This is a genomic window from Halorubrum sp. FL23 (genome assembly GCF_052439115.2).
GTDB classification, from domain to species: Archaea; Halobacteriota; Halobacteria; order Halobacteriales; family Haloferacaceae; genus Halorubrum; species Halorubrum persicum.
Genome location: NZ_JBQVRO020000003.1, coordinates 1 through 55847 on the forward strand (window position 1 = coordinate 1; position 55847 = coordinate 55847).

The window sequence follows — 55847 nt, forward strand, 5'->3', positions numbered from 1 at the left end:
TGTCGCGCTCGAGACAGCTCAAAATTGGCTCGAAGCCCTCGCCGTCTACCACAATTCACGCCAAACTTAACGCGACCGGAAACGGTAGTCACACGACGGCGCCGCTGGCGGTCTCACGTCCGCCACGGCGGACGGACAACCCTTTGTCCCGGGAGCGCGGAGCCCGACCGAATGCCCACGATCGACTGCGATCCGGCGACCGCGCGAGCCCGGTTGGCGGACGCCGGCGTCCGGATCGAGGAGGGGAACACCGCCCACGAGCGGTGGCGCGCCGAGCGAGAGGGCGCCGTCGCCGTCGCGTACGACGACAAGGTCGTCGTGCAAGGGAGCGACCCGACCCGGCTGACGACCCTGCTGAGCGAGGGCGGCGGACGCGCGCACGTCTACTTCGACGGGGGCTCGCGCGGCAATCCCGGACCGGCCGGAGTCGGCTGGTGTCTGGTTACCGCAGACGGGATCGTCGCCGAGGGCGGCGAGCGGATCGGTCGCGCCACCAACAACCAGGCCGAGTACGCCGCACTGATCCGGGCGCTGGAGGCCGCTGACGAGTACGGCTTCGACGAGATCGACGTCCGCGGCGACTCCCAGCTGATCGTCAAACAGGTGCGCGGCGAGTGGAACGCCAACGACCCCGAGCTCCGCGAGAAGCGGGTCCGCGTCCGGGAGCTGTTGGAGCGGTTCGACCGGTGGTCGATCGGCCACGTTCCGCGAGAGATAAACGAACGCGCCGACGAACTGGCGAACGAGGCACTCGATGACGCGAACTAACGACGAGCCCCCGGAGTGGGCGAAAGAACGGGCCCGCGAGGTACTGGCGGCGGAAACCGACGGGGAGGCGGAGGGAGCCGGCGGCAAGGCCGATGACGACGCCGACGATCGCGTCCCGGACGTGCCGACCGAGACCGTCGACGAGGCGGAACGGCTCACCCGGCTCGCCCGACGGACGGAGGAGGAGTCGGCCGCCGCGTTCTACCGCGAACGTCGCGACGAGCTGGTCGGAAGCCACGACTACGTCCCGCGGATCCGCGAGGACGACGACACGCTCGTGTTGTACCCCGAGGAGTGGATGGAGGCGGGGACCGTCCAACTCGACAGGATCGAGACCACGGACCGGGCCGTCGAGGTCTCGCTGTCGGGGCCGGGCGACGCCGACCGCTACCGCGAGGTCGCCGCGTACAACGACGCGGTCGCCGACGCGGTCGCCGACGCCCGCGACGCGGTCCACGCCGACACCGCCCGGAGCTTCGCGGCGTTCATGAGCAATCACTACGTCCGCGCGGTCGACGACGCGACCCCCGAGATGCGCGAGGAGTTTCGAGAGGAGTACTTCCCGCGGAACGGCTGGCCGAGCGACGAGCAGTTGGCCGTCGTCGACGAGTCGCTGGACGTGATCGAAGCGGTCGCTGCGGACGTGGACGGTCCCGAAACGTCGTAGGTCGGGCCTCGCGGAGCCGTCGCTCAGTGATCGAGCGTGCGCGGCTTTCGCCGCGCGCGTGTGCCAAAATTCAGTTGCCGCCCGAGACACCGATGAGTGGGGTCGTTACGCGTTGATCAGGGCGCGGATCTCGTCCGCGCGCTCCTCGTCGGTGACGAACCGGTCGAGGACCCACTCCAGCTGGCCGAGGACGGCGTCGTGGCCCGCCTCGGTGAGCTCGTACTGGTTGGTCCGCTTGTCGAGCTCGCTCTTTTCGACGAGCCCGTCCTCGACGAGGTCGTCGAGGTTCGGGTAGAGCCGCCCGTGGTTTACCTCGGAGCCGTAGTACGACTCGAGCTCGCGCTTGATCGCGAGCCCGTACATGGGCTCCTCCGAGAGAATCGTGAGGATGTTCTGTTGGAACGCGGTCAGGTCCGCTGCCGTTCGCGTCGGTGATTCATCAGCGACTGATTGTGCCTCTGACATGGCTAAAGGAAGGGAACCCGAACTTATAACCTTTCTCAAGGTTCACGAACGTTTTAATACGTCAGCGGACCTCGGGGCAGCGAATCGTGCCGATACCTGTGAGAACGGGGCCGAACAGTTCGATTCGGCGAAACGCCACTATCGAGTGATCGCGTACCGTAACGTCGGATACACGACAATCCGTCGACGAAACCGGGTCGTTTGGGTGAAATGTGTCACCCGACATATCGGTGTTTCTCGCCGGTACCGGTGCGACCTGCGGGTGAAACACTCGGCGAGGGCGAAGAGAGTAACTCGCGGATCTGGGCGTGAGCCGTGGCTTGCGGCGCAGTACCGGCAAAGCGGCGTCGGAGGCGAGAGAAGCCCGCTCGACGAGGTTGGGCCGATGCGGGAGGGCGTCCGCCGGCAGAAGTCGCGACGGAACCCGAAAGGACTTTGCGACCGATGGACGGAGTACCCGGTACATGGCTAACCTCTGGGAGGATCTCGAGACGGGACCGAACGCGCCGGACGAGATTTACGCGGTCGTGGAGTGTCTCAAGGGCGAACGGAACAAGTACGAGTACGACAAGGACATCCCCGGCGTCGTCCTCGACCGGGTGCTCCACTCGAACGTCCACTACCCGTACGACTACGGCTTCATCCCGCAGTCGTACTACGACGACGAGGACCCCTTCGACGTGATGGTGCTCGTCGAGGACCAGACGTTCCCCGGCTGCGTGGTCGAGGCCCGGCCCGTCGCGCTGATGAAGATGGACGACGACGGCGAGCAGGACGACAAGGTGATCGCGGTGCCGACCGAGGACCCCCGGTTCGACCACATCGAGGACCTCGACGACATCCCGCAGCAGACGCTCGACGAGATAGACGAGTTCTTCGCGACCTACAAGAACCTCGAGGCCGGCAAGGAGGTCGAAACGCTCGGCTGGGAGGACAAGCAGGCCGCGAAGGACGCGATCGAACACGCACAGGACCTGTACGACGAAGAGTTCCAGTAGACGACTGCGGGACGTTTGATAATCCTAGGGCATATCCGCCGGCAGCGCGGATGCGTTATGCCCATGGGTAATTTTTAGAGGGGAGGCCACGTACGTCCACGTAGAGCCATGAGCGCACACAGTCAATCGTCCGTCGGTATCGATCACCCGACGGTCGTCCCCACCAACTTCGATCCCGAGGATGCCGACGCCGGCGACGACGGCACCGAGAGTCCGGCGAGCGCGGCGGACGACGGACAGACGAACCGGTAGCCGGTTCGGCGGCCGAGCGTCGGGCTAGGCGTTCTCGACGACCGCGGAGAGACACTGGGCCTCGTCGACGAACGACTCGAATCGGTCGTCGACCCACTCGATCACGGCCTGGTCAGTCGATTCGAGCACGCACCGAGGATTGTTTCTGCGGTCGTAGGCGGTCACGCACGCGGTGTCGTCGTGCCGGAAGAGGCCGTATTCGATCGGCTCCGGAGAAACGTGCACCGTCGCGCGCTCGTCGTGTAGCGCCCGATCGGTCGCCGGACCGAACTCCGTGATCGACTCCTCGACCACCTGGCGGTCGATGACGAGTTCCACCTCGGCGCCCGCGTCGAGCACCTCCGCGGCCGCGTCGTTGAACTGCTGGATGACGATGGGGGACACGGCACGGATCTCCGAGCCGCTCCCCTCCCGGAGGAGTTCGGTGAGTCGGTCGACGACGGCGAGAGGGTTCCGATCGGGCGCGACGGTCAGCTCGCCGGCGTCGACCGCCGAGGGCGGAAAGTCGGCGCCGACCCGTTCGAGGTCGGCGGCGAACCGCCCGTGCCGATCCGCGACCTCGACCTCGTCGAGCAGCGCTTCGTACGCGTCGTGGACCCGTTTCCCGGTCGGCGTCACGTGGTAGGCCGCGTCGCGTTTGACGACCCAGTCGCGCTCCCGGAACCCGGAGAGGATGCGCTGGACCGTCGTCCGCGTCGCGTCGACCGCGGCCGTGAGGCCCGCGGGACGGCGCGGCTCCGCTCGGATCGCTCGGAGCATCGCGACCCGGACGGGAGACCCCGCGAGGTACTGTGCGCCGTCGTGTCCGTCGTCGACCGTCATCGTGCGACCCATGCGTACGGGCACCGCACGCTTAATCGTACCGCGTTGTCCCGCAACAGAAAGTCGGTAGGCGGGCTCAGACGGTTCGCCAGCCCGATCACGGGCGGTACCTGAACGAGACGACGGTACCGATGGTGTCCTCGCCATCGATGGCCTCGGTGGTGACGGTCGCGGCGACCACCGCGTCCTCGCCGAGCGCCTCCTCGATCACCGCGGTGAGCGCGTCGGGGTCGGCACCCTCCTGTAACACCGGCACCCGAACCTGCCGTCGGTTGACGCCGACGTCGCCGAGGTCGTAGTCGGTGTGCTCGAACGCGTCTCGGAGCGCCGCGTGGATGTCAGTCATGTTCCCACTTCGGTGGGGGAGGCGGAAAAAACGGATGGCTGGCCCCCAAGACGACGCTCACGACGCCGACCAAAGGCCAGCTGACCGTCTGAACGGTCAGCGAGCGCGTGTAGAGAGGTTAATTTATCATTTTTGAGCATTCAAATATAGAGAACTAGTTGGCGCAAAACGGGTTTGATGTTAATATCACGCGATATTCTGTGTAATATGCACGAAAGTGTTGCAGACTACGTGGCAGAGAACCCGAAGATGGCCGGCGTCCTGTTCACCGCGCTCCTCCTGCTGACGCAGGCGGCGCCCGCGGCGGCGAACGTTGGCGGCGCAAATCCAGGCCCTTAATCCAAGGTTAAATTGTCGCTCCAAGTCAGTTCGTTATCATAGAAAACCGGGACTAATTCGAGGTCGAGTAGGTTAGATAAGTCCTCACTATCCACATTCTCAAAGGAAACATCTGAAGGGATGTAATAATTAGAATCTGCTACATTAATATTAAGCCACGAAAGTGACCCAACTCCGTGATTCCCGTTTGGATAAAATTCACTTGATAAGCACCACGCCTCTTTTGATTCCTTATGTAAATTAAATATGACTGCCATTCCACTCCGACTCTGACAGATCGTCGTCCCACCATCGCCGACGACGATGTACTGATGGCCTGTGATGAGTTCGCGCTTCGCGACGTGAAGCGCGGTACGGAGGTTGAACCCGCTGTTCATCAGGCGGGCGATGATGCGGCCGAGCTGGGTCGCCGGCGAGTTCGCCACGTCGGAGAGCGTGACGATGCCGCCGCGGGAACCCCGGTGGACGAGAGCTTCGCCTTGTCGGTACGACTGGCAGGCGTTGAGCAGGAAGGCGCTGACGCCGACGTCGAGCTCCTCGTTCGTCAGGTCGAGGTACTCGTCGGTACACTGCATCCCGCGGTCGTCGACGTGGCCGATGTAGTGCAGAAAGTCGACATCGGACTGCAGCGTCTCGCGCATCTCCTCGCGAGTGAGGTCGTGGCGGACCTCGATGTCGAACTGGACCATATCGCGGAGGCCGTACAGGTCGGCGACCTGACCCTCCTCGCGCATCTGCTCGTCGTTGCAGACGACGAGTACGGAGATCCGCGACTGCTCGACCGCGCCGGCCTCCAGCCGCCGGTGATACGCGTCGAGGGTGGCCTTGTTGGCGTCGAGGGGAACGCCGGCACCGACCCACGCGTGTTCGACCGTGTCGACCGGCTCGGGCCGGACGAAGTCGGCGTCGGCCGGCACCGCGCCGCGCTCCGCCGAGGCGTCCGCGCCGCGGGTGGGCTCGGTGTCGGCGGCACCGCGGACGAACTCATCCGGACCGAGGGGCGCCGGCTCGGCTCGGCCCCCGCGGAAGAAGCCGACGCCGCCGCCCTCGCTTCCCGTCGCGGGCGTCACTGTCTCCGGCGACCGGACGATCGACAGCTCGCCGGCGATGAACGGGATCATCTCCACGTTCTCGGGGTCGGGACGCACGTCGGTCGTCAGCGTCCACTGGGGGATCTCCGGCTCGACGCGCTCGAAGGGGACCGCGAGGTACTCGCCGAGCCGCTCCGCGAGCGGGAGGTCGTACAGGCGGCCCCAGTCGAGGCCGATGTCGGTGGTCTCTCGCTCGTGGAGATCGACCGGGTAGAACCCCTCCGTGCGGGCGAGACAGTCGAAGTGGAACGCCTGTCTGAGCGCCTCGGCGGTCCGCCGCTCGAACTCCGGTTCGAGCGAGTGCATCCAGCCGTCGCCCTCGATCCGGGGGGCGTCACCGGGGACCACGTCGGCCGCGAAGTAGTACGCCAGCGAGACCACCGGGTAGAGGTAGCGATACTCCGGGGGGACGACGATCCGGACCCCGGAGTCGAGCGGCTCGACCCGGTCGGGGACGCGGAGCTCATCGCCCGGCTCGATCAGCGGCGGGTGCCCGCGGAGGGTGGGGAACGACCGCTCCGGGCTCGTCGTCTGGAGCGCGGAGCCGAGCAGGGAGACGGCGTCCATCAGCGACTCGGGATCGGTCGGCGTCTGAATCGTCCCCGCCGGGACCTGGTGGAGCGACCGAAATCCGAGCGTGACCTCGGCGGGGGCGTCGAGCTCGATCCGGGTCGTCCGCTCCGTCGTCGACACGGAGAACGGCGACGCGAACGCGAGGTACAGCTTCGTCGGCGCGGGGTCGATGCCGACGTGGTACGTTCCCGCCGGCATCGCGTAGGAGTCGCCGCGGGTGAGCAGCGCGCCGTCGCCGGAGCGGGTCTCGACGACAGCGACGCGGGGAATTTCGATGGTGCCGGTCTCGACGGTCACGCTCGCGTCGACCGGAAAGTAGTGGGCGTCCTCGGGGGTCGCGACCGGCTCGACCGACCGGTCCGTGTACACCTCGAACTGCGTGTTTTCGATGTGGTCCGTGACGGTGAGTCCGGCGGCGTCGGACAGTGGGTCGATGTCGATGCTCATGGGGAAACCGCGTTCAGTCGGCGGCAGGCCGCCGTACCGGGGTCGTCGGGTCCGTCGTTACCGGCATCTCGTGCGATGCGGCGATAAAGCTTGTGTCGGTGGATCGCCGCGGACCGAACGGATAAAGGGGCCGCCCACCCACGTTCGCGTAATGATCACGCTTGGAACGGCCCGCGCCTCGCCGGGGGAGACGGACACGGGCCGTCTCGAAGTCGGTGAGACACGGGACGGCAGTCCCGTCCGGCTGCCGGTGGCCGTTATCAACGGCGCCGAGGACGGGGAGACGCTGTACCTGCAGGCGGTCAGCGACGGCGACGAGCTCAACGGGCTCGGCGTCGTCAACCGGGTCGTCCCCCGGATCGACCCGGCTGAGCTGTCGGGGAGCGTTCTCGTCGTCGGCGTCGTCAACTACTTCGCGTTCCAGGTCGCTGAGCATCGGAACCCGATCGACGACCGGAAGATGAACCGCGGGTACCCCGGCGACGAGGACGGGACGACGAGCGAGCGCATCGCCCACGCGACGTTCCAAGCCGCGAAGCGGGCGGACCTCATCCTCGACCTCCACCAGGGGTCCACCAGCCGGATGATAAACGAGACGCGGGTGCGTTGCGGAATCCGCCACCACCTCCACGGGGACTGTTTGGAGCTGGCGAAGGTCTTCGGCTGCGGCCACGTCCTCGACATCAAGGGGCCGGACGGGCAGCTCGCGCGGGTCGGCCCGGAACACGGCATCCCGACCATCGATCCCGAGCTCGGCGGCGCCGTCGGCTGGGACGAGGAGTCGATCCAGTACGGCGTCGAGGGGGTGTTCAACGTGCTCCGCCACTACGGCTTCCTCGACGGCGACGTCGAGATCGAACGACAGACGAGAGCGCGCGGGTTCGACCAGTACGGGTCCCCCGCGGGCGGGTTGGTCCAGTTCGAGTGCGAGCTCGGCGATCGCGTCTCCACCGGGGACCTGCTGTACGAGGTGACCGACGTGTTCGGCGAGCTGAAAGGGCGAGTGACCGCCGACGACGACGGCGTCTTCTGGCGCACCCGACGCCTGCCGCAGGTCGCCGCCGGCGAGTACGTCTGCTCGGTCGGCACCAACGTCGACCGGTACTGATGCCCGACGGCCGACCCCCGGCTCGCGACCTCGCCTGTCCGGAGTGCGGCGCGACCGTGAGCGACCGGTGGCGCTGCGAGTGCGGCGCTCCGCTGGAGTTCGCCGACCCGCCGGCTCCGGAGGGACCGCCTCCGGGCCCGGACGAGGCCATGCCGGGTCCGGGCGGAAGCGGGCGCGACGCGATAGGCGCCCGAAGCGGCCTCTGGGCGTTCGACGCGTTCCTCGCCGTCGGCGACGATCCGGCCGACCGCGTGACGCTCGGGGAGGGGATGACGCCGCTGGTCGACGCGGAGAGAAGCGGCGACGACCCCAGCGCGGGCGGTTGGGACGCCGCGTTCAAGTTGGAGTACGTCTTTCCCACCGGCTCGTTCAAGGACCGCGGCGCGACGACGACGCTCACGCGAGCCCGCGAGCTGGGCGTCGAGCGCGTCGTCGAGGACTCCTCCGGCAACGCCGGCGCCGCGATCGCGACGTACGCGGCGCGCGCCGGGATCGACGCCGCGGTGTACGTCCCGGCCGACGTCAAGGAGTCGAAGCTCCGCGCGATCCGCCGGGCCGGCGCCGAACCGGTCCAGATCGAGGGCTCCCGCGCGGACGTGACCGCGGCGTGCGTGGCGGCGCTCGGCGAGGGTGACGAGGGAAGACGAAACGGCGGGGCCGCCGACGCCGCCTGGTACGCCAGCCACGCGTGGAACCCGGCGTTCTTCGAGGGGACCGCCACCGTCGCCTACGAGATCGCCGCCCAGCGCGGCTGGGAGGCCCCCGACGCGGTCGTGACCCCGCTCGGCCACGGCACCCTGTTTCTCGGGGCCTACCGCGGGTTCCGACGGCTGGAGCGCGCGGGCTGGATCGACGAGGTCCCGCGACTGTTCGGCGCCCAGGCGGCGGGCGCCGCGCCGATCGTCCGCGCGCTCCACGGCGCCGACGCTGCCGACCCCGAGGGGAAGGTCAACGCGGCCGCCGACGGGATCCAGATCGCCGAGCCGGTCCGGAAACGGGAGATCCTCGACGCCGTCGCCGACACCGACGGCGACGCGCTCGCGGTCACGCAGACGGCGGCGGAGCGCGAGCTCGAACGGCTCCACGCGGCGGGGTTTTACACCGAGCCGACCTGCGCCGTGGCGCCGGCGGCGCTCCGCGAACTCCGCGGGCGCGGCGCTCTCTCGCCCGACGACGACGTGGTCGTCCCGCTGACCGGGAGCGGGTTGAAGGGCTGACTCCGGCGTCCGCGGGGTCCGCGGGGCCTCACCACCGCCATCTCTTTTCACTCTCGCGCCGTTGGAGGGCGTATGGAGGTCCTCGTCTACGGCGCCGGCGCGATCGGAAGCCTCGTCGGGGGGTTGCTGGCGCGGACGCACGAGGTCACGCTCGTCGGGCGCGACCCGCACATGCGGCGGATCCGCGAGGACGGGCTTCGGATCGACGGCGCGGTCGACGCCCGCGTGCGCCCTCGCGCGCTCACCGACGGGGCGCATCGGTCGGCCGATCTCGCGGTGGTGACGACGAAGGCGTACGACACGGACGCGGCCGCGCGAGCGCTCGCGACCGGCGAGTACGACGCGGTCTGTTCGCTCCAGAACGGCTTCACGGAGGAGCGGCTGGTCGCGGCGCTCGACCCCACCGTGCTCGCGGGAACGGCGAGCTACGGCGCCCGGTTCGTCGAGCCCGGCCGCGTCACCTGCACCGGCGTCGGCGAGGTCGTCGTCGGGCCGCTTTCGGGGGGCGGCGACCCGCTCGCCGAGCGCGTCGGGAACGCGTTCGACGAGGCCGGGATCGAGACGGTCGTGGCGACGGACATGCCCCGTCGCCGGTACGAGAAGCTCGCGGTCAACGCGGGCATCAACGGCCCCTCGGCGCTGGCGCGGATCTCGAACGGCGCGACGCTCGACGGCCCGGGTGGCGAGGCGGCCCGCGAGGCGGCCCGGGAGGTCGCGCGAGTCGCGCGGGCCGACGAGGTCGCGCTCGGCGAGGCGGAGGCGGTCGCCGCCGTCGAGCGCGTCGCCGCCGACACCGCCGCCAACCGGTCGTCGATGTGCGAGGACGTGGCGGCGGGTCGGCGGACCGAGGTCGACGCGATCTACGGCGCCGCGATCGAGCGCGCGGACCGGTTCGGCGTGTCGGCGCCGACGTGCCGGACGCTCGCGTCGCTCGTCCGAGCGTGGGAGGTCGGTGCGGACGTTCGCTCCGCGGCGGCCGCTGACGAGACCGATTCGGAGTAGCCGTACTGGCGGAGAAGCGGGGGCGCCGACAGCGCCTACGGCGGAGTTAACACCACTCTTCGAGGACGGTGGCGTCGGTCTCGTCGACCGAGACCCACGCGTTCTCCCGAGAGACGTCCGCGATCACGAGCTCCGGTCGTGACGCTGACGAGTCGATCGACGCCATCACGTCCGGCGAGTCGTCGGCGTCGAGGGCCGGATCCGTCGGTAACGCCGTCCGGCGGTGATCTGGGTCCGGGTCGTCCCATGGAGTGGAACTCCGTGACATGATTGTGAATTGTTCACAGTACCTATAAGCGTTCCGGACCGGGAGCGTCCGCAGTCGGCGGATTCGAGATCTGAGGCGATAATCGGGGACGGAAGCCCGTGTCAGCCGTCGATCACGGGGAAATTGTCGGAGTACGGTGTCGATCTGACGGAGCGATTGGCTCGCTGTCACGCGCCCCGTCGCGGGCCGGACGGGCCGGGCCGGCGTTTCGAGGGGCTCTCCCGGCGCGCGCTCCGCGCTCGACGAACGGCGGCGAGAGCCGGCCATCGGCCGCCGACCGCTGTCGAACCACCTTCGCAGTATACAAGAGGTGCCACGCTGAAAGACGGTGCATGAACGTATCAGACGCCATGACGCCGCGGTCGGATCTCGTCGTCGTCGAGATCCCGGGGAGCCGGAACGACGTGTTGGAGTACATCCAGGAGCACGGCTTCTCGTCGGTGCCGGTCGTGAAAGACGTCGACGGCGACGAGGTGTACCGCGGGCTCGTCTCCCGCGACGACCTGATCGAGCAGCCGGACGAAGACCAGCTCGCGCTGCTGATGCGAGAGGTTCCGACGGTGAGCGCCGACGACGCGATCGGCGACGCCGCCGCCACGATGGCCGCCGAGGAGTCGCGCCGGCTCCCGGTCGTCGACGGCGACCGGCTCGTCGGCATCATCACGGTCACCGACGTGGTTCGGGCCATCGCCCGCGGCGAGATCGACGGCGAGACGGAGGTCGGCGGGCTCGCGACCCCCGCGGTCAACGCGACGTACACGGAGACCCCGCTGCCGGTCGCGGAGCGGGAGATCGGGCTGGCGAACGTCCCGTACGCCGTGGTGCTCGACGACGACGCCGAGCTCGCGGGCATGCTCACCGAGGTCGACGTGCTGGAGGTCGCCCGCGTCGTGGAAGGGGAGGCCAGCACGGGCGACTCCATCGCCGAGCAGGACTCCGAGTGGTCGTGGGAGGGGATCAAGGCGACCGGCGCCCGCTACCTCCCGACCCGCAACGTGGAGCTCCCCGTCGGCGCGGTCCGCCACTTCATGACCGATGACCTCGTGACGGTCAGCGGGACCCGGACCGCGAAGGAGGTGGCACAGGAGCTCATCAGCAACGACATCGAGCAGGTGCCGCTGGTCAACGGCACCGACCTCGACGGTATCGTGCGCGATGTCGACCTGCTGGAGGGGTTGTAGATGGCGTCCGAGGCGATCGTCGAGCTGGCGAAGCGGCGCGGGTTCTTCTTCGGCTCGAACGGCGCGTACGGCGGCACCGCCGGCTTCTACACCTTCGGTCCGCAGGGCGCGGCGCTGAAGAAGAACGTCGAGGACGCGTGGCGCGACCGGTTCACCATCCGGGAGGGGAACCGCGAGATCGAGGCGCCGACGATCATGCCGGAGCCCGTCTTCGAGGCGTCCGGTCACCTCGACACGTTCGACGACATGCTCGTCGAGTGCCCGGAGTGCGGCGAGTCGCACCGCGCCGACCACCTCGTCGAGGCCGTCACGGAGATCGAGGACGCCGAGGCGCTCCCCGGCTCGGAGGTCGAGGAGCTCATCGCCGACAACGACATCGCCTGTCCGTCCTGTGGCACCGCCCTCGCGGGCGTGACGGTCGAGGATTTCAACCTCATGTTCGCGACCGACATCGGTCCCGGCGACGCACAGCCCGGCTATCTGCGACCCGAGACGGCGCAGGGCATCTTCGTGGAGTTCCCGCGGCTGAAGGAGTACGCCCGCGGGAACCTCCCGTTCGGCATCACCCAGATCGGCCCCGCCTACCGCAACGAGATCTCGCCGCGCGGCGGGCTCCTCCGGCTGCGCGAGTTCACGCAGGCCGAACTGGAGCAGTTCATCGACCCCGAGGAGGACGAGCCCCCGCTGGACCGCGTCCGCGACGTGTCGGTCCGCCTGTACCCCGCGACGGAACAGCAGGCCGAGGACGGGGAGTACGTCGAGACCACGGTCGGCGAGGCGGTCGACGAGGGGACCATCGGCTCCCCGTGGGTCGGCTACTACCTCGGCGTCGCGAAGCGGTGGTACGACCGGATCGGCGTCGACCTCGACCGCTTCCGCTTCCGCCAGCACCTCGCGGGCGAGCGCGCCCACTACGCGTCCGACTGCTGGGACGCGGAGAGCGAGGTCGACGGCGACTGGATCGAGATCGCGGGCTTCTCCTACCGCGCCGACTACGACCTCTCGAAACACGACGCGCACGGCGACGACGCGTTCACCGTGTTCAAGCGCTACGACGAGCCGAAGACGGTCGAGCGCGCGACCGTGGACCCCGACATGTCCGTGCTCGGCCCCGAGTTCGGCGGGGACGCCGCCGCGGTCGCCGAGGCGCTCGAGACCCTCGCTGAGCGCGACCCCGACGCGTTCGACGGCGAGACGGTGTCGGTCGAGGCGGCCGGCGAGACCCACGAGGTCGACGCCGACGTGGCCAACTTCTCGGTCGAGACCGTGACCGAGAACGGCGAGCATCTCACGCCGCACGTCGTCGAGCCCTCCTTCGGCGTGGGGCGAACGGTTCAGACGCTGCTGGCGCACGCCTACAGCGAGGACGAGGTCGACGGCGAGGAGCGCACGTACCTCTCCTTGGAGCCCGAGGTGGCGCCCCAAGACGCCGCGGTGTTCCCGCTGGTAACGAACGACGACCGGCTCACCGAGTTGGCCGACCGCGTCGCCACCGACCTCCGCGAGGCGGGGCTGGCGGTCGCGTACGACGACTCCGGCTCGATCGGGCGTCGCTACCGCCGGCAGGACGAGATCGGCACCCCGTTCTGTGTCACGATCGACCGCGACGGGATCGAGGGCGACGGCCCCGAGACCGTGACCGTTCGCGAGCGCGACTCCGCGGCGCAGGTCCGGGTTCCGGCCGAGGAGCTGGCCGAGGAACTGGCCGCGCTCCGCGCCGGCGGCGAGTTCGACGCGCTGGTGGACCGCTACGAGACAGTGGCGACCGACGTCGAAACCAACTAACTCGTGCCCCTTCCGGCGGCGGAGTGGCGGGCCGAAGTGGAGTTCGAGCGGCGGCTGGTCCACGCGAGCGGCACGCTGTTCCCGGTTCCGTACCTGCTCGGGTGGCTGACGTGGACCGAGACGGCCGCGATCCTCAGTCTCGGCGTCGCCGTCGTCGGCCTACTGGAGTTCCTCCGGCTCGTCGTCGGGCTCGATCACGCCGTCTACCGGCACCTCACGCGGGAGTACGAGTCGGACAGCGTCGCCGGCTACGCGCTGTACCAGGTCAGTACCACGGCGGTGGCGGTCGCCGCGGTCCCCGCGCTCGGCGTCCCCGGCATGACGCCGACGCTCGCGGTGCCGGCGATCTGGATGGTGTCGCTCGGCGACCCCGTCAGCGGCGCGCTCGGGGACAACGACGCGACCGAGTCGAAACGCCCCGCCGCGTGGATCGCGATGTTTCTGGTCAGCTTCGCGTTGGCGCTTCTCTTTACCGTGTCGGCGTTCGGCGTCGGCGTCGGCGTCGCGGTCGCGCTCGCCGGCGCGGTCCCCGCCGCGGTCGCCGACGGGCTCCCGCCGATCATCCGCGGCGTCGCCGTCGACGACAACCTCACCATCCCGCCCGCCGCGGCCGGAGGGATGCTCCTCGCGGTCACGGCGCTGGCGTAGGACGGCGGCTCGTCGAGTTCGCAGGGCGCCAGTCGGACTGCACCGGTCGCTCTGACGGGGCGATCTGCAGGAGAAACGAGGGGCGATCGACGACCGATCTACGCCGCGCGGCGTTCCTTCGCTTTCGGACGGAGCTTCGTGTAGCCGCACTTGCGGCAGCGGTTCGCGTCCGGGGAGTTGCGGGCGTTACAGCGCATGCAGATGTGTCGGTCGAGGTTGCGGCGTTCCGCGGCGTCGAAACTGGCCATACACCTACTGTCGGGCCGACGCTGTAAAAGGTTGCGAGACGCGGCGGGTCGGATCGGGGGTCTGAGGACGGGTGGAGCGCCCGCCGTGTGCCCGTGCGTCAGTTGGTCCGTTGGTCAGTGCTCCCGCGGTTTCGCGGGACCGAGGGTCGGAGATCCCGCCGTTACGCGCCCGCCTCGGAGAGCGCGGCCTCGATGTCCTCGCGCTGGGTGACGCCGACGAACCGGTCGACGACGCCCTCGTCGTTCTCGACGATGAGGGTCGGCAGCGAGCGCACCTGGTACTGGTTGGCGACGTCCTGCTCCTCGTCGACGTTCACCTTCTGGAGCTCGAAGGCGTCGCCGAGGTCCTCCTGGATCTCCTCCAGAATCGGGTCCTGCGTCTTACACGGGCCGCACCAGTCAGCGTGAAAATCCAGCAGTCGAACAGTCATTATCCGGCGCATTCTACCGCCGGGCGGCGCATAAGGGTTTCCCACTTGTGCACGCTCGGGCGTCGAACCGCGACAGCCCCGACACGACGCTCCGAGGCGGGCGCCGCGCCGAGCGCCGAACGAAACGTTTAGAACGCCGCGAGACGCACCGATAGCCATGAGCAGTGGTTCCAACTCGGGCGGGCTGATGTCCAGTGCGGGCCTCGTCCGCTACTTCGACAACCAGGGCCGGGACGCGATCACGATCGACCCGAAAACCGTCCTCGCGTTCTGTGTCCTCTTCGGCGTGTTCGTACAGATCCTCTCGCTGACCGTCGCGTAGGCCCCGTTCCGAGTCGCCGCTTCCGTTCTTCCCCGTCAGCGCTCCGGTGTGTCGGCTCCGTAGCGCGCCCTTTTTGCCCGTTCCCCACCGACCGGTTCTCATGCAAGCAGGCGTCATCGCCGTCCAGGGGGATGTGGCCGAACACGCCGCCGCCGTCGAGGCCGCCGCGGCCGCCCACGGCGAGTCGGCGGACGTGGTCGAGGTCCGGGAGTCGGGGGTCGTTCCCGACTGCGACGTGCTCCTCATGCCCGGCGGGGAGTCGACGACCATCTCGCGGCTGATCGGCCGAGAGGGGATCGACGAGGAGATCCGCGAGCACGTCGCGAGCGGAAAGCCCGTGTTAGCCACCTGCGCGGGGCTCATCGTCTGCTCGCGGGACGCGAAGGACGACCGCGTCGACGCGCTCGGGCTCGTCGACGTCTCCGTCGACCGGAACGCGTTCGGCAGACAGAAGGACTCCTTCGAGGCGAAGGTCCCGGTGAACGGGCTCGACGAGCCGTTCCACGCCGTGTTCATCCGCGCGCCGCTCATCGACGACGCCGGCGACGGCGTCGAGACGCTCGCGACCGTCGACGGGCGGCCGGTCGCGGTCCGCGACGGTCCCGTCGTCGCCACCGCGTTCCACCCGGAGCTCACCGACGACTCGCGGATCCACGACCTCGCCTTCTTCCCCGACCGCGAGGTGGTCGCGTGAGCGATCCGGACGCGGACGGGACAGGCGGTGCGGACGGCGACGCGACGGCCGCCACGGACGGAGAGGGCCCGGAGCCCCCCGCCGAGGCCGTCCTCGACGAGCTGTTCGCCACCATCGAGTCGCGGAAGGCGGAGCTCCCCGAGGGGTCGTACACCGCCTCGCTGTTCACCCACGAGAAGGGGGAGAACGCGGTGTTAGAGAAGATCGGTGAGGAGTCCACGGAGGCGATCCTCGCGGCGAAGGACGACGACCTCGACGAGCTCACCTACGAGAGCGCCGACCTCGTCTACCACCTGCTGGTGTTGTTCGCCATGAAGGACCTCGACATCGACGACCTGCGCGAGGAGCTGCGGGATCGCTTTTAAATCCGACCGGCCTCGCTACCGCTACCGCTCCCGTTCGAGCTCCCGATCGATATCGGCGAGCTCCCTGTCGATGTCGTCGAGCCCCTCGGTCTCCAGCTCGCTCGCGATCCGACGCTCGAACTCCGCCTCGCCGATCTGCCCCTCGACGTACTGTCTGCGGAGCCGGTCCCGCCGGCTCTCCGAACCGTCGCCGGCCGACGCCGGAGTGGACGACGACCGCGACCGCCCGAGCGAGTCGCCCGGCGAGTCGCTCGCGGCGTCGCCGCCGAACAGCCACGCGCCGGTTTTGTAGAGGAGGTAGACGACGCCGGCGAGCACCGCGAGCGAGACGATCCCGGAGACGATCGCCCACACGAGGCTCAAAATCGCCGAGACCACGGAGACGACGACGCTGACGCCGATCAGGATCGCGATCGCGACCGCACCGTAGTAGAGGGCCTTCGTCCCGTCCATGCGGGGAGTCGCGCGCCCGGGCGCAAATACCTTCTCCCGTCTCCGGGCCCGCTCGCCGGAGACGGGCCCGCTCGCCGACACACCGCCGCTCCACCGTCAGAAGACTTATTCGCCGCTGTGGTCGTGAGTTAGAGAAATGCACCCGAAGCCGTGGTCTCGGACCGGCGCCTCGCCCGCGGACCGCAGCGAGGCCCGCCCGTGAGCGACCGCACCGCCGGCAGCGATCGGCCCGAATCGGGCGTCGGCCGTCGGACCGTCCTCGGCGCGCTCGCCGGGACCGGGAGCGTCGCGGTCGCGGGATGCGGCTCCAACTCCGGTTCCGATCCCGCTGGCTCCGACTCCGAAGCCGGTTCCGACTCCGGCTCGTCGCCGGACGACGCCGAGACGGGCGGGCTCGATCCGGAGACGGTCGAAGAGCTCGCGGTCCGGTTCGCCCCGACGCTGTACTTCGACACCGCCGAGCCGTGGTTCCCGACCGACCCCCGACCGTACGCGACCGAGGAGGACGGCGAGACCGTCGTCGACGGGTTCGACGCGTTCGACGGCTACCACGAGCAGTACGACGAGGCGGGCGAGCCGCCGAATCCGACCGTCTTCTACAACGGGGTCCGGTACGAGGAGTCGCCGCTCGCGGTCGTCCAGTTCTGGCTCTACTCCGCGTTCGACCAGTTCACCGCCAACTTCCACTGGCACGACTGGGAGGTGCTCCACGTCTTCGTCGACCTCGACACGGGCGACCCGCAGCTGTACGTCGCCAGTTCCCACTCCCGCAGCGTGCCGAACAACGAGTTCCTCGACCCGGATCCCGACGCGGTCCCGCGGATCCTCTCCGAGCTCGGGTCGCACTCCAGCACCCTCTCGGTCAACGAGATCCCCGACCGGTTCCAGCGCGTCGGCGAGGAGGGGCTGCTCGCGGACATCACCAACACGACGATCGATACCGTCGAGGACCTGCTGGGGATCCCGCTCGCGTACGGCCTCCCCCGCGACGAGGGGATGCGCCTCCCGTTCGTCGTCCCCGAGTACGAGGGCGCGCCGATCTACGACCACCCCGATCTCCCGTCGGTCACCGCGGAGTCGCTGGTCGACGACGCGCTCACGGTCCGGTCGCTCGACGCGCTGGAGTCGCCCCCGACGGACCTCCCGCTCCGGGAGACGGGGATCGCCTTCCGCCACGCCGACAGGGAGGACGCGGTCGCGGACGAGACCGCCGGGGAGGTGATCACGTACGACCTCGTCGAGACGGCCGAGCTGGAGGGGATCTCGGCGTTCACCGGGCCGCAGCTGAGCTTCGAGTTCGCCGTGCCGGAGGCCGTCGAGGACGCCGTCGCCGGCCACATCACCACCACGGGCGTCCCGTGGGACCAGCCCCGCTACGAGAACCCCGCGGTCGACGTGACCGCCGGCAATCACCGGTCGGAGCTCGCCGACCGATACGACGCCGTCGCCGCCGAGGAGTCGTTCGGCGACGCGGTGAGCGAGGAGATCGACGCGGTCGTGGCCCGCGTCACGCGGACGACCGAGAGCGACGAGGCCCCCGACGGCGAGGGGCTGACAACGACGGACGCGGTCACCGAGTCGTTCGTCCTGATCGAAAGCGACTCCGAAGCGGTCCCGACGTTCGCCGGCGGGGTCGCGGTCGCCAACGGGGTCCCCGAGGGCGACCACCGGTTCACCGTCAACGGCGCCGGGCAGGCGCCCCACAGCGAGAAGCTGACGGTCGCTGCGGACGAGCCCGTGACGGTCGCCGGCGTCGACGGCGAGATCCCCCTGACCGCCCGCGAGAACGCGCGGAAGCTCGAGCTGTCGGACGCCGACAGCGACGTCGACGTGACCCGGTCCGCGGTCGAGGACGACTTCGCCGGGCGGCTCTACGACTCGGCGATCGACGGGAGCGACGCCGTGTACGTCCACGCGGGCGGCGCGTACACGGCCGAGGTACGCGACGCCGACGACGAGGTCGGCGCGTATCGGATCAACCCGGATCCGCCGGGCTCCGACGGCGGCGGAGAGGAGCCGATCCGAATCGAGCGTCCGGAGACCGGGGCGGCACCGCTCGCCGGCTACGTCGCAGACGTGGCCGAGGAGACGCGGGCGGCGGTGGCGGCCGCGGCGGCTGACAGCGGCGACGACACCGACGGCGATGAGGGCGGGAGTTCCGGCGGCCCGTCGAACGCGGTCAACGGCCTGGAACGCGCGCTCGCGGCCGCGGTCGACGCCGCGGAGCGGGCTGAGGAGCGCGCCCGCGCGGGGGACGGTGAGGGGACGGAGCGCCAGCTGGCGAACGTGCTCGATCGGATCGCGCGGATCGAGGAGCGGCTCGCGGCGGCGCGGGAGGGGCTCCCGCCCGGCCTCGCGAACGCGACCGGGAAGCGGGTCGAGCAGGCGACGCGGCGGGTCGAGCAGGCGCGAAACGCCGGGGAGCTCTGAGGGGTCCGTTTCGCGGTCGGGACCGCCGCCCACGGGGCGGTGTGCCACGCCGCACCACTGGATGGAAAGCTATACGACGCCGACCCCTCCACGAGTATATAAGCAGATGTCTCAGGAGGGTTACGACCACACTGCGGTCGAGAAACGGTGGCAGGAGGCGTGGGACGACGCCTCCGTGTATCGCACGCCGGACGAGGTGGACGATCCCACCTACGTGCTGGGGATGTACCCGTACCCGTCCGGGAAGCTCCACATGGGCCACGTCCGCAACTACACCATCACGGACGCGTACGCCCGGTATCGCCGGATGCGCGGCGACGACGTGCTCCACCCGATGGGGTGGGACGCGTTCGGGCTCCCCGCCGAGAACGCCGCCAAGGAGCGCGACACCAACCCCCGCGACTGGACGTTCGACTGCATCGACACGATGCGAGGACAGATGCAGTCGATGGGGTTCGGCTACGACTGGGACCGCGAGGTCACCACCTGCACCCCCGAGTACTACCAGTGGAACCAGTGGCTGTTCCGCCGGTTCCACGAGGCGGGGCTCGTCGAGCGCCGCGACGCCGAAGTGAACTGGTGTCCCTCCTGCGAGACCGTCCTCGCGGACGAGCAGGTCGAGGGCGACGACGAGCTGTGTTGGCGCTGTGACACCCCCGTCGAGACCCGCGATCTGGACCAGTGGTTCTTAGAGATCACCGAGTACGCCGACGAGCTGCTCGACGCGATCGACGGTCTGGAGGGATGGCCGGACTCCGTGCGCCAGATGCAGCGCAACTGGATCGGTCGCCAGCACGGGACGACCCTGGAGTTCCACGTCGACGGCCACGGGCCCGTCGAGGCGTTCACCACCCGCGTCGACACGATCCACGGCGCGACGTTCTTCGCGCTCGCGCCCGACCACCCGATCAGCGAGGAGCTGGCCCGGTCGGACGAGGACGTGCGCCGCTTCGTCGAGGAGGACGCCGACCCCGAGGGCGACGAGCCGAACGGCGTCGAAACGGACCTCACGGCCACCAACCCCGCAACGGGCGAGGAGATCCCCGTCTTCGTCGCCGACTTCGTCCTCTCGGACGTGGGGACCGGCGCGCTGATGGCGGTGCCCGGCCACGACGAGCGCGACCACGCGTTCGCCGAGAAGATGGGCGTCGACATCGAGCCGGTGATCGCTCCGGAGCCCGGCGAGTGGGACGGCGAGTCGGTGCCGGACGCGCCGGACGTGAGCGAGGCGGCGTTCACGGACGACGGCGTCGTGATCAACTCCGGCCAGTACAGCGGCCTCGACAGCGAGACGGCCCGCGATCGGCTCACCGAGGACATCGAGAGCGCCGAGGCGACCACCCAGTACCGCCTGCGCGACTGGGGGATCTCCCGGCAGCGCTACTGGGGGACCCCGATTCCGGTCGTCCACTGCGACGACTGCGGCTCGGTGTTGGTGCCCGAGTCGGACCTGCCGGTCGAGCTGCCGGAGTTCATCAACACGACCGGGAACCCGCTCGACGCCGCCGAGGAGTGGAAGGAGACGACCTGTCCGGAGTGCGGCGGCCCGGCCACCCGCGAGACGGACACGATGGACACGTTCGTCGACTCCTCGTGGTACTTCCTGCGATACGTCTCGCCCGGGGACGAGGCGCTCCCGTTCGACCTGGACCGCGCGAACGACTGGATGCCGGTCGACCAGTACGTCGGCGGCATCGAGCACGCCGTGATGCACCTGCTGTACTCGCGGTTCGTCACCAAGGTGTTGGCCGACGAGGAGGGGCTCGAACACCGCGAGCCGTTCACCAACCTGCTGGCGCAGGGGATGGTCCAGCTGGAGGGCGAGAAGATGTCCAAATCGAAGGGGAACGTCGTCTCGCCCCAGCGCATCGTCGACGAGTACGGCGCCGACACGGCCCGGCTGTTCATGATGCAGGCCGCCCAGCCGGAGCGCGACTTCGACTGGTCCGAGGAGGGCGTCAAATCGACGCACCGCTTCCTGGCCCGCCTGACCGACCTGGTCGAGGGGTACGCGGCCGGGGAGGCGGAGACCGCCCCCGCCGGCGCCGACCGCGACACGATCGACGACTACGTCGACGACGAGATCGACGCCGCGGTCGCCATCGCGGGCGGGGAGTACGACGACCTCACCTTCAACGTCGCGCTCCGCGAGGCGCAGGACCTCGTGGGGACGCTCCGGAGCTACCGGGGCCACACCGACCCGCACCCGGAGACGTACGAGCGCGGGATCGACGTCGCCGTTCGCCTGCTCGCGCCGGTCGTCCCGCACCTCGCCGAGGAGCTGTGGGAGACGCTGGACCGCGACGGGTTCGTCGTCGAGGCCGACTGGCCGACCGCGACGGTCGACCGAGAGACGGTCGAGCGCCGCCGCCGGCTGGTCGAGAACACCCGCGAGGACGTGCGCGACATCGTCGAGGTCGCCGGCATCGAGGACCCCGAGCGGATCGACGTGGTCGTCGCGCCCGACTGGAAGTACGACGCGCTGGCGATCGCGATCGACAGCGACGCCGATAACCTCATCTCGGAGCTGATGGCGGAGAGCCACATCCGGGACCGGGGCGACGACGCGGCCTCGTACGGGCAGGACCTGCAGGCGAACCGCGAGGCGCTCCAGGAGACGCTGTCGGGGGACGACGAGTACGAGGCGCTGCGCGCCGCCTCGTGGCTGATCGAGCGGGAGTTCGACGCGCCGGTCCGGGTCGAGCGCGCCGCCGACGCCGACGACGCGGTGGTTCGGAAGGCGGAGCCGGGCCGCCCCGCGATCGACATCGTCGAGTAGCGGTTCGAGGCCCCTTTTGAAACGGCGACGGCGCCCCCGGGAGCGATCAGTCGGCGGCGACGCCCCGGAAGCGATTAGTCGGCGGCGACGCCCGAATGCGTATGGACGACCCCTATGCCCCCGCCCGCGACGCGCTCGACGGCGACGGGCTGGCCGGCGGCGCGGCCGATTCCGATCCCGCCGTCCTCGCCGCGCGCCTCGACGCCGACGACCCGCTCTCCGCGTTCGCGGATCGGTATCACGTGCCGGACGACGGCTTGTATATGGACGGCAACTCGCTCGGCCCCGCGAGCGACGCCGCCATCGCCAGCCTCGACCGCGTCGTCGACGAGTGGCGCGAGCGGCTCATCTCGGGGTGGACCGACGCCGACCCGCCGTGGTTCGAGGTGGGCGAGCGGCTCGGCGACGCGCTCGCGCCCCTCGTCGGCGCCGACCCGAGCGAGGTCGTCGTCGGCAACTCGATCACCGTCAACATCCACACCCTGATCGGCACCTTCCTCGACGAGCTGCTCGCGGGGAACGGGCCCGAACGCGAGGGGGTCGCGGCGGCGGACGGGACGTGGGCGCCGGGCGGCGACCCCGCCGTCCTCGTCAACGAGCTCGACTTCCCCTCCGACCACTACGCGATACGGGCGCAGTTGCGTCAGCGCGGGATCGACCCGGACGAGAAGCTCCGGGTCGTCGAGAGCCGCGACGGCCGGACGATCGATCCCCGAGACGTCGAGGCCGCGATGGCGGCGCACGACGACGTGGGGATCGTCTTCATGCCGACCGCGCTGTACCGCTCCGGGCAGCTGTTCGACGTGGAGAGAATCGCCGAGGCCGCCCACGCGGCGGGCGCCTTCGCGGGGTTTGACGCGGCTCACTCCGCGGGGGCGGTCCCCCACGCGTTCGGGGACGCCGGCGTCGACTTCGCGGTGTGGTGTACCTACAAGTATCTCAACGCCGGGCCGGGGTCGATCGGCGCGCTGTTCGTCGCCGACCGGCACCACGGACTCACGCCCGCCCTGACGGGCTGGTGGGGCCACGAGAAGGCGACGCAGTTCGAGATGAACATGACGTACACGCCCGCCGACTCGGCCGGCGCGTGGCAGATCGGCACCCCGCCGTTGCTCGCCGCGGCGCCGCTCGAGGAGTCGGTCGAGCTCCTCCGGGAGGCCGGGATCGAGCGCCTGCGCGCCAAGTCGCTCGCGCTCACCGACTTCCTGATCGCCTTGGTCGACGATCGGCTTCCGGAGGTGTCGGTCGGAACGCCCCGCGAGCACGCGGCCCGCGGCGGTCACGTCGCCCTGGAACACCCGGACGCCGAGCGGCTGAGCAGGGCGCTCACCGACCGCGGGGCGGTCGTCGACTTCCGGCCGCCGAACGTGGTTCGGGTGTGTCCGGCGGCGCCGTACACCTCGTTCGCAGACGTGCTGGCCGTCGTCGACGAGATCGAGGCGATCCTCGACAGCGGTGCCCACGAGAGCTACGCGACGGGAGAGGGCGGGGTGACGTAGCGGTCCCGGCTCGCTGTGGGACCGCTTTCGAGCGCCGATATCCGCACTCTTATCATCTGACTAAACGTACCGATCGGTAAGAGAGATTATGGAGGAGAGTTCACGCACGAACGGCGGCGTTGACTCGTTCGGCGTGGCCGGCGAGGGGGCCGCTTCCGTTTACGAGGCGATTTTTCGCGAGATGGACGACGCCGTGTTCGTCGTCGAGGTCGAGCGGACAGACGACGGATACGAGTTCACGTTCCGACAGAACAACACCGCGTATCAGGAACAGACGGGGTACTCCGAGGACGAGATGCGGGGTCGGACGCCGCGGGAATTCCTCGGCGACGAACAGGGCGCGACCGTGGCCGAGAACTACCGCCGGTGTGTCGAGCGGGGCGCCACGATCGAGTACGACGAGCGCCTCGAGTTCCCGGGCGGCCCGAGTTACTGGCAGACGAAGCTGACCCCGATCACCGAGGACGGGACGATAACGCGGATCGTCGGGGTCGCTCGGGACGTCACCGCACAGAAGGAACAGGAGCGGGAGCACCAGCGCACGTACCGCCGGTTCCAGACCGTGTTGGAGACGATGTCGGCGGCGGTGTTCCTGAAAGACGCCGACGGTGGGTACCTCCTGATGAACCACGCGTGCCGCGACCTGCTCGACGCCGGTGAGGACTACGTCGGGACGACCGACAAGGACCTCTTTCCGGAGGCGGTCGCCCAGCAGGCCCGGGCGGACGACCTCCACGTCCTCGAGACCGGAGAGCGGATCGAGATCGAGGAGACGGTCCCGACGCCCGCAGGAGAAAGCGTCCGGCTCACTCGGAAGTCGCCCGTGTACGATGACGACGGGGAAATCGTTGGCGTCTGCGGCGTCTCGACGGACATCACCGATCAGAAGGAGCGCGAGCGGGCCCTCCAACAGCTCAAAGACCGGCTCGAACTCGCGGTCGAAGGCGCGCAGCTCGGCGTCTGGGACTGGGACATGACCACCGACGAGGTCGAGTTCAACGACCAGTGGGCGCGGATGCTCGAGCACTCGCTCGACGAGATCGAGCCGCATCTCGATGAGTGGGAGCGACGCGTCCATCCCGACGACCTCGAGGCGGTCGAGGACGCGCTGTCGACCCACATCGCGGGCGAGACGCCGTACTACGAGGCGGAACACCGGATGCGCACCGGATCGGACGAGTGGAAGTGGATCCGCGACATCGGGAAGGTCGTCGAGCGCACCGACGACGGGGAGCCGGTTCGTGCGGTCGGGATTCACCTCGACATCGACGATCAGAAGCGGCGCGAGCGGGAGCTGATCCGAACGCGGCAGCTCATCGAACGGACACAGGAGAGCGCGTCGATCGGCTGGTGGGAGGTCGATCTGGTCGGCGAGTCGCTCACGTGGAGCGACGAGGTGTATCGCATCCACGGGGTGGACCCGGACGAGTCGGTCGAGCTGTCGGAGGGGTTCGAGTTCTACCACCCGGACGATCGGGAGGCCATCGAGACGGCGTTCGACCGGCTGACCGAGGACGGCGAGTCGTACGACATCGAGCTGCGGATCGTCACGGCGTCCGGTCAGACCCGGTGGGTCCGGACGATCGGCGATCCGCAGCGCGACGACGAGGGGCGCGTCACCGGCGCGCTCGGGCTGTTCCAAGACATCACCGAGCAGAAGGAGTACGAGCTGGCCCTCGAGTCGACCCGCCAAGAGCTCCGGCAGATCATCGACCTCGTCCCGGACCTCGTGTTCGTGAAGAACCGCGAGGGCGAGTACCTCCTGGCCAACGAGGCGACTGCGGCGGCGTACGGGAAAACGCCCGCGGAGGTCGAAGGGCAATCGGAGGCGGACATCATCCCCAGCGTCGAGGACTCCGAGGAGTTCCGCCAGGACGACCTCGACGTGATCGAGTCGGGCGAGGCGAGAGTGATCGGCGAGGAGACGCTGACGACGGCGGACGGCGAGACGCGTATCTTTGAAACGCGGAAGATTCCGTACGAAATCGCGGAGAGCGGCGGAGACGCCGTGTTGGGGTACGCCCGCGACATCACCGAACTGAAGCAGTACGAGCGGACGCTCGAAGATCAGCGGGACAGCCTCAAACTGCTGAACCAGGTCGTTCGACACGACATTCGGAACCAGCTGATGGTCGTGGAGTCGTACACCGAGCTGCTCGAAGGGTCGCTCCCCGACGACCAGAGCCGAACGTACGCGCGAACGGTCATCGAGGCGGCGAAACAGGCGGCGGGGATCACGGAGACGGCCAGAGACGTGACCGACGTGCTGCTGCAGGTCGGCACCGACCGGACTCCGATGAGCCTCCGCGACGAACTCACCGGGCAGATCGAACAGGTCCGCGCGGATCAGGACCGTGTGTCGGTCTCGGTCGACGGCTCTATCCCCGACGTGACGGTGCTGGCCGACGACCTGTTGGAGGCGGTGTTCCGGAACCTCCTGACGAACGCGGTCGTCCACAACGACAAGGACGTGGCGGAGATCACGGTGTCGACGCGCGTGTCGGACGAGAGCGTGTGCGTGTCGATCGCCGACAACGGTCCCGGCATTCCGGACGACCACAAGGCGCAGATCTTCCAGGAGGGCGAGAAGGGTCTCGAGAGCGGCGGTACGGGCGTCGGACTGTACCTCGTCAAGACGCTCGTCAACAAGTACGGCGGCGACGTGTGGGTCGAGGACAACGATCCGACGGGCAGCGTGTTCGCCGTGGAACTGTCGATCGCGGATTGAACGGGCACGCGCCCCTCGTAGACAGAACGGGAGCGCGCCTCTCGCGGCCGCCGGACCGGCCCCGAGCGCTCGCACGACCCTCGCACAGCGACGCCCTTAATCGCTTGAATCACCAACGTCCGACGATCAGATAATGGCGGAACCGTCGGGGATGGACGCGTTCGCGCAGCTCGGGGGCGACCTCCGCGAGGCGCTCTCCGAGCAGGGGTTCTCCACGCCGACGGAGCCCCAGCGCGAGGCGATCCCGCCGCTCGCCGACGGGAAGAACGCCCTCGTCCTCGCCCCGACGGGCACCGGGAAGACGGAGACGGCGATGCTCCCCGTCTTCGACGCGATCGTCGACGCCCGCGACGCCCCCGGCGCTCCCCCCCGCCAGGGCATCTCCGCGCTGTACATCACGCCGCTGCGCGCGCTCAACCGCGACATGATGGACCGGCTGGAGTGGTGGGGCAACCGGCTCGACATCGAGGTGGCGGTGCGCCACGGCGACACCACCCAGTACGAGCGGAGCAAGCAGGCCGACGACCCGCCGGACGTGCTCATCACGACCCCGGAGAGCCTCCAGGCGATCCTCACGGGCTCGAAGATGCGGGTCGCGCTCGAAGACGTCGCCCACGTCGTGATCGACGAGGTCCACGAGCTCGCCGCCGCGAAGCGCGGCGCCCAACTGACGGTCGGGCTCGAACGCCTCCGGCGCGTGGCGGGACCGTTCCAGCGGGTGGGACTCTCCGCGACGGTCGGCGACCCCGAGGAGGTCGGGCGGTTCCTCGTCGGATCGGGGACGCGCGACCCCGACCGCCCCGGCGACCGCGCGTTCGAGATCGTCGAGGTCGCGGCCGGGACCCGGACGGACGTGCGGGTGCTCGACCCGCCGATCACGGACCGCGACGCGACGCTCGCCGGCGAACTGGCGGTCGACGAGACGACCGCGAGCCACGTCCGGACGATCCGGGAGATCGTCGCCGCCCACGAGTCGACGCTGATCTTCGTCAACACGCGACAGACCGCGGAGGCGCTCGGCTCGCGGTTCAAGACGCTCGCGGAGCGGGAGCGGCAGGCGGCCGAACGCGGCGGTGAGGGCGGCGCCGCCGACCCCACCGAGATCGAGGTCCACCACGGCTCGCTCTCGAAGGACGTGCGGATCGACGTGGAAGACCGGTTCAAGTCGGGCGACCTGGACGGGCTCGTCTGCACCTCCTCGATGGAGCTCGGGATCGACGTGGGGCGCGTCGATCACGTGGTCCAGTACGGGAGCCCGCGCGAGGTCGCCCGCCTGCTCCAGCGCGTCGGGCGCGCGGGGCACCGCCGCGATCTGGTCTCCGAGGGGACGGTCGTGACGCAGGGCGGCGACGACACGCTCGAAGCGCTGGCGATCGCGCGGCGCGCCGGCGCCGAGCTCGTGGAGCCGACCGCGATCCACCACGGCAGCCTCGACACGGTCGCCAACCAGATCGTCGGGATCGTGATGGACGAGGGCGACGTGCACGCCCGCGAGGCGTACCAGACCGTCACGAGCGCGTACCCCTTCAGCGACCTCTCGGAGCCGCAGTTCCAGGAGGTCGTCCGCGAACTCGACGGCAACCGGCTGCTGTGGCTCGACGAGGAGTCGGACACCCTCGAAAAGTCGGGCGGCACGTGGCAGTACTTCTACGCGAACCTCTCGATGATCCCCGACGAATCCACCTACGAGGTGTACGACATGTCCTCGCGGCGGGGGATCGGCACCTTGGACGAGCGGTTCGTCGTCAACTTCGCCGGGCCGGGGGAGACGTTCATCCAGCGCGGCGAGATGTGGCGGATCACCGAGGTCGACGAGGAGGAGGAGCGCGTGAACGTGACGCCCATCGCCGACCCCGCGGGCGAGGTCCCCTCGTGGATCGGCCAGGAGATTCCGGTCCCGAAGCCCGTCGCCGAGGAGGTCGGGCGCATCCGCGGCGAGGCCGCCGAGGCGCTCTCGGCGGGGGCGACGCCCGAGGCGGTCGCGGGCGATCTCGCGGCGCGATACCCCGCCGACGAGGCGACGATCGCGACCGCGCTGAAGCCGGTCGTCGACCACGTCGACGCCGGCCATCCCGTCCCCACGGACCGCCGAATCGTGATCGAGGGGAGCGCGCGCACCGTCGCGGTCAACGCCGCCTTCGGCCACGAGGTGAACGAGACGCTCGCGCGCCTGCTCGCGGCGCTCGTCGGCCAGCGCGCGGGCTCGTCGATCGGGATGGACGTCGACCCGTACCGGATCGAGTTCGAGGTGCCGCACGGCGTCGACCCGGGGACCTTCCGCGAGGTGCTGGAGACGACCGACCCCGACCGGCTGGAGGCGTACCTCGAACTCGCCCTGAAGAACTCCGACGCGCTCAAGTTCACGCTCGCGCAGGTCGCCGCGAAGTTCGGTTCCGTCAAGCGCTACCGCGAGGGGAGAGGCCGGTTCGGCGGCGACCGCCTGCTCGCGGCGCTGGAGGGGACGCCCGTCTACGACGAGGCGCTCCGCGAGGTGTTTCACGCCGACCTCGCGGTCGGGGAGACCGCCGAGCTGCTGGCGGACGTACAGGACGGGTCGCTCGCGACCGAGATCGCCCGCGAGCGCACCCCCCTCGGGACCGCCGGTCGATCGTCCGGCACGGAGTTCCTCGTCCCCGAGAACGCCGACGCCGACGTGATCGAGACGATCCGCGAGCGCATCCGGAACGACCGCGTCATCCTCTTTTGCCTCCACTGTGCCGACTGGACGCGCACGACGAAGGTGCGGCGCGTCCCCGACCAGCCGGAGTGCCCGGAGTGCGGCTCGACGCGGGTCGCCGCGCTGAACCCGTGGGACGAGGAGACGGTCGCGGCGGTCCGGGCGAGCGAGAAGGACGAGGAGCAGGAGCGGCGCACCGAGCGCGCCCACCGCGCCGCGAGCCTCGTCCAGACGCACGGGAAGCGCGCGGTGATCGCGTTGGCGGCCCGCGGCGTCGGCCCGCACAACGCCGCGCGGATAATCAACAAGCTTCGCGAGGACGAAGACGAGTTCTACCGCGACGTGCTCCGGCAGGAGCGCGAGTACGCCCGGACGCAGTCGTTCTGGGACTAGATCGAGAGTCGGGTGTGACAGTCGATTATTTATAAATGGTCGACGGCGCTGTGTTCGCATCGAAAGCTCCAGCCGCTCATTTATATAAGATCGATGGCGAGTCGTCGGTGAACGCCCCCAAAGCCCCAGTCCCTCGGCTGTACGTGGTCGATAATTCCCGGGTACAGGTCTCCAAAGCCCCAGTCGCGACGGCTCGCGGCCTCCCGGCCGCTCGCCAGCCGAGGGCTCCCTTCGGTCGCCCTCGCTACTCGCGCGGCTTGCTGAGTTCCTCGCTCGGTCGCTTTCGCTCCCTCGCTGCGGTACTTTCTGCGCCGTGCTTCGCCCTCGCGACTGCCCCTTTGAGTCCCATCCCGCACCGCACAGCGCGCGCCTCACACCTCCCCAGCCTCGCCGCGGCCGCCGGCGGCGGCCGCGGGCTCCCTCGCGCGTGCGCCTCGCGGCCTCCGGCCGCTCGCCGGCACGCGCCACCGCGTAATTACTTATAAATAGTCGCGAATGTCAACGGCGTAGTTCGTCCGCTACTCGGGGTATTTCGGCTCGCGGCGCTCGGCGCGCTCGGTCGCGCGCTCGATGACCTCGCGGACCGTGTCGGGACCGTCGCTCGCGCGGTAGACGTCGCCGTGCCCGGGGTACATCGCCTCAACGGTGTCCGGGAGGACGTTGAGAATCGTGTGGAGGCTCTCGATCAGCGCCTCGCGCGACTGGCCCGCCATGTCGGTGCGGCCGAACGAGCCGTCGTCGAACGCGCCGTCGTTGTAGACGACCACGTCGCCGGAGTAGAGCCGCTCTTCGCCCACCAGGGCGACGTGGTCGTCGGCGTGTCCGGGCGTCTCGACGACCTCGCAGGGTTCGTCGCCGACGAGGATCTCGTCGCCGTCGACGATCGCCACGTCGCGCCGCGGGTGGGCGGCGTTGGCGTAGAGCGTCGCGTCGAACCGGTCGAGCACCGCGTCGAGTTCGCCGACGTGGTCGCGATGTTGGTGGGTCAACACCACCCGGTCGAGCCCCTCGACCCCGGCGTCGTCGAGCGCGTCGGCGATCACGTCGTCGACGCCCGGCATCGTGCCGGCGTCCACGAGCGTCGGCGCCTCGCCGGGCACGAGGTACGCGTTGCAGGTGAACTCCTCCGCGTCCGCGGTGACGGTGATCGGCTCCATACGAGCACGAAGGGCGCCGAACGGGTAAAAGCGTGCAGACCCGCGAAGACGGCCCCGCCGGAGGATCTCCCGACGCCCGGGGATTTATCCCTCCCGGCGTGTTAGTAACACGCACATATGGGCTTCGGAAGCTACGACGAATCCGAACAGGAGAACCAGGACCTGGATGCGGATTTCGACGACGACGACGGAGTCCGAGCCGCTGAAGAGGTACACGAGGGCTCCGTCGATTACGAGCCCGGCGCGTCGAACGACGAGCTACTTGACCGGCTCCAAGAGATCAAGTCCGAGGAGACGTAATCAGGTGACACCGCCGAGCCGGACGCTCGGTATCGCATTCTCTGACGGGGACCGAACCAGCCGCCTAGCCGGGGCCATCGTCAGAGACGACGGGACCCTCGACGGGCTGGGGTTCGACGCCTGCACGGTCGGCGGGACCGACGCGACCGACGCCGCGATCGCGCTCTTCGACGACCTCGGCCGCGAAGACGTCCGCCACGTCGCCGTCGCGGGGATCGCGCCCGCGTGGTTCAACGTCGTCGACCTGTCGCGGCTACGCGACGCCGTGAACCGACCGGTGTACGCCGTGAGCTACGAGGAGAGCCCCGGGCTCGAACCGGCGCTGCGCGAGGCGTTCGACGGCGAGGCGCTCGCGCAGCGGCTCGACGCGTACCGGTCTCTGCCGCCCCGAGCGCGGGTGGAGCGCGGCGGATCCGGTCCGACCGTGAGCGACCCTCCCGAACCCGTGTTCGTCCGCGCGGTCGGGATCGAGACCGACGAGGCCGCCGCCGCCGTCCGCGGACTGATCCGCGAGGGGTTCCGCCGCCCGGAGCCGCTTCGGGTCGCCGCGATCGCGGCGAGCGCGCACCGAGAGGCGACGACCGAGCGGTAATCCTCCGCCGGTCGGCCAGCGGTCGCGCTGCCGGCGCCGCCGTGTCGGTCCGCCCGCGCCGGGCGGACGGGCTGCGCGGCCGCGTCGGATATATGTTCCTCCGGCGAGAGCCACCGCTATGACCGACGGTTCCGGCGTGCGGTTCCGCGACCGCGATCGACTCGCCCGAACGCCGACACACGAGACGGCCCTCGACTGCCTCGCGGCCGGGATCGAGGCCGCGCTCCCGGAGCGGCTGATCCGCGACGCCGTCTCGGTCCGGGGCGAGAGCCTCCGGATCGAGGGCACCGACGGCGCGGTCTGCGAGTACGACCTCGACGCGTACGACCGGGTCTCCCTCCTCGGGGCGGGGAAAGCGACCGCGGGCGCGGCGGAAGCGGTCGCGGGCGTGCTCGCCGAGGGGGGCCGGCCGATCGACGAGGGGCTGGTCGTGACGGACCAATCCCCGGACGAGCCGGACGGCGACTCGGTCGACGAGCCGTCGGCGAACGGGATCGAGGGCCTCCCCGGCGACCACCCGCTGCCGAGCGAGCGGGGCGTCGAGAGCACCCGGCGAGTCCTCGACGCGGCCGAGCGCGCCGGCCCCGACGATCTCGTGCTCGCCGTCATCACCGGCGGGGGGAGCGCGCTGCTGGCCGCGCCCGCGGACCCCCTCTCGGTCGACGCCCTCCGCGGGCTCACGTCGGCGCTGCTCGCCTCCGGCGCGTCGATCGACGAGATCAACGCCGTCCGCAAACACTGCTCCGCGGTGAAGGGCGGGCAGTTGGCGCGCACGATCGCGCCCGCGACGACGGCCACGTTGGCGGTCAGCGACGTGATCGGCGACCCGCTCGACACGATCGCGAGCGGGCCGACCGTCCCCGACCGCTCGACGTACGCGGACGCGCTGGCGGTGCTCGACCGGTACGACCTCGACGTGTCCGCCGCGGTGCGCGAGCGCCTGCGGGCGGGCGCCGACGGGGAGGTCTCCGAGACCCCGACGGCGGGCGATCCGGCGTTCGGCCGGAGCACGGCCGTCGTCGTCGGCAACGGGCGGACGGCGCTCGACGCGGCCGCGAGCGCCGCCGGGGACCGGGGGTACGAGCCGCTGGTGCTCTCCGCGAGCGTCCGGGGCGAGGCGCGCGAGGCCGGGACGACCCACGCCGCGATCGCCGAGGAGTGCGTCGCCCGCGGGTCGCCGATCGAGCCGCCGGCGGTGTTGCTCTCGGGCGGCGAGACCACCGTGACGGTCGAGGAGGCCACGGAGCCGGGGACGGGGGGCCCGAACGCGGAGTTCGTCGCGAGCGCGGGCCTGGCGCTCGCGGAGGGGCCGCTGGCGGACGGGGAGCGGGCCGATAACGGGAGCGCCTCCCGAGTGGTCGTGGCGAGCGTCGACACCGACGGTCTCGACGGGCCGACCGACGCCGCCGGGGGGGTCGCGGACGCGGCCACGCTCGATCCGGACGCCGCACGCGACGCGCTCGCCCGCCACGACGTGTCCCCGCTTCTCGACGACGCGGACGCGCTCCTGCGGACCGGTCCGACCGGGACGAACGTCAACGACCTGCGGGCGGTCGTCGTGGAGAACCGAGACGACGGGTAGGGCGGCGGCGGTCGGGTAGCTAACCGACTCGGTCGACCGACCGATTCCGAGACTCTCCCGGGACCGCAGCGCCGGAAGGCGGACGGACTTATGTCGGCCCCGCTCACATCTCGATCCATGACAGAGAACGGGGACGCGCCCGACGGGGGCTCACGAGAGGGCGCGCTCGACGAGGGGCTCCGCGTGCCGTCCTGCGAGCGCTGCCCGGCGCTCGTCGAGTCGCGGAGCCGGATCGTCGACGGCGTCGGCCCGACGGACGCGGACCTGCTGTTCGTCGGCGAGGGCCCGGGCGCACAGGAGGACGAGCAGGGCGAGCCCTTCGTGGGACGCTCGGGCGGCGTGCTCGACGAGGCGCTGCGCGACGCCGGGCTCGCGCGGGCGGACGTGCGCATCACCAACTGCGTCCGCTGTCGCCCGCCGGACAACCGGGATCCGACGACCGAGGAGCTGGCGAACTGCCGCGGCCACCTCGACGCCGAGATCGAGCGGCTCGACCCGGCGCTGATCGTCACGCTCGGGAAGGTGCCGAGCGAACACCTCCTCGACCGGTCGGTGGCGATCACCGCGGAGTCGGGCGAGGTCGTCGACGCGCGGATCGCGGGGGCGTCCCGGCGCGTGCTGCTCTCCGTCCACCCGGCGGCGACGCTGTACGACCGGAGTCAGCGCGACGGCTTCTTCGAGACCATCGCGCGGGCCGGCGAGCTGAGCGGCGTCAGCGAGCGGGACGAGGGCGGCGACGGGCAATCTCGGCTCGGGGAGTTCTGAAACGAAGGGATCGAGCGAAAACCCGTGCGAACGTCCGCCACAATAGCTGTGCATACGAAACATAGAAAATAATATACCATGCGAGTCGAACGCACAACCGTATGTCCGACAACAGGTGGTCGGCGGATCGGCGAACGTTCGTGAAGACGGCGGGTGCGGCCGGGGTAGTCGGGCTCGCCGGCTGTTCTGGGGGCGGTGACGGCTCGGACGGTTCTGACGGTTCGGACGGTTCTGATGGCTCGGACGGTTCTGACGGCGCCACCGCGGGAGACTCCGGGAACTCCGTGCCAGAGGTCACGTGGGTTCTGAACCCCGCGGAAGAGGAGATCGACATTCAGGTGCAATACCAGCCGCTGTTCGAGTACCTCGAGTCCGAGGTCGAAGTGGACATCGTCGAACAACCGACTGCGAGCTACTCCGGCACCGCACAGGAGCTCCGGCGTGCCGCCGAGGGAGACCGACTCTTCGCGGACGTGTCACCGGGCGCGGTCGCGCAGATTCCCAGCGAGCTCGACGTGACGGGGATGCGGGTGGCGTACGGCGCGGAGCAGTACTTTTCGCTCATCACGACGACGACCGACAGCGACATCGAATCGCTCTCCGACCTCGAAGGCGAGGTCTTCGCGTCGGCCGCGCCGACGTCGGTCTCGGGAACGCTGTTCCCGCTGTACATGCTCAGCAACGCCGGACTCGATATCGGGAGCGCTCCCTCCGGGTCCCCCGAGGACTTCGACCTCCGGACCTCGGACCACACGACCGCCCGCGAACAGCTCATTCAGGACGACCGGATCGCGGCCGCCGGGACGGGCGCGTTCTCCACCGCCGCACACGTCCCGCAGGAGCAGTTCGACGAGATGTCACAGGATTTCGTCGACATCTCGGCGGAGTACGAGGGAGCCGGGGAAAGCGACCCCGAGCTCCAGCTCCTCGCGGTCTCGGATCCGATCCCGCGCGCCCCCGTCGTGAGCAACGCCGCGTGGGAGGAGTCGCTCAAAGACGACCTCCGCCAGCTGATGATCGACGCACCGCAGGAGGCGTTCGAGCACGATTCGCAGGCGGACATCGCCGAGGCGCTCAACATCGACCCCGCGATCCTCGACATGGACGAGTCCGAACTCAGCGAGGACCAACAGGACGACCTCGACCTCGTCGAGGCCCACTCGCTCTGGTTCAGCGGCGTCGTCGAGGCGAGCGTCGAGGACTACGACCCCGTCGCGGAGCTCGGTCGCGAGCTCGGCTTGGAGTGGAGCCAGCTGTAGACCGGCCGGCCATTTACACCCTCTCTTTATGACTTACATCGAAGTAGACGGTCTTACGAAGCGGTTCGGAGACACGGTCGCGCTCGATGACGTGTCTTTCGAGGTCCCCGCCGGCGAGTTCGTCATCGTGCTCGGCGTCTCCGGATCCGGGAAGTCGACGCTGCTCCGGACGCTGAGCGGACTGCTCTCGCCGACCGAGGGCGAGATCCGGATCGACGGCGACCCCATGATCGAGCCCCGCCCGGACGTCGCGATGATCTTCCAGCAGCACAACATCATCGGCGACATGACGGCGTACTCGAACTCGCTCTCCGGCGGCGTGCACCGCGCTGGGTTCCTCTCCAGTGTCCTCCAGTTACAGGACACTGAGGAGAAGCACCGCGCTCTCGACGCGCTCGACATGGTCGGACTCCTCGACGAGGCCGAACAGAAGGCGCGGAGCATGAGCGGCGGGCAACAGCAGCGCGTGGGGATCGCTCGCGCGCTCGTCCAGCGGCCGGAGGTCCTGCTCGCCGACGAGCCGGTCGCGAGCCTCGACCCCGGCAGCGCACAGAGCGTGATGGGCTACCTCCGGAGGGCCTCCGAAGACCGCGATCTGACGACCTTCTGTAGCCTTCATCAAGTGAACATCGCTCGGAAGTTCGGACACCGGTTTATCGGCCTCAGAGACGGTGAGAAGGTGTTCGACGGGTATCGAGACGATCTGACTATCGACATCATCGACGACCTCTACGGCGACATCGACACCGAGGGGATGTTCGTCCGCGACGAGGGTGACGGAGAGGGCGCGACCGACGAGGTCGCGACGACGTGACGAGAACGGAGCTGATCTACGAGTGACAACAGACACTACGGATTCCGACGGGACGCGCGGGCCGGAGGCGGTCGGCGTCGACGACGCGTCCGACGTTCCGGATCGCATCGCCGCACAGTTCGAGAACATCAAACAGACCCGTCGTCGTCGGGCACTCGGGTGGGCTGGACTCGCCGTCTTCCTCGTGTTCACGACGCTGCAGGCGTTCGCCGCGACGGAGCTTCTGAACCCGGACGCGCGCCTCGAAACGTTCACCGAGTCGCTGACCGGGTTCTTCCCGATCACCGACTACTTCGGCGTGCTCCCGTTCCTCGACCTCGGCCAGTACATCGGTTTCATCAGGCAAGAGAATCTGCTGTACGACCCCGAGATCGGCGGGCTGTTGTTCCAGTTCCCACCGAACCCAACGGATATCTACGCGTTCTTCTTCCAGGAGCTCGGGATCTTCCAGATCTTCGGGGAGGCGGGAATCACGCTCGCGATGGGATTCGTCGGGACGATCCTCGGGTTCCCGTTCGCCTTGGTGTTCGGGACGCTCGGCTCCGAGCGCGTCACGCCGTTCCCGTTCAACTTCATCTTCCGCGGGACGATGTCCTTCATCCGGGCGATCCCCGCGATCATCTGGACGCTCATCTTCATCCCGTTCCTCGGGCTCGGCCCGGCCTCGGCCGCGCTCGCGATCGCGTTCGACACGATCGGGAACCTCGGCCGGCTGTTCGTCGACGAACTCGAAGAGATCGAGGACGGCCCGATCGAAGCCATGCGCACGACCGGTGCGAGCAAGCCCCAGATCGTCTTCTTCGGGATGTTGAGTCAGGTCCGAACCGGCTTCATCGCGTGGACCCTGTACATCTTCGAGATCAACGTCCGCGCCGCCGTTACCGTCGGCGTCATCGGTGCCGGGGGACTCGGCTACGTCCTCACCTCACAGCAGAACCTCCTGCGGTTCACCGAGATGATGGCGACGCTGCTCGCCATCTTCCTGCTCATCATCTCCGTCGAGCTGTTCAGTCAGCGGCTCCGATCGCGGCTGCGCTCCGACGACGTGGAGATGAGCATCTGGGAGCTCATCACCGGCTTCCCGCGTCGGATGATGGAATCGGCGATGAAGTGATCGGGCCCCGGACATCCGATCGACACGCGATCAACGGGCCGCCACAAGGGAAACCGACTTTTCCGTGCCCCTCCGAGGGGACGTATGAGCACTATCGAACCGCCGGCGGAGACGCTGGCGGACGTGGTCCTGGTCGACTACGGCCTCGGGAACCTCCGGTCGGCGACCCGCGGGTTGGAGCGCGCGGGCGCGTCGGTCGAGATCACCGACGATCCCGAGGCGTTCGCGGCCGCCGACGGCGTCGTCCTCCCGGGCGTCGGCGCGTTCCGCGAGGGGATGGAGAACGCCGGACCGCTTCGCGAGGCGCTGACGGACCACGCCGAGGCGGGCCGCCCGCTCTTCGGGATCTGTCTCGGGATGCAGATGCTCCTGACCTCCAGCGAGGAGGCCGACCACGAGGGGGAAGGCGAGGTGACCGGCCTCGATCTGATCGCCGGCACCAACGTCCGGTTCGACGTGGACCGGAAGGTGCCGCACATGGGGTGGAACGAGCTCGATATCGCGCGCGACCACCCCGTCGTCGACGGCGTGGACGGCGAGCACGCCTACTTCGTCCACTCCTACTACGCCGAGCCCGACGACCCGGACGCGGTCGTCGCCACCGCGGACTACGGCGTCGACTTCCCCGCCGTCGTCGCCAACGAGGCGGGCAACGTGTTCGGCACCCAGTTCCACCCCGAGAAGAGCGGAGAGACGGGGCTCCGGATCCTGCGGAACTTCGTCGAGTACTGCGCGGACCACTAACGCGGTCGAGTCGACGCCGGAGCGCCGACGCCGGAAGCGGGCAGATCGCGCGCCTTACAGCCCGTCGTACGGGCTGGGCTTCGCGGCGGTGAGCCGGCCCACCTGCTCGTCCGACAGATCGATCTCGGCGGCCGCGAGGTTCTCCGCGAGCTGGTCGGTCGTGCGCGCGCCGACGATGGGCGCGGTGACGCCGTCGCGGTGGGCGAGCCACGCGAGCGCGGTCTGGGCGGGCGTCGCGCCGACCTCGTCGGCGACGGCGTCGAGCTCGTCGTGAGCGTCGAAGTTCTCCGGAGTGAGGTACGCCTCCCGGAAGCGGCTCGACTCGACGGCCTTCGACTCCTCGGGGAGGTCCTCGTCGCGGTCGTACTTCCCGGTCAGGAACCCCTGTCCGAGCGGGCTCCACGGGGAGACGGCCAGACCCTGCTGGCGCGCGAACTCCAGGTAGTCTCCCTCGACCTCGCGGTCGACGAGGTTGTACCGCGGCTGGAGCAGTTTGAACGGCTCCCACCCCTCGTTCCGGGCGATCTCGTTGGCGCGGGCGACCTTCCAGGCGTTCGGGCGGAGCGTGGAGGCGCCGAGGTAGTGGACCTTCCCGGACTCGACGAGCCCGTTGAGCGTCTTCATCAGCTCGCGGGCCGGCGTCTCGTCGTCCCACCGGTGGATGTAGAGCACGTCGACGTAGTCGGTGTCGAGCCGGTCGAGGAGGGCGTCGACGCGGTGGCGGACGTTCTTGCGGTTCGTCCCGCGGCTGTTCGGGTCGCCGTCGCGGATCTGCCAGAACACCTTCGACGCGATCGTGTAGCGCTCGCGGTCGCGCTCGGCGAGCCAGTCGCCGATCCAGCGCTCGCAGTCGCCGCCGCCGTACACGTCGGCGGTGTCGATGTAGCGACCGCCGGCGGCCTCGTACCCGTCGAGCAGCTCGTGCGCGCGGGCCTTGTCGATCTCCACGTTGCCCGCCTCAGTCACGCGACCGAACCGCCACGTGCCGAACTGCAGCTCGCTCGTCCGGAGACCGGTTCGGCCGAGCCGGACCGTGTCGAGGTCGATCTCGTCGAGTTCGGGAGTCATCTCTCGATCGGTTGGGTCCATCGCCGCAAAAACCTACAGCAAGCGGATGCACCGTGTGAACGAGAGTCGGGGAAGTGGCGCGGTCAGCGCGACGCGCTCGCGGAGCCGGCGAGCGTCGCGACGCGTTCACCACGGCTCGTTCTTCAGTCCGAGCGCGTAGGCGCCGACGTTCGTGACGACGTGGAGGATCGGCGTCATCACGAGGACGACGGCGAGGACGGACGGGGTGAACACCGCGAGCGCCCAGTCGGTGTCGACGACGAAGACGGCCGCGAGCGCGACGACGACGAAGTCGAGCTGGTCGAGGCCCGGAAACGCCGCCCCGCGCTCGCGGCCCGATCGGCGCTTGAGGAAGGAGGCGCCGATGTCGCCGCACATCGCGCCGAACGCGAGCGCGAACGCGGCCGGGAGCGCGAACGTCGGGAGCTCGACCCCGAGCGCGGCGCTCGCCGGCTCCGCGAGGGCGTTGAGCGCGAGCGCGAGGAGGACTCCGGTCAGGGTGCCGACCGCGGTGCCGCGCCACGTCTTGCCGTCGCCGAGCAGGCGGGCGCCGCGCCACTCGCGACCGCCGTCGATGGGGCGGCCGCCGCCCGCGAGCACCGCGGCGTTGTTCGGCACGTACGCGGGCAACATCGCCCAGAGCGCGGTCGCGACGAGCGAACCGATCATACCCGACCGTCGCCCGTCCGGGGTATATAAATCCCGGATTCGGCCGACCCGGTACCCGATCGGGTCGACAACAGTCAAGTCGCTACCGCTCCGAGTGAGGCGTATGATCCCTCCGATCGCGCGGCGGTTCGTCGCCGGCGAGAGCGTCCCGGTCGCCCTGGAACACGCCCGAGCGCGCAACGGGGACGGCGTCGCCGTCATTCTGAACCTGCTCGGCGAGCACTACGACGACCCCGCGGCCGCCCGCGCCGACACCGACGCGTACCTCGCGCTCTTGGCGGACATCGCCGACAGCGGGCTCGACGCCTGTGTCTCGGTGAAACCCTCCCAGATCGGGCTCGACGTGTCCGACGAGCTGTTCGAGGAGCACTACCGCGAGATCGTCGCCCGCGCCCACGAGCTGGACGCGTTCGTCTGGTGCGACATGGAGGACGCCGACACCACGGACGCGACCCTCGACGCCTTCGAGTCGATCGCCGCGGAGTACCCGTGGAGCGTCGGCCAGTGCATCCAGTCGAACCTCAAGCGCACCCGCGAGGACCTCGACCGCCTCCGCGACGTACCCGGCAAAATCCGGCTCGTGAAGGGGGCGTACGAGGAGCCGGCGTCGATCGCGTACACGGAGAAGTCGCGCGTCGACAGGGCGTACCGCGAGGACCTCCGGTTCCTGTTCGAACACCGCGACCGCGGCGTCGCGGTCGGCTCGCACGACCCCGCGATGATCGCGCTCGCCGACCGGCTCGCCCGGGAGCGCGGGACCGACTACGAGGTCCAGATGCTGATGGGGGTCCGCGACGAGGCCCAGCGCGACCTCGCCGCGCAGGGGGTGGACGTGGCCCAGTACGCCCCGTACGGGACCAAGTGGCTCTCGTACTTCTACCGGCGGGTTCGCGAACGCAGACAGAACCTCGCGTTCGCGCTGCGAGCGGTCGTCGGTCAATGACGGCGACCGCCGGACCGGCGAGCGCGCGTCGAGCGCGCCCGGGACGTAGAAGCCCCTTTAACCTTCGCCGACGGACACTGGATCGATAGATGTCCACGTGGAAACGCGACTTCGCCAGCGGCCTCATCGTGCTGGCTCCCCTGTTGGTGCTGCTTCTCGTCCTCCAGTGGATCTACCGGTATATCGCGTCGATCCCGCTGATCGAGGGGCTCCAACCGACGATCATCCCCGCGCCGCTCGAGCCGGTCTCGCGGGTGATCATCGCGATGGCGGTGTTCGCGACGGTCGTCCTCGCGGTCGGCTACTTCATGCGGACGACGCTCGGTCGGCTGGCGGAGTCCACCGTGGACGGCGCCATAAACCGGATCCCGGCGCTGCGCGTGGTGTACAACGCCTCGAAGCTCGCGATCGAAACGGCGGTCTCCGGGACTGACGAGCTCCAGAGCCCGGTGTACATCGAGACGTGGCCGGGGATCCGCATGACCGCGTTCCGAACCGGGAAGAAGACCCGCGACGGGAAGATCGTCCTGTTCATGCCGACCGCCCCGAACATCACCACCGGCTTCGTCATCGAGGTCGAGCCGGAGCGCATCGAGGAGACGGGCGAAACCGTCGAGGAGGGAATGACGCGCGTCCTCTCGGCCGGCTTCGCCGAGTCCGCACATCAGGTCCCCGTCGAAGAGGAACATCCGCCCGACGGGACCACCGGACGGCCGGGCGGCGTCGGCGGCGTCCGAACCGACGGGACGCCCGGTGAGTCCGACCGCCCGTCCACGGACGGCGGGAACGACGGGGCGGGCGACGGCGACTGATCGGGGCCGGTGAGCAAGCGAAACCGACGGCGAGCGGGGACCTACAGGTAGGTGAACCAGTCGTCGTGGGCGTCGGTCCGGCGCTCGACCAGGTCGAAGAAGGCGCTCTGGAGCTCCTCGGTGACCGGGCCGCGGGTGCCCGCGCCGATCTCGGTGTCGTCGACCGAGCGAATCGGCGTCACCTCGGCCGCGGAGCCGGTGAAGAACAGCTCGTCGGCGGTGTACAGCTGGCCGCGAGAGATGACGGCCTCGTCGTGGACCTCGTAGCCGCGCTCTTCCGCCAGTTCGATGACGGTGTCGCGGGTGATGCCCTCGAGGATCGACTGCGCGGGGCCGGTGGTGTAGATCTCCCCGTCGTTGACCATGAAGATGTTCTCGCCCGGCCCCTCGGCGACGTTCCCCTCCTTGTTTAAGACGATGGCCTCGACGTAGCCGTTCCGGCGCGCCTCCTCGCCCGCGAGCATGGAGTTGACGTAGAGCCCCGTCGTCTTCACGTTCGTCGGGACCTGCGAGGAAGCGTGTTTCCGCCAGGAGGAGACCATCACGTCGACGCCGTCCGTGAGCGCCTCCTCGCCGAGGTACGCGCCCCACGGCCACGCGGCGAGCACGAGGTCGGTCGGACAGTCCTTCGGCGAGACCCCCAGCGAGTCGTAGCCGTAGTAGGCGATCGGCCGGATGTAACACGACTCGAGGTCCTGCCGGTCGAGCAGTTCGAGGGTGGCCTCGGTGATCTCCTCGCGGGAGTGGTCGATGTCCATGTCGTACATCTTCGCGGAGTCGAACAGCCGGTCGAGGTGTTCGTCCCAGCGGAAGATCGCCGGTCCCTGTTCAGTGTCGTAACAGCGGACACCCTCGAACACGCCGCTCCCGTAGTGGAGCGCGTGCGTCAGAACGTGAGTGGTCGCGTCCTCCCAGTCGAGGAACTCACCGTTCTTCCAGATCGTGTCGACGTCCATCTCGTCGAATCCCATACTCGGAGGTTGCGGTCGGCGGGCTTAAAACTGTGACAACCGGCCGAGGCTGTCGCGAGGGGCCGAAGACCCCTCGCTGCGCGCGCCGACCGCGCGACGATCGACTACGTAAGCGCCTCGACGAGCGCGGCCCCCTCGACGTACGGGATCCCGCGCCGGCGGGCGTACGCCTCGGCGTCCGCGGGCGAGAGCGCGTCGCCGGTCTCGTCGTCGAGCATCTCACAGACGACGGCGGCGGGCGCGGCGTCGACCGCCTCGGCCATCGCGAGGCCGAGCTCCGTGTGGCCGGTCCGCCCGCGCAGACCGTCGCGAGCGCCCCGCAGCACGTGGACGTGGCCGGGAGCGCGGAAGTCGGCGGCGAACGCCTCGGGACCGTACGCGTCCGGGTCGGCCCCGACCGCGGCGGCCGCGTTCGCGAGCTCGACGATCGTCAGAGCGCGGTCCTCGTCGGTGATTCCGGTGAACGTCTCGCGGTGGTTCACCGGCAGCGAGAAGGAGGAGCGGTCGTCGTACTCGGGGTCGTCGTCGACCGCGGGGTGATCGAGCGCGTCCGCGAGGAACGGGAGCTCGAACGCGTCCGCGACCAAGTCGGAGACCGCGACGCAGATCAGCCCGCCCGCGTCGTTGCGCATGTGCGCGACCGCCGCCTCGTCGACGGCGCCGGCCGGGTAGACGATGTCCGTCTCGCCCTCGCGGTCCGCGAAGTCGTGGACGCACACCGGGTCGCCCGCGCGGAACGCGTCGAGCGCCCGCCGCACCGAATCGGGGGCGGAGCCGGGAATCGCTTCCGCGTCCGCAGATTTCGACGCGGCGTCGGCGTCGACGTCGGCGTCGGCGCGCATCAGGCGGCCTCCGTCTCGACGGCGTCGGTCGGAGTCTCCTCGCCCTCGTCCGCCTCCGATTTGCCCTCCCCGGCGGACGAGTCCACCCGGCTCGTCGCGGCCACGCGGACCTCGACCGCGTCGTCGTCGTCGAGGTCGAGCACGTCGCGGAGCCGCTCGGGAGCGATCAGTTCGAGCTGATCGTCGTCGTGATGGGTGCGGTCCGGGACGATGGCGTGGACCTCTTCGTAGCGCTCGTCGCCCGCGACGAGGGTGACGCCGTAACAGGACGCCGCGCCGTAGGTGCGGTCCTCGCCCTCCCACGCGTCGATCGGGACCGCGTCGATGCCGGCCATCTCGCCGCGGCGGCGGACGCTCTCCTCCGAGAGGTCGACGTTGAGCGTGCCCGGGAACGGCTCGTACCCCAAGCGTGACCGGAACTGCTCGGCGTAGCCGGACAGGGTGATGTAGTGGCGTCCCTCGCCCATCCCGCCGGTGACCGCGCCGCGGAGCACGAGCTCCACGTCGGTCTCGAACAGCCGGCGGTAGTCGGCGTACTCGGCGCGGAGGGCCGCCTCGCCCGCGTCGGTGACGCGGACCCACTGGCCGTCGCCGACCACGTCGCGCTCGATGTACCCCGCGGATTCGAGCGTCTGGAGCCGCCGGGAGGCGGTCTGCGTCGAGGCGTCGAGCCGGTCGCCGAGGGCCGCACACGACACCTTCGTCTCGGTCAGGCCGCCGACGAGCCCGACGTGTTTCAGGGCCGCGATCGCGGCCGGGTCGGGGTCCGCCGTCGACGTCGCTTCTGCCATATCCGGATCTGCGTCGCCCGCACGCAAAAGAGTAACGGAAGTGAGATGCGTTCCAAAAACGTTAATCGTGTTGGGAGTGGAATCCGTCGATCGGACCCCTTCGACGTGAGTGAACGTCGTGGGGCACCGCACCTAACCCCATCGGTACCGGCGCCCCTCCGTCGCGAGGTGCAGCTCCGTCGAATCATCGTGAGAGAATCACCCGCGTGCGCCTCGTCGAAAGGTAAGGTACAAATACGAACGGCGATTGGTTCCGGGTGCGGGCTCGTAGATCAGCGGCAGATCGCTTCCTTCGCAAGGAAGAGGCCCGGGGTTCAAATCCCCGCGAGTCCATAACGGATCCGCGTTTCTGCGAAGGCATCTAAACCCGACAGAGACACCGACTCTCGGGCGTTTTATCCGGTGAGAGATGCCGCGACCCGGACGATCGAGGCTCCCCTCCGCGGCTCGACCGTCTGGCGAAGGGAACACGGCCGGTCGAGTGAGCCGAACCGCCGTTCCGCGACCCAGACCGCTTATATACTCCGAGTCAGTTGGGCGTCACATGGGCATTTCCGAGTTCCTTGAGGGCCAGAACCTCACGCACCGCCAGATGGGAGCCGTCATGATCGGGTGGATCCTGCTCGTCACGATCGTCTCCGTCGGGCTGTTGCTGTACACGGCGTCGACGTAGCTGATCCGGCGGACGGGGCCGCGAACACAACCCTCTTTTAGTCGTTCGTTGTCTGGCGAAGTATGGCACGCGACAGCGACACACACGACGACGGGGAGCGCGATCGGCGGCTCGTCGGCGGCTGGGAGGGGCGCTACTACGAGGACTTCGAGGTCGGCGACGTGTACAAACACCCGTACGGGCGGACCGTGACGGAGACGGACAACGTCTGGTTCACCAACCTCTCGATGAACCTCAACCCGATGCACTTCAACGAGGCGTACGCCGCCGAGACGGAGTTCGGCGAGCGCCTCGTCGACGGCACCTTCGTCATCGCGCTCGCGGTCGGGATGAGCGTCATCGACGTGAGCGCCAACGCCACCGCGAACCTCGGCTACGACGACATCCGCCACCACGGTCCCGTCTTCCACGAGGACACGCTGTTCGCGGAGTCGGAGGTCGTCGACAAGCGGGAGTCCTCCTCGCGCGACCACGTCGGGATCGTCACCACGGAGCTGCGCGCGTACAACCAGAACGACGAGCTCGTCCTCTCCTTAGAGCGCACGCCGATGGTGCTGAAGCGCTCGCACGCCGAGCCGAGCGCGGCCCAGCCGACGGGCTGGCCCGAGGGGATCGGCACCCAGCCGGAGGACCTAGAGTGACGCCGGCCCCCTCCGGCCCCACGGCGCCGACGCTCGACGATCCGGTCCCGGAGACGCGGCTCGGCGGCGACCTCCCGATCGCGTCGCCCGCGGAGGCGGCCTCGCTCGTCCCCGACACCGCGACGCTGCTCGTCTCCGGCTTCGGCGGCGTCGGGTACCCCAAGCTCGTCCCCGAGGCGCTGGCGGCGGCCGACGACGCCCGCGAACTCACGGTCGTCTCCGGCGGCGGCGTCGGCGACGAGATCGACCGCGCGCTCGTGGAGTCGGGCGACATGGCTCGACGCTACCCGTTCGTCCCGAACGAGACCTCCCGAGCGGCGGCCAACGACGGGCGGATCGAGTTCCACGACCGCCACATCTCGCGGCTCGCCGACGAGGTGCGCTTCGGCGGGCTCCGCGCCGGCATGCGCGGGGAGACGATCGCGGTCGTGGAGGCGGTCGCGGTCGGGCCGGGCTGGCTCGTTCCCTCCACGTCGATCGGCCACACGCCCGCGTACGTCGGCGCGGCCGACCGCGTGATCGTCGAGGTGAACCGCGCACAGCCCGTCGAACTCGCGCAGGTGCACGACATCCACGTCCGCGACGCCCCGCCGAACCGAGGGCCGATCCCGCTGGACGACCCCCTCGGAGGGACGGACGGGCCGGCGGTCCGGTTCGACCCCGAAAAGCTGGCGGCCGTCGTCGAGACCGACCGGGCGGACGACCCCTACGAGTTCCGCGAAGTCTCCGCGACCGACGAGGCGATCGCCGGGAACCTCGGCGGGTTCCTCGAGGCCGAACTCGACCGCAACCCCCTCTTCGACGAGGCGGCGAACCTCCAGTTCGGCGTGGGGAGCCTCGGAAACGCGCTGATGGGCGCGCTCGCCGACGTCGACTTCGGCGACCGCCCGGTGTCGTACGTCGGCGAGGTCGTACAGGACGGGCTCCTCGACATGCTCGACGCGGGCGACCTCCGCGGCGCGAGCGCGACCTCGCTGGCGCTGTCGGCCGAGGGGCAAGAGCGCCTCTTCGACGACGTGGAGCGCTACGCCGAGGACGTGGTGTTGCGGCCCGCAGACGTGTCGAACGCGCCGGAACTGATCGACCGGTTCGGCGTCGTCGGAGTGAACAGCGCGGTGGAGGTGGACCTCTACGGTAACGTTAACGCCACCCACATCGGCGGCACCCGCGTCGTCAACGGGATCGGCGGCGGCGGCGACTTCGCGCGCAACTGCCGGCTGGGGATCGTCGCGCTCCCGTCGACGGCGGTCGGCGGCGACGTCTCCCGGATCGTGCCGCTGACGCCCCACGTCGATCACACCGAACACGACGCGAGCGTGATCGTCACGGAACACGGGGTCGCTGACCTTCGCGGCCTCTCGCCGCGCGAGCGGGCCGAGGCGCTCGTGTCGGTGGCCGACCCGGCGTTCCGTGAGGACCTCGACGCGTACCGCGAGCGAGCCGCGAGCGAGGGGGGGAATACGCCGCACGATCTCGACACGGCGTTCTCGTGGACACGAAATGACAACTAATAACGCGTTTTACCAGGTTTCATCCGGAGAATGAGAGAAATAACTGCGGATTGACTCGAACTGTAGTGAGAATCACCAAATCACCCGACGGCGCGGGTGAAAATGGGCCACCTGCGACACTCTTTTATCAATCGGGGTGTACGGCTGAGCCACATGATAGATGGTGACAAGACGTCTCGACGTGACGTAGTCAAGGGTGCGGCGACGCTCGGCGCAGTCGGACTGGCCGGCTGTTCCGGAAACGGCGGCGACGGCGGTGACGGCGGTGACGGCGGTGACGGCGGTGACGGCGGCGACGGCGGCGGCGACGTCACGATCACGATTGGGGGGACGTCGACCGGGAGCTCGACGCAGGCCGCGGGACAGGCGCTCGCCCGTGCCGCGTCGCAGCACAGCGACTTCCTCAACATCTCCGTTCAGGAGACGCAGGGATGGACGGCGAACCTCTACGCGTACGAGAACGGCGACATTCCGGCGATGGGCGTCGACAACAACTCGCTGGCGAAGGCGCTCAGCGAGGAGGGGCCGTTCGCCGACGACCCTGTCGAGACGCTCCCCAACCAGGGGTTCCTGTTCACCTCGCTGCAGATCCACTGGGTCGGCCTGGAGAGCAGCGACGTCGAGTCGGTCTCCGACCTCCGTGAGGGCGGCTACACGATCTACCCGATCCAGCCCGGCTTCGGGACGCGGCTGCTCACCGAGGAGATCCTCAAGGAGGCCGGCATGTGGGAGCCGAACGACATCCTCAACGTCGACACGGGCGACATTCCGGGCGCCGTCGAGGAAGGCCGCGTCGACGCGCTCTGTCTGTACGGCGCAAACGGCGTCAACCTCTCCGGCTGGTGCCAGGAGGTTGACGTGCGCAGTGGCGGCGGGCTGAACCTGCTCGAGGTCGACGACGAGTTCCGCTCCGTCATCGAAGACCACCCCGGCGCAATCCTCGAGGAGATCGATCCGTACGGGTACGAGCAGGAGGTCACCGCCTACACCGACACGATGACGACGTGGTCGCTGGCCGGCCAGTGGGCGTTCAGCCCGGACATCCCGGCGCGGGCGACCGAAGAGGTCTGCCGGCTCGCCATCGAACACGAGGACACGCTCCGCGAGTCCGACCCGACGACCCTCGAGTACTCGCCGGAAGCGATGACGCAGACGGTTATCCCGGAGATCGATATCCACGCCGGCGTCGCGAACTTCTTCGAGGAGAACGACGTCTGGGACGACTCCTGGAGCCGCGGCGACGAGTAGCACCGACCGTTTAACCACGCGACCACCCCTTCCCTTTCCGACGAATGGCAACATCCCCCGACGACTCGACCGATCCGACCGACCCGCCAGACTCAGCGGCCGTACCGGATGAGAGCATTCTCGACGACGAGGAGTCGCTCGACCTCGCTCCGGGCTCCCGCGGTACCAAGCAGCTCTGGCTGTATCTGCTTTCGCTTCCGTTCTGGATCCTCGTCATCTTCGTCCCGACGGTCATCCTGCCGAACTTCTTCGCAGGGGCGTACGGGGAGGCGCTTCCTGCCCTGCTGTCCGACGACCCCGCGGCGCTCGCGACGCTGATCGAAGACACGTCGACGACGGTCATCGGCATCGCCGGCATCGTCGGCGTCGCCGGTATCACGGCGCTGATCCTCAGATACGGGCGGGGGATCGAAGAGCGGCTCCGGATGGCGCTCATCTCCTACTCGATGCCGTTCTGGCTGATCGTGATGTGGTACTCGTACACCCAGCAGATGCCCCGCGGCCAGTACGCGGTCGCGTTCCTCGGGTGCATCCTCGGGCTGTACGTGGTGTCGGAGCTGGACGACCCGCTCATCGAGCGGAACTGGATCGAAGTCGGGCTCCTCGTCGTGTCGGGGCTCATCACCGTGGCGACGAGCGCGTACCTCTTCTTGAACTACCAGCAGGTCGCGATCGACACCGTCGGGCGGGCGACCGACCCGCAGATCGGGATGGCGTTCCTGTTCACGCTGGCGATGATCTACCTGACGTGGCGGTCGTTCGGGATGACGTTCCTCGTCGTCGTTCTCGCCGGGATCGCGTACGGGCTCGCCGGTCCGGCCATGCCCGGCGCGCTGAGCCACGGTGGGCTCTCGCCGTCCCGCATCCTGCGGATCCTCGTCGTGAGCGTCGACGGGTTCTACGGGTTCCTCACTCGGCTCGTGGCGGCGTGGATCGCCTTGTTCCTGCTGTACGCCGGACTGCTGAAGGCGTACGGTGCGTTCAACCTCATCCTTCGGCTGGCGGTCCGGTCGGCGAAGTACGTCGACTCCGGGATCGCCCAGACGGCCGTCATCGCGAGCGCGGTCATCGGCTCCGTCAACGGGAGCCAGACCGCGAACGCCGGGATGACCGGCTCGTTCACCATCCCGCTGATGAAGAAGAACGGTGTCAAACCCGAGACGGCCGGAGGTATCGAGGCGGTCGCCTCCACCTCCGGACAGGTGCTCCCGCCCGTGATGGGCGCGGGGGCGTTCATCATGGCGTCGCTGATCACGGGGGTCACCTACGTCGACGTGATCATCGCCGGGCTGATCCCGGCGGCCGTGCTCGTCGTCTCGATCGTCATGGCGGTCCACTACGTGGCGGCCCCGCAGATCGACGATCCGGAGATGAGCAACGTGTTCCAGGAGTCGATGACCCGCCGGGAGATGGTGTTGGAGTCGGTGAAGTACGGGGTTCCGCTGGCGATCCTGATCTACGTGCTCGGCGTGTTGCAGTACACCGTGATGACCGCCGCGCTGTACACGGCGGTGTCGATGATCGCCTTCGGGATCGCGATTCCGCTGGTGCAGGCGACCCTCGACGGTGAGAGCCGGAAGGAGGCGTTCGTCGGAACCCTCGAGCAGACCGTGGACGGCTTCCGCGAGGGGGTTATCGTCGTCGCGCCGGTGACGATCATTCTGGCGGCGATCAACGGCGTGGTCGACATCCTGATGGCGACCGGCGTGCCGACGGCGATCTCGCTCACGCTGCTCGACCTGTCGGGCGGCGTCCCGATCATCGCGTTCGTGCTGGCGATGATCATCTGTATCCTGCTCGGGCTCGGTATGCCGACGACCGCCGCGTACACGGTCGTCGCGCTCCTGGTCGCACCGACGCTGATCAGCCAGTTCGCCGTCCCCGAGTTCGCGGCGCACTTCTTCGTGTTCTACGCCGCGATTCTGGCCGGGCTCACGCCGCCGATCGCGACCTGCGTCGCGGTCACCTGCGGGATCTCCGGCGGCGGGTTCTGGGGAAGCTGTAAGGAGGCGCTGCGCATCTCCGCGCCCCTGTTCATCCTCCCCTTCGCCTTCGTCTACCACCCGGAGCTCGTCTCCGGCTCGTTCAACTACGCCTCGCTGTCGGCCGGCCTCCTCGCGCTGTTCGGATCGATAGCGATAATCCACGGGATCAACTACCAGTTCGTCTTCGGCCGCGGACAGACGTACGGGCTCCGCGTGGCCTTCTTCGTCGCCGGCGTGCTGGCGATGGTCCACCCGATGCAGATCGTGCAGGTCGGCTCGCTCGCCGCCGTCGGGGCGCTGTACGTCTTACAGACCGTGGTCGGGCGGCCGAACCCGATCGCCACGATCCGCGGGGCGACCGGGATGCTCTCCGGGCGGAAGCGCTAACGCGCGGAACACTCCCGCAGCGCTTTCGGACCGCGACCGGTGCCCGAGCCCACTTCTAAGAGACCCGGAGCGGTACGGGCACGTATGGAGATTGTGGAGAACACCCTCGACGGCGACCTCGACGAGTTCCTCGCTCGGCCGCTGTTCTGTTTCCTCGGGCAGCGCTCCGAGGGCGGTCCCCGGCTCTCGCCGCTGTGGTTCCTCTGGGATGACGGGGCGATCTGGAACGTAGCGCGGCTACGCGACCGGTCGTACCCGGACCGGGTCCGGCGGTACCCGGAGTCGGCGGTCGCCGTCGTCGACTACGATCCGCGCACGGGCCGGGTCGAGCACGTTGGAATGCGCGGGACCGCGACGCTGGACCCGTACGACGAGAGCCGGGCCGATCGGTTGTTTCAGAAGTACCTCGGTGAGGACCGGAGCGAGTGGCCGGCGATGTTCGGCGACATCGATCCCGACGGCTACCGGCTCGTCAGATTCGACCCCGAGACGGTCGTCGCCCGCGGTCAGTCGTACCCGGCGCCGCCCGGGAGGGAACGCTAGCGGACGGCGAGGTGCGGAAATCGGAGCGCGTGCTGCGGTCAGGCCGTCCGAAACGACGGGATCAGTACGACCGCGGAAGCCCGAGCACGCGCTCGCCGAGGTAGTTGAGCGCGAGCTGTTGGGTCACCGGGACGAGGCGGGTCAGCCGCGCCTCGCGGAAGTACCGCTCCACGTCGTACTCGCGAGCGACGCCGAACCCGCCGTGGGTCTGGACCGCGGCGTCGGCCGCCTCGAACGCGGCCTCGGCCGCGAGGTACTTCGCGACGTTCGCCTCGGCGCCGGCCTCGGTCCGGTCGAGGTCGTCGAGGCGGTCGGCGGCGTCGTAGATCACCTTCTTCGCCGCGAGCAGGTCGGCGTACGCCTCCGCGAGCGGGTGTTGGATCGCCTGGTTGGCGCCGATCGGTCCGCCGAACACCTCGCGCTCGTTGGCGTAATCGATCCCGCTTTCCAGCGCGGTCTCGCCGAGCCCGAGACACTCCGCGGCGATCACCAGCCGCTCCTCGTTGAGTCCGTCGAGCACCTGGTAGAACCCCTGCCCCTCCTCGCCGATGAGGTTCCGGGCCGGCACGTGTACGTCGTCGAAGTAGAGCTGGTAGGAGTGGACCGCCCGGCTCGCCGACTTGGGGATGCGCTCGATCTCCAACCCGTCCGCGTAGGCGTCCTCGAGGTCGACGAGGATCATCGAGATGCCGCGGGTCCGCTTGTCGACCTCCTCGCGGGGGGTCGTCCGCGCCATCAACACGAGGTAGTCGCTGTCCTCCACGCGTGAGATCCACACCTTCTCGCCGTTGATCACGTACTCGTCGCCCTCGCGTTCCGCCCTGGTCTCCATCGCCGTGGAGTCGGAACCCGCGTTCGGTTCGGTCAGCCCGAACGCCTGGATCGTCTCCTCGCCCGCGGCGACCTTCGGGAGCAGCTCCTCCTTCAGCTCCTCGTCGGCGTATTTTACGATCGGGACGGAGTTGTAGATCCCGCCGTGGATCGACTGCGGCGCCGCGAAGCCGCCGCCGCTCGCCGCGATCTCCTCCATCATCACGACCGCCTCGCTGGTCGACATCCCGACGCCGCCGTACTCCTCGGGGATCAGCATCCCGAGCCAGCCGTCGGCGGCGAGCCGATCGACGAACTCCTGCGGATAGGTCGCCGTGCGGTCGCGCTCACGCCAATACTCGTCGTCGAACTCCGAACAGAGATCCCGGATGCTCCGCCGAACGAGCGCCTGTCGTTCGGTGAGGTCGACCGAGTCCCGCCAGTCTCGTGGCATGCGCGGACGTGGATCGCCCCATCCAATAAGGATTCGCGTCGTGGCGAACCGTGCTCGGATCGGTGGCGTGCAGTCCCGCGAATCCCCCGCCCCGACGGCCGTCGATTGCCGAGAGCGGACCGCTTATGGATCGGGCTGTGGTGGCTGACGGTGAATGGATCGCGCCTACTGGCGGACGGTGTCGCTGGTCACGTTGTGGCAAGTGTCGGCGAGCATCTGTTACTACACCGTCTTCGCGGCGACTCCCTTCTTCCGTGACGAGTTCGGGCTCTCGCGGTTCAGGGTAGGCATCGTCGTCACCACGCTCACCCTCGGCTACGCGATATTCCTGCTGCCGGTGGGCGCGATCACGGACCGGTTCGGCGAGCGGCGGACGCTCTCGCTCGGGCTCGTCGGGCTCGCCGCCGGGATGGTGCTCGTCGCCGGGGCGCCGACGTACGCGCTGCTCCTGGCGGCCGTCTTCCTGCTCGGCTCGGTGTACAGCACCGCGATGCCCGGAACGAACAAGGCGGTGTACGACAGCGTCGCCCCCGGTCGCCAGAACACCGCGATGGGTATCAAGCAGGTCGGCGTCACCGGCGGCAGCGGGATCAGCGCGCTGCTCGTCACCGGGCTCGCCGGCTACTTCTTCTGGGAGATCGGGTTCCTCATCGCCGCGGCGGTCGGCGTCGTCGTCGCGGGCGTCTTCTACCTCTTCTACCGCGGCGAGGGCGGCGGCACGAGCAGCCGCCCGGACCTCCGCGGGTTGGCGTCGAACCGCCCGTACGTGCTGTTGGTCGTCTCCGGCCTCTTCCTCGGCGCCGCGCTGTTCACGACCACGGGGTACACCGTGCTCTACGTCGAGGAGTCGATCGGCGCGTCGGTCGCGTTCAGCGGCGTCGTGCTCGCGATCGTCCAGCTGTTCGGGAGCGGCGGACGGCTGCTCGGCGGCTGGCTCTCCGACCACCTCCCCGGCGACCCGCAGACCAGGATCGGCGGAATTCTCTTCGTGCAGACGGTCGCCAGCGCGGTCCTGTTCCTCGTCGTCGCGCGGACCTCGACCCCCTCGAACGCCGGGATCGCGTTCGCCGCGCTCGGCTTCTTCGTCCTCGGGTTCACGGGCGTCTACTACTCCTGTATGGCGACGCTCGTCCCCGCCGACCAGATGGGGAGCGCGACCGCGGGGTGCCAGGTCGCGTTGACTTCGGGAGCGCTGTTCGCGCCGCCGGCCTTCGGCTATCTCGCGGACACCTTCGATTACCGAGCGAGTTGGACGCTGCTCTCCGGCGTGTGTGTCGTCGCCGCCGTCCTCGTCGTCACCGTCATCCGGTCGGACCCGCCCGTCGGGGAGACGGCGATGGCGGAGTGATCGGGAGCGCGGGGCTCGGCCGCGTCTCGCGGCAACCGCGGCAGGTACCCCCGGACCTATCATAACCGGTGGAGAACCAACCGGCAATGGACTCTGCCGAACGACGGATCGTGGCGTTCACCGCCGGGTCTCACGGACTCGTCCACACCTACGAGCTGTCGATCCCCATTCTGCTGACCGTGTGGATCGGGGAGTTCTCGACGACTGCGGCCGCACTCGGGCTCGTCGTGACGGTGGGGTACGGACTGTTCGGCGTCGGCGCGCTCCCCGGCGGGATCCTGGTCGACCGCTTCGGATCGAAGCCGCTCATCCTCGCGTGTCTCGCCGGCATGGCCGGCTCGTTTCTGCTCGTGAGCGTCGCGCCGAACCTCCTCACCCTCGCGGTCGCGATCGGCGCGTGGGGCGTCACTGCCAGCGTCTATCACCCCGCGGGGCTGTCGCTGATCTCGAAGGCGGTCGAGCAGCGGGGGACCGCGCTCGGCTATCACGGGATCGGCGGGAACCTCGGGATCGCGCTGGGGCCGCTGGCGACCGCGCTCCTGCTGTTGGCGTTCGACTGGCGGATCGTCGCGGCCGCGCTCACGGCGCCCGTGGTCGTCGTCGCCGCCTACGGGGCGACCGTCGACGTCGACGCCGCGATGCCCGACCAAACTGCGGTGGCGGCCGACGGCGACGGCGGCAGGGGCGGTGGAGACGTGGACGCGGGCGCCGGCGGGGACGCGGGGGACGCGGGCGACGCGAAAGGCGAGGTGTCGGTCTCGACGATCGCCGACGACACCCGCGTGTTGCTCGCCGGCGGCTTCCTGATCGTGTTCGCGTTCGTCACGTTCAGCGGGCTCTACTACCGGACCTTTCTCACGTTCCTCCCGGAGCTCCTCAGCGACGTGCTCGGCGGCCTGATCGACGTACAGCTCATCGACCCCGAGAGCCCGTACGCCGACGAGTTCGACGTGGGGCGGTACCTGTACGTGGCGGTCCTCACCGTCGGCGTGTTCGGGCAGTACCTCGGCGGGCGGATCGCCGACCGCATGCCGCCGGAGCGAGGGCTGCTGGTGTTGATGAGTGTGCTGTCGGTGCTCGCGCTCCTGTTCGTACCCGCCGGCAGGACCACGGCGACGTTCATCGCAGCCTCGCTCGCGCTCGGCGTCGCGCTGTTCACCGTCCAGCCGCTCTCGCAGGCGACGGTGGCGGCCTATTCGCCGAGCGAGGCCCGCGGGATTTCGTTCGGGTACACGTACCTCGGGATCTTCGGCGTCGGCTCGCTGGGCGCCGCGCTCGCGGGCACGGTCCTCACTCGGGCCGGCCCGCGCGAGCTGTTCGTCGTCCTCGCGGGGATCGCCGCCATGGGCGCGCTCTCGGCTGCCGCAGTCACGCGGTTTGCGACGCGGCAGGACTGATTGTGGCGACGGTCGCTTTTAAGGGAGCCCGCGAGAAATCGTGGAGTATGTACCACGTCCTGTTGCCGGTCGACATCGAGTCGAAGCGCGCGCTCTCGCAGGTGGACATCCTCGAATCGCTCCCCGCCGATCCGGCGGAGATCGAAGTCACGCTGTTGCACGTGTACGAGTCCGTCGACGCGCCGGCCGACGAGGCCGGATCGACCGTCATCGACGACATCAACGAGTCGATCGAGGAGCTCCGCGGAATCCCGGACTCGCTCACCGATGTCGAGGCGCGGCTCGACGAGCTCGGAATCGCCCACAATCGGGAGCTTCACGTCGGCGACGCCGCCGAGGCGATCCTCACGGTCGCCGCCGACCGAGACGTGGAGGCGATCGTGATCGGGATGCGCAAGCGCTCGCCGGTCGGGAAGGCGCTGTTCGGCAGCGTCAGCCAGACCATCCTGCTCAACGCCGACCAACCGGTTATCGTCGGGAAGCCGAGCGAAGACGAGTAACGCTCCGCCGAGGAGCGCCCCCGGCGACCGCGGGGTCGTCGAGCGACCGACCGCTTTTCACGCCGTCGCCGCGTCCACCAGCTCCGCGACCGACCGCTCCTCGAGCGACTCGACCACCGCCGTCAGGCGATCGGCGTCGACGGCGGTCCCGGCGAGCAGCCCCTCGGCCTTCGCCCGCGTGTCGGCGTCGGACATCGGCTTCTCGGGCTCGCCGAGCGGGACGCTCATGGACCGCTCGTGGGTCTCGCCCGCGGCGGTCACGGCCACTTCGGCGCCCCACTCCTCGGGGAACCGGCGCTCGATCGCCTCGTCGGTCGTCACGCTCGTGGCGTCCATCAGCCGGCGCATCGCCGGATCGTCCCAGCGCGGCGGGTCGTCGAACCGACCGACTGCCCGGAGGAACGGCTCGGCGCCGGCCGACCCCTCGGTGAGGACGAGTGCGGCGGCGAACGGCGCCGAGAACTGGCAGTCGACGAAGCTCTCGGGGCGGCGCTTCGCCTCGATGGGGTCGCCGGTGAGCCTGACGCCGGCGCTCGGAATCGCGATCCGGATCGACTCCACGGCCGCGGGGTCGACGGCGGGCGCGATCTCGCGCAGGCCGTCGATCGCGGAGTGGAGATACCGGCAACAGGGGTACGGCTTGCGCCCCGTCTCCGCGATCGCGTCGCGCTCGCCGAGCCGGTCGAACGCCGCGGGGTTCGGGTCGTCGCTGTACCCGGTGAGGAAGCCGTGCTCGCCGTCGAGGGGGTCGGCCGCGCCGACGACGCCGGCGGCCGCCAGGTCCGTCGCTTCGATCGCGCGGCGGGCGGCGAGTCCGGGGTGGAGCCGCTTGTTCCACGCGCCGTTCGCGAGGAACTGGAGGGAGCCCGCCGCCTGACTCCCGGCGATCCCGAGGGCGTTCCGGAGCGCCTCGGCGTCGAGTCCGCGCGCC

At 69.4% G+C, this 55847-nt stretch carries 54 protein-coding genes, 1 tRNA gene and 1 pseudogene (1 of these 56 running past the window's edge); 40 read left to right on the top strand and 16 right to left on the bottom strand.

Annotation, left to right across the window (positions count from 1 at the left end; all coding sequences use genetic code 11):
* The 3 genes and pseudogenes from ACT4MF_RS04180 to ACT4MF_RS04190 all read left to right on the top strand — a co-directional run.
* Positions 1-70, top strand: a pseudogene (locus tag ACT4MF_RS04180) (IS6 family transposase); the annotation flags it as partial.
* A gap of 101 nt (positions 71-171) precedes the next feature.
* Positions 172-768 (top strand): ribonuclease HI, encoded by a 597-nt coding sequence (gene rnhA, locus ACT4MF_RS04185; protein ID WP_444681833.1) that lies wholly within the window; start codon positions 172-174, stop codon positions 766-768.
* Entirely contained in the window at positions 755-1435 is a 681-nt protein-coding gene (locus ACT4MF_RS04190) for a DUF7108 domain-containing protein (RefSeq protein ID WP_444681834.1), read from the top strand. Before rnhA ends, ACT4MF_RS04190 begins: the two co-directional genes overlap by 14 nt.
* A gap of 105 nt (positions 1436-1540) precedes the next feature.
* Here the strand turns inward: ACT4MF_RS04190 and ACT4MF_RS04195 are convergent, their stop codons facing one another.
* Entirely contained in the window at positions 1541-1900 is a 360-nt protein-coding gene (locus ACT4MF_RS04195) for a PadR family transcriptional regulator (RefSeq protein ID WP_099253774.1), read from the bottom strand.
* Positions 1901-2364: 464 nt separating this feature from the next.
* Between ACT4MF_RS04195 and ACT4MF_RS04200 the strand changes: the two genes are divergently transcribed.
* Complete coding sequence (locus tag ACT4MF_RS04200; protein WP_099253773.1) at positions 2365-2898, top strand: inorganic diphosphatase; 534 nt, start codon at positions 2365-2367, stop codon at positions 2896-2898.
* Between the two features lie 108 nt (positions 2899-3006).
* Positions 3007-3150, top strand: coding sequence for a hypothetical protein (locus ACT4MF_RS04205; RefSeq protein ID WP_444681835.1), 144 nt, complete (start codon positions 3007-3009; stop codon positions 3148-3150).
* 24 nt (positions 3151-3174) lie between these two features.
* On the opposite strand, the gene ACT4MF_RS04210 is transcribed toward ACT4MF_RS04205, so the two are convergent.
* Positions 3175-3972 (bottom strand): helix-turn-helix transcriptional regulator, encoded by a 798-nt coding sequence (locus ACT4MF_RS04210; protein WP_099253792.1) that lies wholly within the window; start codon positions 3970-3972, stop codon positions 3175-3177.
* A 97-nt stretch (positions 3973-4069) separates the two neighbouring features.
* On the bottom strand, positions 4070-4318 hold the full coding sequence (locus ACT4MF_RS04215; RefSeq protein ID WP_099253772.1) for a hypothetical protein: 249 nt from the start codon (positions 4316-4318) through the stop codon (positions 4070-4072).
* A 207-nt stretch (positions 4319-4525) separates the two neighbouring features.
* Here ACT4MF_RS04215 and ACT4MF_RS04220 point away from each other — a divergent pair, with 207 nt between their 5' ends.
* On the top strand, positions 4526-4657 hold the full coding sequence (locus ACT4MF_RS04220; RefSeq protein WP_444681836.1) for a DUF7503 family protein: 132 nt from the start codon (positions 4526-4528) through the stop codon (positions 4655-4657).
* Here ACT4MF_RS04220 and ACT4MF_RS04225 read toward each other — a convergent pair.
* A complete protein-coding gene (locus tag ACT4MF_RS04225; RefSeq protein WP_444681837.1) occupies positions 4654-6768 on the bottom strand; it encodes a caspase family protein in 2115 nt (704 codons plus the stop codon). The genes ACT4MF_RS04220 and ACT4MF_RS04225 overlap by 4 nt on opposite strands.
* A 151-nt stretch (positions 6769-6919) precedes the next feature.
* On the opposite strand from ACT4MF_RS04225, the gene ACT4MF_RS04230 reads away from it, so the two are divergent.
* The 3 genes from ACT4MF_RS04230 to ACT4MF_RS04240 all read left to right on the top strand — a co-directional run bounded on the left by ACT4MF_RS04230 (position 6920) and on the right by ACT4MF_RS04240 (position 10095).
* Positions 6920-7876 carry a succinylglutamate desuccinylase/aspartoacylase family protein gene (locus tag ACT4MF_RS04230; RefSeq protein ID WP_444681838.1) on the top strand — a complete coding sequence of 319 codons (957 nt, stop codon included), beginning with the start codon at positions 6920-6922 and terminating at the stop codon, positions 7874-7876.
* Positions 7876-9093: a threonine synthase gene (locus ACT4MF_RS04235; RefSeq protein ID WP_444681839.1), complete on the top strand. Its 1218-nt coding sequence runs from the start codon at positions 7876-7878 to the stop codon at positions 9091-9093. Before ACT4MF_RS04230 ends, ACT4MF_RS04235 begins: the two co-directional genes overlap by 1 nt.
* 72 nt (positions 9094-9165) lie before the next feature.
* The gene (locus ACT4MF_RS04240) at positions 9166-10095 is read left to right on the top strand and encodes a ketopantoate reductase family protein (protein WP_099253768.1); all 930 of its coding nucleotides are present in this window, start codon (positions 9166-9168) and stop codon (positions 10093-10095) included.
* Positions 10096-10141: 46 nt separating this feature from the next.
* Here the strand turns inward: ACT4MF_RS04240 and ACT4MF_RS04245 are convergent, their stop codons facing one another.
* Positions 10142-10363, bottom strand: a complete 222-nt coding sequence (locus ACT4MF_RS04245; protein WP_099253767.1) for a DUF7556 family protein — start codon at positions 10361-10363, stop codon at positions 10142-10144.
* 332 nt (positions 10364-10695) lie between these two features.
* Between ACT4MF_RS04245 and ACT4MF_RS04250 the strand changes: the two genes are divergently transcribed.
* The 3 genes from ACT4MF_RS04250 to ACT4MF_RS04260 are packed head-to-tail and all read left to right on the top strand — an operon-like array spanning position 10696 to position 13977.
* Entirely contained in the window at positions 10696-11544 is an 849-nt protein-coding gene (locus ACT4MF_RS04250) for a CBS domain-containing protein (RefSeq protein WP_099253766.1), read from the top strand.
* Positions 11545-13329 carry a glycine--tRNA ligase gene (glyS, locus tag ACT4MF_RS04255; RefSeq protein ID WP_099253765.1) on the top strand — a complete coding sequence of 595 codons (1785 nt, stop codon included), beginning with the start codon at positions 11545-11547 and terminating at the stop codon, positions 13327-13329.
* A 3-nt stretch (positions 13330-13332) separates the two neighbouring features.
* Complete coding sequence (locus tag ACT4MF_RS04260; protein ID WP_099253764.1) at positions 13333-13977, top strand: dolichol kinase; 645 nt, start codon at positions 13333-13335, stop codon at positions 13975-13977.
* 98 nt (positions 13978-14075) lie between these two features.
* Here the strand turns inward: ACT4MF_RS04260 and ACT4MF_RS04265 are convergent, their stop codons facing one another.
* Positions 14076-14225 (bottom strand): 50S ribosomal protein L40e, encoded by a 150-nt coding sequence (locus ACT4MF_RS04265; RefSeq protein WP_095635394.1) that lies wholly within the window; start codon positions 14223-14225, stop codon positions 14076-14078.
* 161 nt (positions 14226-14386) lie between these two features.
* Positions 14387-14656, bottom strand: a complete 270-nt coding sequence (locus tag ACT4MF_RS04270; RefSeq protein WP_008005064.1) for a thioredoxin family protein — start codon at positions 14654-14656, stop codon at positions 14387-14389.
* Positions 14657-14813: 157 nt separating this feature from the next.
* Here ACT4MF_RS04270 and ACT4MF_RS04275 point away from each other — a divergent pair, with 157 nt between their 5' ends.
* From ACT4MF_RS04275 to hisE, 3 genes are all read left to right on the top strand, one after another.
* Complete coding sequence (locus ACT4MF_RS04275) at positions 14814-14978, top strand: preprotein translocase subunit Sec61beta (RefSeq protein WP_099253763.1); 165 nt, start codon at positions 14814-14816, stop codon at positions 14976-14978.
* 100 nt (positions 14979-15078) lie between these two features.
* A complete protein-coding gene (gene pdxT, locus ACT4MF_RS04280; RefSeq protein WP_444681840.1) occupies positions 15079-15672 on the top strand; it encodes a pyridoxal 5'-phosphate synthase glutaminase subunit PdxT in 594 nt (197 codons plus the stop codon).
* Positions 15669-16037: a phosphoribosyl-ATP diphosphatase gene (gene hisE, locus ACT4MF_RS04285; protein WP_444681841.1), complete on the top strand. Its 369-nt coding sequence runs from the start codon at positions 15669-15671 to the stop codon at positions 16035-16037. The genes pdxT and hisE overlap by 4 nt, the downstream gene beginning before the upstream one ends.
* Before the next feature lie 21 nt (positions 16038-16058).
* On the opposite strand, the gene ACT4MF_RS04290 is transcribed toward hisE, so the two are convergent.
* The gene (locus ACT4MF_RS04290) at positions 16059-16490 is read right to left on the bottom strand and encodes a hypothetical protein (RefSeq protein WP_444681842.1); all 432 of its coding nucleotides are present in this window, start codon (positions 16488-16490) and stop codon (positions 16059-16061) included.
* Positions 16491-16688: 198 nt separating this feature from the next.
* Here ACT4MF_RS04290 and ACT4MF_RS04295 point away from each other — a divergent pair, with 198 nt between their 5' ends.
* The 5 genes from ACT4MF_RS04295 (at position 16689) to ACT4MF_RS04315 (ending at position 28996) form a co-directional block, all read left to right on the top strand.
* Positions 16689-18920: an ICP22 family protein gene (locus ACT4MF_RS04295; RefSeq protein WP_444681843.1), complete on the top strand. Its 2232-nt coding sequence runs from the start codon at positions 16689-16691 to the stop codon at positions 18918-18920.
* A gap of 106 nt (positions 18921-19026) precedes the next feature.
* On the top strand, positions 19027-21699 hold the full coding sequence (gene leuS / locus ACT4MF_RS04300; protein ID WP_444681844.1) for a leucine--tRNA ligase: 2673 nt from the start codon (positions 19027-19029) through the stop codon (positions 21697-21699).
* Between the two features lie 101 nt (positions 21700-21800).
* Positions 21801-23198, top strand: a complete 1398-nt coding sequence (gene kynU, locus ACT4MF_RS04305) for a kynureninase (protein WP_444681845.1) — start codon at positions 21801-21803, stop codon at positions 23196-23198.
* Positions 23199-23286: 88 nt separating this feature from the next.
* Positions 23287-25926, top strand: coding sequence for a PAS domain-containing protein (locus ACT4MF_RS04310; protein WP_444681846.1), 2640 nt, complete (start codon positions 23287-23289; stop codon positions 25924-25926).
* Between the two features lie 133 nt (positions 25927-26059).
* Complete coding sequence (locus tag ACT4MF_RS04315; RefSeq protein WP_444681847.1) at positions 26060-28996, top strand: DEAD/DEAH box helicase; 2937 nt, start codon at positions 26060-26062, stop codon at positions 28994-28996.
* 518 nt (positions 28997-29514) lie between these two features.
* Here the strand turns inward: ACT4MF_RS04315 and ACT4MF_RS04320 are convergent.
* Positions 29515-30153 (bottom strand): MBL fold metallo-hydrolase, encoded by a 639-nt coding sequence (locus ACT4MF_RS04320; protein ID WP_444681848.1) that lies wholly within the window; start codon positions 30151-30153, stop codon positions 29515-29517.
* Between the two features lie 117 nt (positions 30154-30270).
* On the opposite strand from ACT4MF_RS04320, the gene ACT4MF_RS04325 reads away from it, so the two are divergent.
* From ACT4MF_RS04325 to hisH, 8 genes are all read left to right on the top strand, one after another.
* Entirely contained in the window at positions 30271-30453 is a 183-nt protein-coding gene (locus ACT4MF_RS04325; protein ID WP_004049114.1) for a DUF5786 family protein, read from the top strand.
* Positions 30454-30457: 4 nt separating this feature from the next.
* Positions 30458-31045, top strand: a complete 588-nt coding sequence (locus ACT4MF_RS04330; RefSeq protein WP_099255702.1) for an endonuclease dU — start codon at positions 30458-30460, stop codon at positions 31043-31045.
* Between the two features lie 118 nt (positions 31046-31163).
* Positions 31164-32627: a glycerate kinase type-2 family protein gene (locus tag ACT4MF_RS04335; protein ID WP_444681849.1), complete on the top strand. Its 1464-nt coding sequence runs from the start codon at positions 31164-31166 to the stop codon at positions 32625-32627.
* Between the two features lie 117 nt (positions 32628-32744).
* Positions 32745-33392: a uracil-DNA glycosylase gene (locus tag ACT4MF_RS04340; RefSeq protein WP_444681850.1), complete on the top strand. Its 648-nt coding sequence runs from the start codon at positions 32745-32747 to the stop codon at positions 33390-33392.
* A 101-nt stretch (positions 33393-33493) separates the two neighbouring features.
* On the top strand, positions 33494-34651 hold the full coding sequence (locus ACT4MF_RS04345) for a phosphate/phosphite/phosphonate ABC transporter substrate-binding protein (protein ID WP_444681851.1): 1158 nt from the start codon (positions 33494-33496) through the stop codon (positions 34649-34651).
* A gap of 28 nt (positions 34652-34679) precedes the next feature.
* Positions 34680-35465 carry a phosphonate ABC transporter ATP-binding protein gene (locus ACT4MF_RS04350; RefSeq protein WP_099256153.1) on the top strand — a complete coding sequence of 262 codons (786 nt, stop codon included), beginning with the start codon at positions 34680-34682 and terminating at the stop codon, positions 35463-35465.
* 22 nt (positions 35466-35487) lie between these two features.
* Positions 35488-36579 (top strand): phosphonate ABC transporter, permease protein PhnE, encoded by a 1092-nt coding sequence (gene phnE, locus ACT4MF_RS04355; RefSeq protein ID WP_099256154.1) that lies wholly within the window; start codon positions 35488-35490, stop codon positions 36577-36579.
* 84 nt (positions 36580-36663) lie between these two features.
* The gene (hisH, locus tag ACT4MF_RS04360; protein WP_099256155.1) at positions 36664-37323 is read left to right on the top strand and encodes an imidazole glycerol phosphate synthase subunit HisH; all 660 of its coding nucleotides are present in this window, start codon (positions 36664-36666) and stop codon (positions 37321-37323) included.
* A gap of 54 nt (positions 37324-37377) precedes the next feature.
* Here the strand turns inward: hisH and ACT4MF_RS04365 are convergent, their stop codons facing one another.
* Positions 37378-38391 (bottom strand): aldo/keto reductase, encoded by a 1014-nt coding sequence (locus ACT4MF_RS04365; protein WP_444681852.1) that lies wholly within the window; start codon positions 38389-38391, stop codon positions 37378-37380.
* Positions 38392-38517: 126 nt separating this feature from the next.
* Complete coding sequence (locus ACT4MF_RS04370) at positions 38518-39060, bottom strand: CDP-2,3-bis-(O-geranylgeranyl)-sn-glycerol synthase (RefSeq protein ID WP_099256156.1); 543 nt, start codon at positions 39058-39060, stop codon at positions 38518-38520.
* 103 nt (positions 39061-39163) lie between these two features.
* Here ACT4MF_RS04370 and ACT4MF_RS04375 point away from each other — a divergent pair, with 103 nt between their 5' ends.
* Positions 39164-40003 carry a proline dehydrogenase family protein gene (locus tag ACT4MF_RS04375; RefSeq protein WP_099256157.1) on the top strand — a complete coding sequence of 280 codons (840 nt, stop codon included), beginning with the start codon at positions 39164-39166 and terminating at the stop codon, positions 40001-40003.
* Between the two features lie 89 nt (positions 40004-40092).
* Positions 40093-40815: a DUF502 domain-containing protein gene (locus ACT4MF_RS04380; protein WP_099256158.1), complete on the top strand. Its 723-nt coding sequence runs from the start codon at positions 40093-40095 to the stop codon at positions 40813-40815.
* 41 nt (positions 40816-40856) lie between these two features.
* On the opposite strand, the gene ACT4MF_RS04385 is transcribed toward ACT4MF_RS04380, so the two are convergent.
* From ACT4MF_RS04385 to ACT4MF_RS04395, 3 genes are all read right to left on the bottom strand, one after another.
* Positions 40857-41786 (bottom strand): branched-chain amino acid transaminase, encoded by a 930-nt coding sequence (locus tag ACT4MF_RS04385; RefSeq protein WP_444681853.1) that lies wholly within the window; start codon positions 41784-41786, stop codon positions 40857-40859.
* Positions 41787-41890: 104 nt separating this feature from the next.
* Positions 41891-42628 (bottom strand): 3,4-dihydroxy-2-butanone-4-phosphate synthase, encoded by a 738-nt coding sequence (gene ribB, locus ACT4MF_RS04390; protein ID WP_444681854.1) that lies wholly within the window; start codon positions 42626-42628, stop codon positions 41891-41893.
* Positions 42628-43419 (bottom strand): DUF120 domain-containing protein, encoded by a 792-nt coding sequence (locus ACT4MF_RS04395; protein WP_099256161.1) that lies wholly within the window; start codon positions 43417-43419, stop codon positions 42628-42630. The genes ribB and ACT4MF_RS04395 overlap by 1 nt, the downstream gene beginning before the upstream one ends.
* Before the next feature lie 261 nt (positions 43420-43680).
* On the opposite strand from ACT4MF_RS04395, the gene ACT4MF_RS04400 reads away from it, so the two are divergent.
* From ACT4MF_RS04400 to ACT4MF_RS04430, 7 genes are all read left to right on the top strand, one after another.
* A tRNA-Ala gene (locus tag ACT4MF_RS04400) sits at positions 43681-43752 on the top strand.
* A gap of 211 nt (positions 43753-43963) precedes the next feature.
* Positions 43964-44092 (top strand): hypothetical protein, encoded by a 129-nt coding sequence (locus tag ACT4MF_RS04405; RefSeq protein WP_275539530.1) that lies wholly within the window; start codon positions 43964-43966, stop codon positions 44090-44092.
* A 62-nt stretch (positions 44093-44154) separates the two neighbouring features.
* The gene (locus ACT4MF_RS04410) at positions 44155-44733 is read left to right on the top strand and encodes a MaoC family dehydratase (RefSeq protein WP_444681855.1); all 579 of its coding nucleotides are present in this window, start codon (positions 44155-44157) and stop codon (positions 44731-44733) included.
* Positions 44730-46244: an acetyl-CoA hydrolase/transferase C-terminal domain-containing protein gene (locus tag ACT4MF_RS04415; RefSeq protein WP_099256174.1), complete on the top strand. Its 1515-nt coding sequence runs from the start codon at positions 44730-44732 to the stop codon at positions 46242-46244. Before ACT4MF_RS04410 ends, ACT4MF_RS04415 begins: the two co-directional genes overlap by 4 nt.
* Positions 46245-46397: 153 nt before the next feature.
* Complete coding sequence (locus ACT4MF_RS04420; RefSeq protein ID WP_099256175.1) at positions 46398-47492, top strand: TAXI family TRAP transporter solute-binding subunit; 1095 nt, start codon at positions 46398-46400, stop codon at positions 47490-47492.
* A gap of 44 nt (positions 47493-47536) precedes the next feature.
* A complete protein-coding gene (locus tag ACT4MF_RS04425) occupies positions 47537-49864 on the top strand; it encodes a TRAP transporter permease (RefSeq protein ID WP_099256176.1) in 2328 nt (775 codons plus the stop codon).
* An 84-nt stretch (positions 49865-49948) separates the two neighbouring features.
* Positions 49949-50407, top strand: a complete 459-nt coding sequence (locus ACT4MF_RS04430) for a pyridoxamine 5'-phosphate oxidase family protein (protein WP_099256177.1) — start codon at positions 49949-49951, stop codon at positions 50405-50407.
* A 61-nt stretch (positions 50408-50468) separates the two neighbouring features.
* Here ACT4MF_RS04430 and ACT4MF_RS04435 read toward each other — a convergent pair whose 3' ends face one another.
* Positions 50469-51671, bottom strand: coding sequence for an acyl-CoA dehydrogenase family protein (locus ACT4MF_RS04435; protein ID WP_099256178.1), 1203 nt, complete (start codon positions 51669-51671; stop codon positions 50469-50471).
* Between the two features lie 154 nt (positions 51672-51825).
* Between ACT4MF_RS04435 and ACT4MF_RS04440 the strand changes: the two genes are divergently transcribed.
* The 3 genes from ACT4MF_RS04440 (at position 51826) to ACT4MF_RS04450 (ending at position 54916) form a co-directional block, all read left to right on the top strand.
* A complete protein-coding gene (locus ACT4MF_RS04440; protein ID WP_099256179.1) occupies positions 51826-53019 on the top strand; it encodes an MFS transporter in 1194 nt (397 codons plus the stop codon).
* Between the two features lie 86 nt (positions 53020-53105).
* Positions 53106-54416, top strand: coding sequence for an MFS transporter (locus ACT4MF_RS04445; protein WP_444681856.1), 1311 nt, complete (start codon positions 53106-53108; stop codon positions 54414-54416).
* A gap of 47 nt (positions 54417-54463) precedes the next feature.
* The gene (locus tag ACT4MF_RS04450; protein ID WP_444681857.1) at positions 54464-54916 is read left to right on the top strand and encodes a universal stress protein; all 453 of its coding nucleotides are present in this window, start codon (positions 54464-54466) and stop codon (positions 54914-54916) included.
* A 57-nt stretch (positions 54917-54973) separates the two neighbouring features.
* Here the strand turns inward: ACT4MF_RS04450 and ACT4MF_RS04455 are convergent, their stop codons facing one another.
* Positions 54974-55847: the 3' portion of an MmgE/PrpD family protein gene (locus ACT4MF_RS04455; RefSeq protein ID WP_444681858.1), read on the bottom strand. Its footprint extends 506 nt past the window's final position; 874 of the gene's 1380 nt are visible here — the last part of the coding sequence; its start codon lies off the right edge, out of view; it ends in the stop codon at positions 54974-54976.

Bases quoted from the DNA above. Each gene is read 5' to 3' on its own strand.
- rnhA (WP_444681833.1), top strand. From the start codon at position 172: ATGCCCACGATCGACTGCGATCCGGCGACCGCGCGAGCCCGGTTGGCG.
- ACT4MF_RS04190 (WP_444681834.1), top strand. From the start codon at position 755: ATGACGCGAACTAACGACGAGCCCCCGGAGTGGGCGAAAGAACGGGCC.
- ACT4MF_RS04195 (WP_099253774.1), bottom strand. From the start codon at position 1,900: ATGTCAGAGGCACAATCAGTCGCTGATGAATCACCGACGCGAACGGCA.
- ACT4MF_RS04200 (WP_099253773.1), top strand. From the start codon at position 2,365: ATGGCTAACCTCTGGGAGGATCTCGAGACGGGACCGAACGCGCCGGAC.
- ACT4MF_RS04205 (WP_444681835.1), top strand. From the start codon at position 3,007: ATGAGCGCACACAGTCAATCGTCCGTCGGTATCGATCACCCGACGGTC.
- ACT4MF_RS04210 (WP_099253792.1), bottom strand. From the start codon at position 3,972: ATGACGGTCGACGACGGACACGACGGCGCACAGTACCTCGCGGGGTCT.
- ACT4MF_RS04215 (WP_099253772.1), bottom strand. From the start codon at position 4,318: ATGACTGACATCCACGCGGCGCTCCGAGACGCGTTCGAGCACACCGAC.
- ACT4MF_RS04220 (WP_444681836.1), top strand. From the start codon at position 4,526: ATGCACGAAAGTGTTGCAGACTACGTGGCAGAGAACCCGAAGATGGCC.
- ACT4MF_RS04225 (WP_444681837.1), bottom strand. From the start codon at position 6,768: ATGAGCATCGACATCGACCCACTGTCCGACGCCGCCGGACTCACCGTC.
- ACT4MF_RS04230 (WP_444681838.1), top strand. From the start codon at position 6,920: ATGATCACGCTTGGAACGGCCCGCGCCTCGCCGGGGGAGACGGACACG.
- ACT4MF_RS04235 (WP_444681839.1), top strand. From the start codon at position 7,876: ATGCCCGACGGCCGACCCCCGGCTCGCGACCTCGCCTGTCCGGAGTGC.
- ACT4MF_RS04240 (WP_099253768.1), top strand. From the start codon at position 9,166: ATGGAGGTCCTCGTCTACGGCGCCGGCGCGATCGGAAGCCTCGTCGGG.
- ACT4MF_RS04245 (WP_099253767.1), bottom strand. From the start codon at position 10,363: ATGTCACGGAGTTCCACTCCATGGGACGACCCGGACCCAGATCACCGC.
- ACT4MF_RS04250 (WP_099253766.1), top strand. From the start codon at position 10,696: ATGAACGTATCAGACGCCATGACGCCGCGGTCGGATCTCGTCGTCGTC.
- glyS (WP_099253765.1), top strand. From the start codon at position 11,545: ATGGCGTCCGAGGCGATCGTCGAGCTGGCGAAGCGGCGCGGGTTCTTC.
- ACT4MF_RS04265 (WP_095635394.1), bottom strand. From the start codon at position 14,225: ATGGCCAGTTTCGACGCCGCGGAACGCCGCAACCTCGACCGACACATC.
- ACT4MF_RS04270 (WP_008005064.1), bottom strand. From the start codon at position 14,656: ATGACTGTTCGACTGCTGGATTTTCACGCTGACTGGTGCGGCCCGTGT.
- ACT4MF_RS04275 (WP_099253763.1), top strand. From the start codon at position 14,814: ATGAGCAGTGGTTCCAACTCGGGCGGGCTGATGTCCAGTGCGGGCCTC.
- pdxT (WP_444681840.1), top strand. From the start codon at position 15,079: ATGCAAGCAGGCGTCATCGCCGTCCAGGGGGATGTGGCCGAACACGCC.
- ACT4MF_RS04290 (WP_444681842.1), bottom strand. From the start codon at position 16,490: ATGGACGGGACGAAGGCCCTCTACTACGGTGCGGTCGCGATCGCGATC.
- leuS (WP_444681844.1), top strand. From the start codon at position 19,027: ATGTCTCAGGAGGGTTACGACCACACTGCGGTCGAGAAACGGTGGCAG.
- kynU (WP_444681845.1), top strand. From the start codon at position 21,801: ATGGACGACCCCTATGCCCCCGCCCGCGACGCGCTCGACGGCGACGGG.
- ACT4MF_RS04310 (WP_444681846.1), top strand. From the start codon at position 23,287: ATGGAGGAGAGTTCACGCACGAACGGCGGCGTTGACTCGTTCGGCGTG.
- ACT4MF_RS04315 (WP_444681847.1), top strand. From the start codon at position 26,060: ATGGCGGAACCGTCGGGGATGGACGCGTTCGCGCAGCTCGGGGGCGAC.
- ACT4MF_RS04320 (WP_444681848.1), bottom strand. From the start codon at position 30,153: ATGGAGCCGATCACCGTCACCGCGGACGCGGAGGAGTTCACCTGCAAC.
- ACT4MF_RS04325 (WP_004049114.1), top strand. From the start codon at position 30,271: ATGGGCTTCGGAAGCTACGACGAATCCGAACAGGAGAACCAGGACCTG.
- ACT4MF_RS04335 (WP_444681849.1), top strand. From the start codon at position 31,164: ATGACCGACGGTTCCGGCGTGCGGTTCCGCGACCGCGATCGACTCGCC.
- ACT4MF_RS04340 (WP_444681850.1), top strand. From the start codon at position 32,745: ATGACAGAGAACGGGGACGCGCCCGACGGGGGCTCACGAGAGGGCGCG.
- ACT4MF_RS04345 (WP_444681851.1), top strand. From the start codon at position 33,494: ATGTCCGACAACAGGTGGTCGGCGGATCGGCGAACGTTCGTGAAGACG.
- ACT4MF_RS04350 (WP_099256153.1), top strand. From the start codon at position 34,680: ATGACTTACATCGAAGTAGACGGTCTTACGAAGCGGTTCGGAGACACG.
- hisH (WP_099256155.1), top strand. From the start codon at position 36,664: ATGAGCACTATCGAACCGCCGGCGGAGACGCTGGCGGACGTGGTCCTG.
- ACT4MF_RS04365 (WP_444681852.1), bottom strand. From the start codon at position 38,391: ATGACTCCCGAACTCGACGAGATCGACCTCGACACGGTCCGGCTCGGC.
- ACT4MF_RS04370 (WP_099256156.1), bottom strand. From the start codon at position 39,060: ATGATCGGTTCGCTCGTCGCGACCGCGCTCTGGGCGATGTTGCCCGCG.
- ACT4MF_RS04375 (WP_099256157.1), top strand. From the start codon at position 39,164: ATGATCCCTCCGATCGCGCGGCGGTTCGTCGCCGGCGAGAGCGTCCCG.
- ACT4MF_RS04380 (WP_099256158.1), top strand. From the start codon at position 40,093: ATGTCCACGTGGAAACGCGACTTCGCCAGCGGCCTCATCGTGCTGGCT.
- ACT4MF_RS04385 (WP_444681853.1), bottom strand. From the start codon at position 41,786: ATGGGATTCGACGAGATGGACGTCGACACGATCTGGAAGAACGGTGAG.
- ribB (WP_444681854.1), bottom strand. From the start codon at position 42,628: ATGCGCGCCGACGCCGACGTCGACGCCGACGCCGCGTCGAAATCTGCG.
- ACT4MF_RS04395 (WP_099256161.1), bottom strand. From the start codon at position 43,419: ATGGCAGAAGCGACGTCGACGGCGGACCCCGACCCGGCCGCGATCGCG.
- ACT4MF_RS04405 (WP_275539530.1), top strand. From the start codon at position 43,964: ATGGGCATTTCCGAGTTCCTTGAGGGCCAGAACCTCACGCACCGCCAG.
- ACT4MF_RS04410 (WP_444681855.1), top strand. From the start codon at position 44,155: ATGGCACGCGACAGCGACACACACGACGACGGGGAGCGCGATCGGCGG.
- ACT4MF_RS04420 (WP_099256175.1), top strand. From the start codon at position 46,398: ATGATAGATGGTGACAAGACGTCTCGACGTGACGTAGTCAAGGGTGCG.
- ACT4MF_RS04425 (WP_099256176.1), top strand. From the start codon at position 47,537: ATGGCAACATCCCCCGACGACTCGACCGATCCGACCGACCCGCCAGAC.
- ACT4MF_RS04430 (WP_099256177.1), top strand. From the start codon at position 49,949: ATGGAGATTGTGGAGAACACCCTCGACGGCGACCTCGACGAGTTCCTC.
- ACT4MF_RS04435 (WP_099256178.1), bottom strand. From the start codon at position 51,671: ATGCCACGAGACTGGCGGGACTCGGTCGACCTCACCGAACGACAGGCG.
- ACT4MF_RS04440 (WP_099256179.1), top strand. From the start codon at position 51,826: ATGGATCGCGCCTACTGGCGGACGGTGTCGCTGGTCACGTTGTGGCAA.
- ACT4MF_RS04445 (WP_444681856.1), top strand. From the start codon at position 53,106: ATGGACTCTGCCGAACGACGGATCGTGGCGTTCACCGCCGGGTCTCAC.
- ACT4MF_RS04450 (WP_444681857.1), top strand. From the start codon at position 54,464: ATGTACCACGTCCTGTTGCCGGTCGACATCGAGTCGAAGCGCGCGCTC.